The 54,254-nt window shown below is 70.2% G+C and carries 54 protein-coding genes and 1 pseudogene; 32 read left to right on the plus strand and 23 right to left on the minus strand.

Annotation, left to right across the window (positions count from 1 at the left end; translation table 11 throughout):
* The 4 genes and pseudogenes from VEC11_RS13700 to VEC11_RS13715 form a co-directional block, all read left to right on the plus strand.
* Positions 1-217: pseudogene (locus VEC11_RS13700) on the plus strand (phosphoserine transaminase); the annotation flags it as partial.
* A complete protein-coding gene (gene serA, locus VEC11_RS13705) occupies positions 210-1,787 on the plus strand; it encodes a phosphoglycerate dehydrogenase (protein ID WP_464132325.1) in 1,578 nt (525 codons plus the stop codon). The pseudogene VEC11_RS13700 and the gene serA, both read left to right, overlap by 8 nt.
* 175 nt (positions 1,788-1,962) lie before the next feature.
* On the plus strand, positions 1,963-2,358 hold the full coding sequence (locus VEC11_RS13710) for a cupredoxin domain-containing protein (RefSeq protein WP_464132327.1): 396 nt from the start codon (positions 1,963-1,965) through the stop codon (positions 2,356-2,358).
* Positions 2,359-2,414: 56 nt separating this feature from the next.
* On the plus strand, positions 2,415-2,774 hold the full coding sequence (locus VEC11_RS13715; RefSeq protein WP_464132329.1) for a hypothetical protein: 360 nt from the start codon (positions 2,415-2,417) through the stop codon (positions 2,772-2,774).
* A 34-nt stretch (positions 2,775-2,808) separates the two neighbouring features.
* Here the strand turns inward: VEC11_RS13715 and VEC11_RS13720 are convergent, their stop codons facing one another.
* From VEC11_RS13720 to mutY, 4 genes are read right to left on the minus strand one after another with little or no spacing between them, the layout of a single operon-like run.
* On the minus strand, positions 2,809-3,279 hold the full coding sequence (locus VEC11_RS13720; RefSeq protein WP_464132331.1) for a CHRD domain-containing protein: 471 nt from the start codon (positions 3,277-3,279) through the stop codon (positions 2,809-2,811).
* A 14-nt stretch (positions 3,280-3,293) separates the two neighbouring features.
* Positions 3,294-4,151, minus strand: coding sequence for an NAD(+) diphosphatase (gene nudC, locus VEC11_RS13725; protein WP_464132333.1), 858 nt, complete (start codon positions 4,149-4,151; stop codon positions 3,294-3,296).
* Between the two features lie 9 nt (positions 4,152-4,160).
* Positions 4,161-5,006 (minus strand): alpha/beta hydrolase, encoded by an 846-nt coding sequence (locus VEC11_RS13730; RefSeq protein ID WP_464132335.1) that lies wholly within the window; start codon positions 5,004-5,006, stop codon positions 4,161-4,163.
* A 12-nt stretch (positions 5,007-5,018) separates the two neighbouring features.
* The gene (mutY, locus tag VEC11_RS13735; RefSeq protein WP_464132337.1) at positions 5,019-6,056 is read right to left on the minus strand and encodes an A/G-specific adenine glycosylase; all 1,038 of its coding nucleotides are present in this window, start codon (positions 6,054-6,056) and stop codon (positions 5,019-5,021) included.
* 14 nt (positions 6,057-6,070) lie between these two features.
* Between mutY and VEC11_RS13740 the strand changes: the two genes are divergently transcribed.
* The 8 genes from VEC11_RS13740 (at position 6,071) to VEC11_RS13775 (ending at position 16,443) form a co-directional block, all read left to right on the plus strand.
* Positions 6,071-6,670: a DUF721 domain-containing protein gene (locus tag VEC11_RS13740; protein WP_464132339.1), complete on the plus strand. Its 600-nt coding sequence runs from the start codon at positions 6,071-6,073 to the stop codon at positions 6,668-6,670.
* Positions 6,667-7,416 (plus strand): thioredoxin domain-containing protein, encoded by a 750-nt coding sequence (locus tag VEC11_RS13745; RefSeq protein WP_464132341.1) that lies wholly within the window; start codon positions 6,667-6,669, stop codon positions 7,414-7,416. The genes VEC11_RS13740 and VEC11_RS13745 overlap by 4 nt, the downstream gene beginning before the upstream one ends.
* Before the next feature lie 4 nt (positions 7,417-7,420).
* Positions 7,421-8,116 carry a thioredoxin domain-containing protein gene (locus VEC11_RS13750; RefSeq protein ID WP_464132343.1) on the plus strand — a complete coding sequence of 232 codons (696 nt, stop codon included), beginning with the start codon at positions 7,421-7,423 and terminating at the stop codon, positions 8,114-8,116.
* 31 nt (positions 8,117-8,147) lie between these two features.
* Positions 8,148-11,585 (plus strand): chromosome segregation SMC family protein, encoded by a 3,438-nt coding sequence (locus tag VEC11_RS13755; RefSeq protein WP_464132345.1) that lies wholly within the window; start codon positions 8,148-8,150, stop codon positions 11,583-11,585.
* A gap of 31 nt (positions 11,586-11,616) precedes the next feature.
* Complete coding sequence (locus VEC11_RS13760; RefSeq protein ID WP_464132347.1) at positions 11,617-12,978, plus strand: peptide MFS transporter; 1,362 nt, start codon at positions 11,617-11,619, stop codon at positions 12,976-12,978.
* A gap of 61 nt (positions 12,979-13,039) precedes the next feature.
* Positions 13,040-14,410: a cytochrome P450 gene (locus VEC11_RS13765; protein ID WP_464132349.1), complete on the plus strand. Its 1,371-nt coding sequence runs from the start codon at positions 13,040-13,042 to the stop codon at positions 14,408-14,410.
* Positions 14,411-14,443: 33 nt separating this feature from the next.
* Positions 14,444-15,508, plus strand: coding sequence for a mannose-1-phosphate guanylyltransferase/mannose-6-phosphate isomerase (locus VEC11_RS13770; protein ID WP_464132351.1), 1,065 nt, complete (start codon positions 14,444-14,446; stop codon positions 15,506-15,508).
* Positions 15,499-16,443, plus strand: a complete 945-nt coding sequence (locus VEC11_RS13775) for an aldo/keto reductase (RefSeq protein WP_464132353.1) — start codon at positions 15,499-15,501, stop codon at positions 16,441-16,443. The genes VEC11_RS13770 and VEC11_RS13775 overlap by 10 nt, the downstream gene beginning before the upstream one ends.
* Here the strand turns inward: VEC11_RS13775 and VEC11_RS13780 are convergent.
* A complete protein-coding gene (locus VEC11_RS13780) occupies positions 16,440-17,198 on the minus strand; it encodes a hypothetical protein (RefSeq protein WP_464132355.1) in 759 nt (252 codons plus the stop codon). The two genes, VEC11_RS13775 and VEC11_RS13780, sit on opposite strands and share 4 nt — an antisense overlap.
* Positions 17,199-17,308: 110 nt before the next feature.
* Between VEC11_RS13780 and VEC11_RS13785 the strand changes: the two genes are divergently transcribed.
* Positions 17,309-18,028 (plus strand): EF-hand domain-containing protein, encoded by a 720-nt coding sequence (locus tag VEC11_RS13785; protein WP_464132357.1) that lies wholly within the window; start codon positions 17,309-17,311, stop codon positions 18,026-18,028.
* Between the two features lie 46 nt (positions 18,029-18,074).
* A complete protein-coding gene (msrA, locus tag VEC11_RS13790; protein WP_464132359.1) occupies positions 18,075-18,710 on the plus strand; it encodes a peptide-methionine (S)-S-oxide reductase MsrA in 636 nt (211 codons plus the stop codon).
* A 12-nt stretch (positions 18,711-18,722) separates the two neighbouring features.
* On the opposite strand, the gene VEC11_RS13795 is transcribed toward msrA, so the two are convergent.
* The 5 genes from VEC11_RS13795 to VEC11_RS13815 all read right to left on the minus strand — a co-directional run bounded on the left by VEC11_RS13795 (position 18,723) and on the right by VEC11_RS13815 (position 21,838).
* Positions 18,723-19,049 carry a hypothetical protein gene (locus tag VEC11_RS13795; RefSeq protein ID WP_464132361.1) on the minus strand — a complete coding sequence of 109 codons (327 nt, stop codon included), beginning with the start codon at positions 19,047-19,049 and terminating at the stop codon, positions 18,723-18,725.
* 104 nt (positions 19,050-19,153) lie between these two features.
* Positions 19,154-19,480, minus strand: coding sequence for a hypothetical protein (locus tag VEC11_RS13800; RefSeq protein WP_464132363.1), 327 nt, complete (start codon positions 19,478-19,480; stop codon positions 19,154-19,156).
* 18 nt (positions 19,481-19,498) lie between these two features.
* Positions 19,499-19,837: a hypothetical protein gene (locus VEC11_RS13805; RefSeq protein ID WP_464132365.1), complete on the minus strand. Its 339-nt coding sequence runs from the start codon at positions 19,835-19,837 to the stop codon at positions 19,499-19,501.
* 17 nt (positions 19,838-19,854) lie between these two features.
* A complete protein-coding gene (locus VEC11_RS13810; RefSeq protein WP_464132367.1) occupies positions 19,855-21,192 on the minus strand; it encodes an amidohydrolase in 1,338 nt (445 codons plus the stop codon).
* Between the two features lie 7 nt (positions 21,193-21,199).
* Positions 21,200-21,838: a DUF4893 domain-containing protein gene (locus tag VEC11_RS13815; RefSeq protein ID WP_464132369.1), complete on the minus strand. Its 639-nt coding sequence runs from the start codon at positions 21,836-21,838 to the stop codon at positions 21,200-21,202.
* 98 nt (positions 21,839-21,936) lie between these two features.
* Between VEC11_RS13815 and VEC11_RS13820 the strand changes: the two genes are divergently transcribed.
* Positions 21,937-23,559 (plus strand): hypothetical protein, encoded by a 1,623-nt coding sequence (locus tag VEC11_RS13820; protein WP_464132371.1) that lies wholly within the window; start codon positions 21,937-21,939, stop codon positions 23,557-23,559.
* Positions 23,560-23,634: 75 nt separating this feature from the next.
* Entirely contained in the window at positions 23,635-24,105 is a 471-nt protein-coding gene (locus VEC11_RS13825; RefSeq protein WP_464132373.1) for a hypothetical protein, read from the plus strand.
* Positions 24,106-24,126: 21 nt separating this feature from the next.
* On the opposite strand, the gene VEC11_RS13830 is transcribed toward VEC11_RS13825, so the two are convergent.
* Positions 24,127-24,882 carry a 3-hydroxybutyrate dehydrogenase gene (locus tag VEC11_RS13830; RefSeq protein ID WP_464132375.1) on the minus strand — a complete coding sequence of 252 codons (756 nt, stop codon included), beginning with the start codon at positions 24,880-24,882 and terminating at the stop codon, positions 24,127-24,129.
* A gap of 132 nt (positions 24,883-25,014) precedes the next feature.
* The gene (locus VEC11_RS13835; protein ID WP_464132377.1) at positions 25,015-26,169 is read right to left on the minus strand and encodes a patatin-like phospholipase family protein; all 1,155 of its coding nucleotides are present in this window, start codon (positions 26,167-26,169) and stop codon (positions 25,015-25,017) included.
* A 94-nt stretch (positions 26,170-26,263) separates the two neighbouring features.
* On the opposite strand from VEC11_RS13835, the gene ypfJ reads away from it, so the two are divergent.
* From ypfJ to VEC11_RS13870, 7 genes are all read left to right on the plus strand, one after another.
* A complete protein-coding gene (gene ypfJ, locus VEC11_RS13840) occupies positions 26,264-27,145 on the plus strand; it encodes a KPN_02809 family neutral zinc metallopeptidase (protein ID WP_464132379.1) in 882 nt (293 codons plus the stop codon).
* Between the two features lie 176 nt (positions 27,146-27,321).
* Complete coding sequence (locus VEC11_RS13845) at positions 27,322-27,612, plus strand: GIY-YIG nuclease family protein (RefSeq protein ID WP_464132381.1); 291 nt, start codon at positions 27,322-27,324, stop codon at positions 27,610-27,612.
* Between the two features lie 149 nt (positions 27,613-27,761).
* Positions 27,762-28,742 (plus strand): alpha/beta fold hydrolase, encoded by a 981-nt coding sequence (locus tag VEC11_RS13850; RefSeq protein WP_464132383.1) that lies wholly within the window; start codon positions 27,762-27,764, stop codon positions 28,740-28,742.
* Positions 28,743-28,972: 230 nt separating this feature from the next.
* On the plus strand, positions 28,973-31,498 hold the full coding sequence (locus VEC11_RS13855) for a TonB-dependent receptor (protein ID WP_464132385.1): 2,526 nt from the start codon (positions 28,973-28,975) through the stop codon (positions 31,496-31,498).
* 65 nt (positions 31,499-31,563) lie between these two features.
* Positions 31,564-32,247, plus strand: coding sequence for a Fe2+-dependent dioxygenase (locus tag VEC11_RS13860; protein WP_464132387.1), 684 nt, complete (start codon positions 31,564-31,566; stop codon positions 32,245-32,247).
* Between the two features lie 188 nt (positions 32,248-32,435).
* Entirely contained in the window at positions 32,436-33,593 is a 1,158-nt protein-coding gene (locus VEC11_RS13865; RefSeq protein ID WP_464132389.1) for a PepSY-associated TM helix domain-containing protein, read from the plus strand.
* 457 nt (positions 33,594-34,050) lie between these two features.
* Positions 34,051-34,218, plus strand: a complete 168-nt coding sequence (locus VEC11_RS13870) for a YdeI/OmpD-associated family protein (protein WP_464132454.1) — start codon at positions 34,051-34,053, stop codon at positions 34,216-34,218.
* 8 nt (positions 34,219-34,226) lie between these two features.
* Here VEC11_RS13870 and VEC11_RS13875 read toward each other — a convergent pair whose 3' ends face one another.
* Positions 34,227-34,613 (minus strand): surface-adhesin E family protein, encoded by a 387-nt coding sequence (locus VEC11_RS13875; protein WP_464132391.1) that lies wholly within the window; start codon positions 34,611-34,613, stop codon positions 34,227-34,229.
* A 174-nt stretch (positions 34,614-34,787) separates the two neighbouring features.
* Here VEC11_RS13875 and VEC11_RS13880 point away from each other — a divergent pair, with 174 nt between their 5' ends.
* Both VEC11_RS13880 and VEC11_RS13885 read left to right on the plus strand, forming a co-directional pair.
* Positions 34,788-35,336 (plus strand): hypothetical protein, encoded by a 549-nt coding sequence (locus VEC11_RS13880; protein WP_464132394.1) that lies wholly within the window; start codon positions 34,788-34,790, stop codon positions 35,334-35,336.
* Positions 35,336-35,674 carry a hypothetical protein gene (locus VEC11_RS13885; RefSeq protein ID WP_464132396.1) on the plus strand — a complete coding sequence of 113 codons (339 nt, stop codon included), beginning with the start codon at positions 35,336-35,338 and terminating at the stop codon, positions 35,672-35,674. The genes VEC11_RS13880 and VEC11_RS13885 overlap by 1 nt, the downstream gene beginning before the upstream one ends.
* Here the strand turns inward: VEC11_RS13885 and VEC11_RS13890 are convergent.
* From VEC11_RS13890 to VEC11_RS13910, 5 genes are all read right to left on the minus strand, one after another.
* Positions 35,671-36,138: a hypothetical protein gene (locus VEC11_RS13890; protein ID WP_464132398.1), complete on the minus strand. Its 468-nt coding sequence runs from the start codon at positions 36,136-36,138 to the stop codon at positions 35,671-35,673. The genes VEC11_RS13885 and VEC11_RS13890 overlap by 4 nt on opposite strands.
* Positions 36,139-36,255: 117 nt before the next feature.
* Complete coding sequence (locus tag VEC11_RS13895; RefSeq protein WP_464132400.1) at positions 36,256-36,957, minus strand: hypothetical protein; 702 nt, start codon at positions 36,955-36,957, stop codon at positions 36,256-36,258.
* Between the two features lie 192 nt (positions 36,958-37,149).
* The gene (locus VEC11_RS13900; RefSeq protein WP_464132402.1) at positions 37,150-37,335 is read right to left on the minus strand and encodes a YdcH family protein; all 186 of its coding nucleotides are present in this window, start codon (positions 37,333-37,335) and stop codon (positions 37,150-37,152) included.
* The gene (locus VEC11_RS13905; protein ID WP_464132404.1) at positions 37,335-37,565 is read right to left on the minus strand and encodes a hypothetical protein; all 231 of its coding nucleotides are present in this window, start codon (positions 37,563-37,565) and stop codon (positions 37,335-37,337) included. The genes VEC11_RS13900 and VEC11_RS13905 overlap by 1 nt, the downstream gene beginning before the upstream one ends.
* A gap of 104 nt (positions 37,566-37,669) precedes the next feature.
* Positions 37,670-38,146 carry an Hsp20 family protein gene (locus VEC11_RS13910; RefSeq protein WP_464132406.1) on the minus strand — a complete coding sequence of 159 codons (477 nt, stop codon included), beginning with the start codon at positions 38,144-38,146 and terminating at the stop codon, positions 37,670-37,672.
* A gap of 180 nt (positions 38,147-38,326) precedes the next feature.
* On the opposite strand from VEC11_RS13910, the gene VEC11_RS13915 reads away from it, so the two are divergent.
* The gene (locus VEC11_RS13915) at positions 38,327-38,692 is read left to right on the plus strand and encodes a YkvA family protein (protein ID WP_464132408.1); all 366 of its coding nucleotides are present in this window, start codon (positions 38,327-38,329) and stop codon (positions 38,690-38,692) included.
* Here the strand turns inward: VEC11_RS13915 and VEC11_RS13920 are convergent.
* A complete protein-coding gene (locus tag VEC11_RS13920; protein ID WP_464132410.1) occupies positions 38,689-40,065 on the minus strand; it encodes a DUF4339 domain-containing protein in 1,377 nt (458 codons plus the stop codon). The genes VEC11_RS13915 and VEC11_RS13920 overlap by 4 nt on opposite strands.
* A gap of 44 nt (positions 40,066-40,109) precedes the next feature.
* Positions 40,110-40,787 (minus strand): hypothetical protein, encoded by a 678-nt coding sequence (locus VEC11_RS13925; RefSeq protein ID WP_464132412.1) that lies wholly within the window; start codon positions 40,785-40,787, stop codon positions 40,110-40,112.
* A gap of 428 nt (positions 40,788-41,215) precedes the next feature.
* On the opposite strand from VEC11_RS13925, the gene VEC11_RS13930 reads away from it, so the two are divergent.
* Positions 41,216-41,548, plus strand: a complete 333-nt coding sequence (locus VEC11_RS13930) for a hypothetical protein (RefSeq protein ID WP_464132414.1) — start codon at positions 41,216-41,218, stop codon at positions 41,546-41,548.
* 124 nt (positions 41,549-41,672) lie between these two features.
* Here the strand turns inward: VEC11_RS13930 and VEC11_RS13935 are convergent, their stop codons facing one another.
* Positions 41,673-42,641 carry a M28 family peptidase gene (locus tag VEC11_RS13935; RefSeq protein ID WP_464132416.1) on the minus strand — a complete coding sequence of 323 codons (969 nt, stop codon included), beginning with the start codon at positions 42,639-42,641 and terminating at the stop codon, positions 41,673-41,675.
* Between the two features lie 161 nt (positions 42,642-42,802).
* Here VEC11_RS13935 and VEC11_RS13940 point away from each other — a divergent pair, with 161 nt between their 5' ends.
* Entirely contained in the window at positions 42,803-43,354 is a 552-nt protein-coding gene (locus VEC11_RS13940; RefSeq protein ID WP_464132418.1) for a hypothetical protein, read from the plus strand.
* Between the two features lie 68 nt (positions 43,355-43,422).
* Here the strand turns inward: VEC11_RS13940 and VEC11_RS13945 are convergent, their stop codons facing one another.
* The gene (locus tag VEC11_RS13945; protein ID WP_464132420.1) at positions 43,423-43,716 is read right to left on the minus strand and encodes a hypothetical protein; all 294 of its coding nucleotides are present in this window, start codon (positions 43,714-43,716) and stop codon (positions 43,423-43,425) included.
* An 827-nt stretch (positions 43,717-44,543) separates the two neighbouring features.
* Between VEC11_RS13945 and VEC11_RS13950 the strand changes: the two genes are divergently transcribed.
* The 4 genes from VEC11_RS13950 to VEC11_RS13965 are packed head-to-tail and all read left to right on the plus strand — an operon-like array spanning position 44,544 to position 51,296.
* Positions 44,544-45,938: a TIGR03013 family XrtA/PEP-CTERM system glycosyltransferase gene (locus tag VEC11_RS13950; RefSeq protein ID WP_464132423.1), complete on the plus strand. Its 1,395-nt coding sequence runs from the start codon at positions 44,544-44,546 to the stop codon at positions 45,936-45,938.
* Positions 45,935-48,019: an XrtA/PEP-CTERM system histidine kinase PrsK gene (gene prsK / locus VEC11_RS13955; RefSeq protein ID WP_464132425.1), complete on the plus strand. Its 2,085-nt coding sequence runs from the start codon at positions 45,935-45,937 to the stop codon at positions 48,017-48,019. The genes VEC11_RS13950 and prsK overlap by 4 nt, the downstream gene beginning before the upstream one ends.
* A complete protein-coding gene (gene prsR, locus VEC11_RS13960; RefSeq protein WP_464132427.1) occupies positions 48,016-49,395 on the plus strand; it encodes a PEP-CTERM-box response regulator transcription factor in 1,380 nt (459 codons plus the stop codon). The genes prsK and prsR overlap by 4 nt, the downstream gene beginning before the upstream one ends.
* Complete coding sequence (locus tag VEC11_RS13965) at positions 49,395-51,296, plus strand: tetratricopeptide repeat protein (protein WP_464132456.1); 1,902 nt, start codon at positions 49,395-49,397, stop codon at positions 51,294-51,296. Before prsR ends, VEC11_RS13965 begins: the two co-directional genes overlap by 1 nt.
* On the opposite strand, the gene VEC11_RS13970 is transcribed toward VEC11_RS13965, so the two are convergent.
* Positions 51,293-54,130, minus strand: a complete 2,838-nt coding sequence (locus VEC11_RS13970) for a M16 family metallopeptidase (RefSeq protein ID WP_464132429.1) — start codon at positions 54,128-54,130, stop codon at positions 51,293-51,295. The two genes, VEC11_RS13965 and VEC11_RS13970, sit on opposite strands and share 4 nt — an antisense overlap.
* Positions 54,131-54,254: the final 124 nt, after the last annotated feature.

Below are 54,254 nucleotides of genomic sequence, written 5' to 3' on the forward strand. Positions count from 1 at the left end.
GGCGATCCGCTCCTGCACGTCCGTCTGCCTCTCCTGCGACCGCGCCAAGGAAATCGCGCAGAAGCTGGAGGCGGAAGGCGTCGCCTACGACATCGGCTCCTATCGCGACGCGCCGCCGGGCCTGCGCATCTGGGCCGGCGCCACGGTCGAGAAGAGCGACATCGAAGCCTTGTTGCCCTGGCTCGACTGGGCGCGCGAGGAGGTGACGAATGCCTAAGGTTCTGATCGCCGACAGCCTCTCGCGGCGTGCGGTCGAGATTTTCTCCGAGCGCGGCATCGACACCGAGGTGCGCGTCGGGCTTTCCGTCGACGAGCTCAAGAAGGTCATCGGCAAGTACGACGGGCTCGCCGTGCGTTCCGCGACGAAGGTGACGAAGGCCGTCCTCGAGCACGCGACGAGCCTGAAAGTGATCGGCCGGGCCGGCATCGGCGTCGACAACATCGACGTGCCCGCCGCGACCGCGCGCGGCATCGTCGTGATGAACACGCCCTACGGCAATTCGATCACGACAGCCGAGCACGCCGTCGCGCTGATGTTCGCCCTCGCCCGCGAGATTCCTTCGGCCGACCGCTCGACGCAGGCCGGGAAGTGGGAGAAGAACCGCTTCATGGGCGTCGAGCTGACCTCGAAGACGCTCGGCCTGATCGGCTGCGGCAATATCGGCTCGATCGTCGCCGACCGCGCGCTCGGCCTCAGGATGCGGGTGATCGCCTACGATCCCTTCCTGACCGCCGAGCGGGCGGTGGAGCTGGGCGTCGAGAAGGTGGAGCTCGAGCAATTGCTTGCCCGGGCCGACTTCATCACCCTGCACACGCCGCTCACCGAGCAGACCCGCAACGTCCTGTCCGCCGCCAATCTGGCGAAGACGAAGAAAGGCGTCCGCATCGTCAATTGCGCGCGGGGCGGGCTGATCGACGAGGCGGCGCTGAAGGCGGCTTTGGACAGCGGCCATGTCGCGGGCGCGGCGCTCGATGTGTTCGTCGAGGAGCCGGCCAGGGAGAATCCGCTGTTCGGCACGCCGGGGCTGATCGCGACGCCGCATCTCGGCGCCTCGACCACCGAGGCGCAGGTCAATGTCGCGATCCAGGTCGCCGAGCAGATGTCGGAATTGCTGGTCACGGGCGGCGTCACCAACGCGCTCAACGTGCCCTCGCTCACCGCCGAAGAGGCGCCGCGCCTCCGCCCCTATATGGCGCTGGCCGAGATGCTCGGCTCGCTCGTCGGCCAGCTCGCGCAGGACGATTTCACCCGCATCTCGATCGAGACCGAGGGCCATGCCGCCGCGCTCAACCAGAAGCCGATCGTCGCCGCCGTGCTGGCCGGCTTCATGCGGGTCTTCTCGGACAGCGTGAACATGGTCAACGCGCCCTTCCTCGCCCGCGAGCGCGGGCTCGACGTGCGCGAGGTGCGGCACGACCGCGAGGGCGCCTATCACACTCTGGTCCGGGTCTCGGTCGATACCGGCACGGGCAAGCGCTCGGTCGCCGGCACCCTGTTCGGCGAGGCGCAGCCGCGGCTGGTGGAATTGTTCGGGATCGCGGTCGAGGCGGAATTGCAGGGCGACATGATCTACATCGTCAACGAGGACAAGCCGGGCTTCATCGGCCGGCTCGGCACCGTGCTCGGCGAGGCGGACGTCAACATCGCCACCTTCAACCTCGGCCGGCGCGGCGCGGGCGGCGAGGCGGTCTGCCTGGCCGCGCTCGACGGCCAGATCCCGCCCGACCTCGTCCAGGCGATCGGCAAGATCACCGGGGTGAAGCGGGCGATGCCGTTGCGGTTTTGAGATCCTCCCCGGCACGGGGAGGGGGACCAAGCGAAGCTTGGTGGAGGGGGCGGCGTGCGGGTCTCCGGGCCCCCTCCGTCAGCGCTTCGCGCTGCCACCTCCCCGTGCCGGGGAGGATTTGGAACTTGGAACACGCCCCGGTTTAAGGGATTGATGCGCGAGGGAGGGAAGCCCCATGCGCCTCATTCTCGCCTGCCTGGCCGCCTTGCTCCTCGCCGGCCCAGTCTCCGCGCAGCGCCAGCCCGAATGGCGGACCGCGATCGAGACCGATATCATCCTCCATCCCTTCCGCTACGAGCCGCGGACGCTGCGGCTCGTCGCCGGGCGCCCGGTGCTGCTTCGCTTCGTCAACAACGGCCGCGCCAACCTCAGCTTCCGCGCGCCGCGCTTCTTCGCCGCCGCTTTGGTCCGGCCGCGGGACCGGCGCTTCGTGGTGAACGGCGGCTTCCGCCTGCGGCCCGGCGAGCGGCTCAGCATCGCCCTGGTTCCCGCGCCGGGAGTCTATCGCGCCCGCAGCGGCTATCTGCTGCACCGCCTGCGCGGCATGAGCGCGCGGATCATTGTCGAGTGAACGGTCTTGAAAGAGCATCCGTGTATTACTAGCATAATACACGAGGAGAGTTGCGAATGGCGAAGGTGAAGATCCCGAAGCGCGTCGCGGGCGTGAAGGTGCCCAAGAAGGTGCGCAAGCAGGCGAAGAAGGCGCTGAAGCTCACCGAATCGGCCGCGGTCCGCGAGCTCGCTTTGGCCGGGCTGACGCTTGCCGCCCAATCGGTCGTCGAGAAGGCGAAGCGCGCCGAGGCGCGGCCGGGCGCCGGCGCCGGAGACGACGCAAAGGCGAAGCCCGATGCACTCGATCTCGGTCTCGTGATCCACGCCGCCGTCGCGGAGGGCGCGCGCCGCTTCCTCGAAGGCTTCGAGGAAGGCGCGGCCGCCGCTGCGCCGAAGCCCGTGCGGACACGGGCGAAGCGGACGGCCAACCCCTAGGACTATTGATTACGGCCCGCTTCCTGCCCGCTGCTCAGTAGCGGGGCTGCGGCTGCACCCGCTGGACCGGCTCCGGGCCGCCGCGCAGCTGGCCGCGAATCGCGCCCTGCGGATGCGCGGCGGTGTGGACGTTCACGTAGAAGTCCTGCGCCGCCAGCACCATGTGCCGGGCGAGCTGCTGGTCGACCGGGGCGCAGCCCTGGCTGCGGCCGTTGGCGTCGGGCGTGGTGAGCGTGACCACCGGCGGCCCCGCCGCGCCCGCGGAGCCGCGATGGATGTGGGCCGCGGTTGCCGGGTCGATCGCCCGCGCATAGAGGTTCCAGCAGACCGAACCGCTGGCCGGGACGACGCGGAGCTCGACCGTGCCGTTGCCGTCCGGATCGCCGGGCCCCGGTATCTCCTGGATGCCGGTCATCGAGACGTAGAGCCGCGCGCTCTGATTGCCGGGCTGCATCGAGCAGGCCGCGAGCAGCATCGTAGTCACTCCGGTCAGCATCGCCTTCATCTCGTCTCTCCCTCTCACTCGCCCTCGCTCCAGCGCGTCAGCAAGGTATTGGCAATGGCGAAGGGCGGCGGCGCCTGGAAGGGCGCGTCCGGATTGCCGGCCAAAGCGGCGAGGACGCCGGCCCGGTCGCACCAGAAAGCGTCCTCCAGCTCATTGCCGTCGAGCGTCAATCGGTCGGACGCCGCCTTCCCGATACAGGCGATCATCAGCGAGCCCGGGAAGGGCCAGGGCTGGCTCGCCACGTAGCGCACGTCGGTGACCGCGACGCCTGCCTCCTCGGCCAGTTCGCGCGCCACCGCCTCCTCGATCGATTCCGCCGGCTCGACGAAGCCGGCCAAGGCCGAATAGCGGCGCGGCGGATAATGGGGCGAGCGGCCGAGCAGCACCCGGCCCTCATGCTCGGCGAGCATGATCACCACCGGATCGACGCGCGGGAAATGCTCGGCGCCGCACTGCCCGCATTGCCGCCCCCAGCCGGCGCGGAAAAGGGCCGTCTTATGGCCGCAGACCGAACAGAAGCCGTGCCGGTTGTGCCATTCGTTGAGGCTCCGCGCCGCCCCCCAGATGGCCGCGTCCCTTGAGCTCATCAGCGCCAGCAGCCCAAATACGCTCCACGCCCGCTGCCCGAGCTCCATCCGGACCAGCGGCGCGAACAGGGGCCGGCCGTCCTCGAGCCCGAGGAACAGCAGGTCCTCCGCGCCCTCCACCGGACCCCAGCGCAGCGCCCCGGCTTCGTCCAGCACCGGATCGACCACATCGAGCTGCAGCAGCCGCGCGTCGCCATTGGCCATCAGATCGGCCAGCCGCTCGGCGTCGAGGCGGAGATGGTCGGCCCGGTCGAGACCGGCGCCGGTGAAACCGGGCTGGGACATGGGTCTGGATTAGCGTCCGAACACGTCCCGTGCAAAGGCGTCGGTGCGTTCGGTGGCGACATGGCCTGGCTGGCCGAAGCGGCGGAAGATCCCGGCGTGGCTGCCCTCGACCGACACCACCTCGGCGGGCGTGCCGGCGCGGCGGAGCGCGGCGGCGAGGTCCCGGGACTGGGCGCCGCTGTCGTCGGGGCGGCTGGCGATGTGGAGGATCAGGAAGCGGCCGGCATTGGGCGCGGCGGCGTGCCGGGTCGGCGAGACGCGGGCCTGGAAGGCGCGGTCCGTCCCGAAGGCGCGGGCGTAGAGCCGCCTCAGGAAGGGGCCGCCTCGCGCCATCTGCGCGGGGACGTCATATCCGGCGCCGTCGAGCAGGACGATGCCGTCGAGGATGGTGACGGGCAGCCGGTGCGCGGCCAGATAGGAGGGGTCGGTGCCGACCAGAGCGGCGAGATGGGCGCCGGCGCTGTGGCCGCTGACGATGATCTTGCCCGGGTCGATGCCGAGCTCGTCCGCCTGCCGGACCAGCCAGGCGATCGCGGCGGCCACGTCCTCGGCCTGCTGCGCCGGATCGGCGTCGGGCACGAGCCGGTAGTTCAGGGAGGCGAAGGCATAGCCCCGGGCGCGGGCATGCGCGGCCATATGGCCCGCCATCCCCTTGTCGCCGAACGCCCAGGCGCCGCCATGGATGAAGATGAAGAGCGGCGCGCGGTGCCCGGTCGGAGCCGGGATGAAGTCGAGCCGCTGGCGCGGGGATGAGCCATAGGCAAGCTCTTCCTTCCCGGCCGGCCAGGCCGAACGCTGCGCCGCGAGCGGGGCGGCGAGGAAGCAGGCGAGGAGGAGGGCGAGAAGCGCACGCATCGGCACGGACCTTCAGACCAGGAGGGCCTTCTCCCTAACGCCGCCGCCCGCCTTTCCCTTCTCGCGCCAGGCGAGGCCGCGAGCGGCGAGTTTGGCGAAGAGGGTGGGGAGGCCGGCCTCGGCGATGGTCGCGGCGGCGTGCCAGAGCCCAGCGGGCCGCGCATCGGTCCGCGCGCACATCAGGGTCATGGTCAGCGAGAAATGGGTGAAGACATGTTCGACGGCGCCGGCCTCCTCCCAGTCCGCTTCTGCTGGCGGCGTCTCGGGCAGTGCCAGCATCCCGCCGAGCAGGCCTTTGGCGGGGCGGCGGACCAGCAGCACCTCGCCGTCATGCTCGAGCCAATAGGCCTTGCCGTGGCGATGCGGGCGGGGCGCCTTGGGGGCCTTGACCGGGTAAAGCTCGGGCTCGCCCTCCGCATAGGCCTGGCACCAGCCCTGTACCGGACAGAGGCCGCAGGCGGGCCCCCGCGGCGTGCAGATCGTGGCGCCGAGGTCCATCGTCGCCTGGGCGAAATCGCCGGCGCCCCCGGCGGGGGTCATCGCGTCGACCAGCGCGCGGATGCGCGGCCGCGCCTGCGGCAACGGCGCCTTCAGCGCGTGCAGCCGCGACACCACCCGCTCGACATTGCCGTCGACCACAACCGCGCGCCGGCCGAAGGCGATCGCCGCGATCGCGGCCGCCGTGTAGGCGCCGATCCCCGGAAGCTTCAGCAAAGCCGCCTCATCGTCCGGAAAATGGCCGGCATGTTCCCCCGCGACGGCACGCGCGCAGGCGAGCAGGTTGCGGGCGCGGGCATAATAGCCGAGCCCCGCCCAGGCGGCCATGACGTCCGCATCCTCTGCGGCCGCCAGCGCCTCCACCGTCGGCCAGCGCGACGTGAATTTCTCGAAATAGGGCTTCACCGCCGCGACCGTGGTCTGCTGCAGCATCACCTCGCTGAGCCAGACGCGATAGGGGTCGGCGCGCTCTCCCGGCTCGGCCCGCCACGGCAGGCGGCGCTTATCCACAACATACCAACACAAAAGCGCTTCGGCGGCATCGACGGGCATGGGCCGCCTATGCCATGCTCGCCGGCAGAGTGGAAAGCAAAGTGACCAGGACGGGCGTGAAGGGCCGGAAGGCGGCCGCCGAGCCGCAGCGGGCCCGGCGCGCGCGGGCCGTGGCGGATCTGCTGCCGGCCGCGGGCGGCGCCGCCTTCCGCCGCTTCGGCTTCGTCCAGTCCTCGATCGTCAGCCGCTGGCGGGAGATCGTGGGCGCCCGCTACGCCGCCGTCTCCGCCCCCGAATCGATCCGCTTCCCGCCGGGGAAGAAGAGCGCCGGCACGCTCACCCTTGTCGTCGAGGGGGCGCATGCGCCGATGATGCAGCACGTCGCCCCGGCGATCCGGGACCGGGTCAACCAGTTCTTCGGCTACGAGGCGGTGGCCAGGGTCGCGATCCGGCAAGGTCTGGTTCAGGTCGAGAAACGGAAGTCCCGGGCCGCGCCGCCTTCGCTGCGCCCGGTCACGCTCCCGGTGGACATGAAGGATACGCTGCGCGACATCGCCGATCCCGAGCTGCGTTTATGCCTGGAATCGCTTGCGCGCGGGCTCGCGGCTGGCGATGGAGCGCCAGCAGTGACGGCGATCCCGGTCGTCGGCAAGATTGGAGAGAAGAAGAGATGAAGAGCTTGTTCATGGCCGGCTCGGCCGCCCTCGTCCTGACCCTTGCCGCCTGCGGTGGCGGCGGCGGCAACAATACGGCCGGCGTGACGCCCCCGGCCGCCCCGGTCGCCAATGTCGCGGCGCCGGCCGGCCAGGACTGGACGCAGACCATCGCAGAGACCGAGCGCGGCTTCCTGATGGGCAATCCGAACGCGCCGGTGAAGCTGGTCGAATATGCCTCGATCACCTGCCCGCATTGCGGCGACTTCTCCAACCAGGGCGGGGCCGAGGGCATCCGCAATTTCGTGCGCAGCGGCCGGGTCAGCTGGGAATATCGCCCCTATATGATCTTCCCGACCGATCCGGGGCTGTTCGCGCTGCTGCGCTGCAACGGGCCGGATTCCTACTTCCAGCTCGTCGACCAGCTCTATGCCGAGCAGCAGAACTGGGCGATGCGCGGCCAGCGCTATCTCGAGGCGAACCGCGCCGCGGTCGAGGCGATGGACCTGCAGACCCGCGCCGCGACCCTGGTGCGCGAGACGGGCGTTGACGCCTTCTTCCGCCAGCGCGGCATGACCCAGCAGCAGATCAACCAGTGCCTCGCCGATCCGCGCAACCTGCAGCGCGTCGCCGACGACACCCAGCATGCGGTGCAGACCGACAATCCGCCGGGCACGCCGACCTTCTACATCAACGGCACCCAGCAGCAGAATATCGGCTACTGGAACCAGCTCGAGCCGCTGCTGCGCACGGCGACGGGCGGCTGAGGCCATGAGGCGCCCGCTCCTCGCCACCTTCGCTGCGCTCGCCGCCATCACCGCGCTGGCCGGGCCGGCGACCGATGCGGCGGCGCAGCGGCGCGCCGCCGCGGTGCAGGACTGGACCCGGGTCGCGGCGCGCACGCCCGAAGGCGGCTTCCGGATCGGCAGTCCCGATGCCCGGATCAAATTGGTCGAATATCTGTCGACCACCTGCGGGCATTGCGCCGCCTTCTCGCGGGAGAGCGCCGCCCGTCTCATTCCCGTCCATGTCCGCTCGGGCCGGGTCAGCGTCGAATATCGCAATTATTATCTGAACGGGCTGGACGTCGCCGCAGCGCTGCTGAGCCGCTGCGCCTCGCCGGCCGGCTATTTCGCGATGACCCACGAGCTGCTCGCCACCCAGGCGACCTGGACCGCCCGGATCCAGAGCGTCCCGGCGGCCCGCCGGCCGCAGCTGCAGGCGATGGCGCCGCTCCAGCTCACCGGCGAGTTGATCACCATCCTCGGCCTCGACGCAGTGGGGCAGCGGCACGGCATCGGCCCGGCGGCCCGCCGGCAATGCCTGACCCAGGCCAATCTCGACCGGCTCGAGCAGCTGCACGACCAGGGCGCCCGCGCCGGCGTCCAGGGCACGCCCACCTTCTTCATCAACGGCGCGATCCAGAATGTGAACACTTGGGCGGAGATCGAGCCGCGGCTGCAGTGACGGCCCGGCCAAGGGGGAAAAGTACAGTCAGGTGAAGGTCAAGCGGCTCAAACTGTCCGGCTTCAAGAGCTTCGTCGAGCCCGCGGAGCTGCGCGTCGAGGACGGCCTCACCGGGATCGTCGGGCCGAACGGCTGCGGCAAGTCCAACGTGCTGGAGGCGATCCGCTGGGTGATGGGCGAAAGCTCGCCCAAGTCGATGCGCGGCGCGGGCATGGACGACGTCATTTTCGCCGGCACCGCCTTGCGCCCCGCGCGGGACTTCGCCGAGGTGACGATGCTGGTCGAGCGCGAGAGCGGCGACCAGGAAGGCGACGTGCCGCTCGCCCCGCCGGGCGAGACCGAGATCACCCGGCGGATCGAGCGCGGCGCCGGCTCCGCCTATCGGGTAAACGGCCGCGACGTGCGGCAGAAGGACGTCGCCCTGCTGTTCGCCGACGCGGCAACGGGCGCGCACAGCCCCGCTTTGGTCAGCCAGGGCAAGATCAGCGCGGTGATCGCCGCCAGGCCGACCGAGCGCCGGCTGATGCTGGAGGAGGCGGCCGGGATTGCCGGCCTGCACGTCCGCCGCAAGGATGCCGAGCAGAAGCTGCGCGCCACCGAGGCGAACCTGATCCGGCTCGACGAGATCCTCGCCGACATGGAGCTGCGCGGCGCTGCGCTGAAGCGGCAGGCGCGCGCGGCCGAGCGCTATCGCAAGCTCTCCGACCAGATCCGCGTCGCAGAGGCGCGTCTCGTCTTCGCGCGCTGGCGCGAGGCGGCGGAGGCGGCTGAGGTCGCGAAGCGGGAATCGGAGGCGGCGGATGGCGCGGTCGCGAAGGCGGCCGAGGCGCGGCTGGCGGCGGCCGCCTGGCAGAATGACGCGGTCGGGCGGCTGGCGGATCTGCGCAAGGCCGCGGAGGCCGCGCGCGAGAAGGCCTCGGAGCTCGGCCACAGGCTGGCCGCGCTGCGCGCCGAGCGGGACGGGGTGACGCGGCGGATCGCCGAGCTGGAGGGCCGGCAGCGCACTTTGGCCGCGGACCGGCAGCGCGAGGCGGCGCTGAAGGCGGATGCGGCGGCGGCGATCGCGCGGCTCGACGAGGAGCTGGCGGCGATCGCCGCGCGGCTCGAAGAGGCGGAGAGCCGGCGCGGCACGATCGACGTGCGCACGGTCGAGCATGAGGATGCAGCCCGCGCCGCGGAGAGCGCGCTCGGCCAGGCCCGCGCCGTGCAGGCGGCGGAGCAGGCCGAGGCGCGCGTCGCCACGGCGGCGCTGGACGCGGCCCGCGCCAGGCTTGCCCGCGCCGAAGCCGAGGCGGCGCGGCTCGCCGGGCAACTGCAGGAGCTGGGCGGGGATGCCGATCTCGTCCGCCAGCTTGCACAGGCACAGAACGACAGGGACAATGCCGAGAAGGCGATCGCCGAAGCCGGCACGGCGGTCGCCGCTGCCGAGACCCGCCGCGCCGAGGCCGCCGCCGCCCGCGACACGGCGGAGAGCGAGGCTGCTGCCGCGCGCGCCGCTCTCGCCGCGCTCCAGTCCGAGGCCAGGGCCCTGCTCAAGGCGGTCGAGGGCCCGGGCGGCGACCGCGCGATCAACCATGTCCGCGCCGCACCCGGCTACGAGCGGGCGCTGGCGGCGGCGCTCGGCGAGGATCTGGAGGCCGGGCTCGGCCCCGAGGGCACGCGCCGCTGGACGGGGGCCGCGCCCTTGCCCGGCGATCCCGCTCTGCCCGAGGGGACGGACGCACTCGCCGGCCATGTCGAGGCGCCGCCGGCCCTGCTTCGCCGCCTCAGGCAGATCGCGGTGGCCGAAACCGACGCCGGGCAGGCGCTCGCCGTCGGCCAGCGGCTGGTCACGACGGACGGCCGCCTGCGGCGCTGGGACGGCTATGTCGCGACCGGCATGGGCGCCGCCGCCGCCGAGCGGCTGATCCGGGTCAACCGGCTCGCCGAGATCGAGACCGCCATGCCGGCGGCCGCGCAGGCGGTCGAGGCGGCCGAGGACCGCACCCGCGCCGCCATGGCGGCGATGCAGGCCGCGCGCGAAATGGCCGATGCCGGCCGCCGGGCCGAGGCCGAGGCCGCGGCCAGGGCGCGCGAGGCGGGCCGCGCCGAGGACCAGGCGAAGGTCGAGCTGGAGCGGCTGGAGCTGCGCCGCTCGGGCCTGGGCGAGCGGGCCGCGCTGGCCGAGGCCGATCTCGCCGACGCCAGGCAGGCGCTGGCCGGGGCCGAGACGATCGCCACCGCTTTGCCCGACGCCGCCGCCACCGAGGCGAAGGTCGCCCTGCTCCGCGAGGAAGCCGAGCTGCGCCAGGCGGCGCTCGCCGAGGTCCGCGCCGAGGCCGCGACCTGGGCCCGGGCGGTCAGCGCCGACAAGCAGCGCGCCGAGGCGGCCCGCAAGGAGCAGGCGGACTGGTGCGCCCGCGCCGCCGAGGCCGAGAGCCACGAGGCCGAGTTCGCCGCGCGCATCGCCGAGGCCGGGACCGAGGCTCAGCGCCTGGCCGAGGCCCCGGACACGCTCGGCGCGCAGATCGAGGCGCTGACCACCGAATCCACCGCTGCCGCCGAAGCCGCGACCGCCGCTGCGGCGCACGAGCGCGCCGGCGAGGAGACCCTGCGCTCGACCGAGGCGAAGCTCGCCGAGGCCGGCGAGGCGCAGGCCGCCGCGCGCGAGGCCCGCGCCGGCGCCGCCGCGCGCGCCGAGGCGCAGGACGCCCGCCGCATCGAGATGGCGCGCATCTCCGGCGAGAAGTTCGAATGCTCGCCGCCCCTGCTGCCCGAGAAGATCGGCTTCGACGAGGCCAAGGTCGCCGAGGTGGCGATCGAGTCCGCCCAGCTCGAGCGGCAGATGCAGGAGCGCGAGCGGATCGGCCCGGTCAATCTCGTCGCCGAGAGCGAGCTGCAGGAGCTTGAGGAAAGCCGGCTGACCAGCCAGGCGGAGCGCGAGGAGCTCGGCCTCGCCATCAACCGGCTGCGCGGCTCGATCGGCAGCCTGAACCGGGAAGGAAGAGCGCGGCTCCTGGCGGCCTTCCAGGACGTGGACCGCCACTTCCGCAGCCTGTTCACCACCCTGTTCGAGGGCGGGCAGGCGCATCTCGAGCTGGTCGAATCCGACGATCCGCTCGAGGCGGGCCTCGAGATCATGGCGCAGCCGCCCGGCAAGCGCCTCGCCACGCTCACCCTGCTCTCCGGCGGCGAGCAGGCGCTCACCGCTGTGGCACTCATCTTCGCGCTCTTCCTAACCAATCCGGCACCCATCTGCGTGCTGGACGAGGTCGACGCGCCGCTGGACGACGCCAATATCGAGCGCTTCTGCGACCTGCTCGACCGGATGACCGCCGAGACCGACACCCGCTATTTGATCGTCACCCACAATGCGGTGACGATGAGCCGCATGCACCGCCTGTTCGGCGTCACCATGATCGAGAAAGGCGTGTCGCGGCTGGTCAGCGTGGATCTGGGCGGGGCGGAGAGGTTGCTGGCCGCGGAATAAAGCTGCCAACTATTGCCGGGGGGCAGGGACAATGCAGGAAGCTTCGCCGACCCTGTTCGGCCATCCGCGCGGCCTCGTCTATCTGGCCTTCACCGAAGCCTGGGAACGTTTCTCCTATTACGGGATGACCGCTCTCCTGGTCCTCTACATGGTCGGCCAGCTGCTGACCCCGGGCCATGCCGAGCATGTCCTCGGCCTCGCGGGGCTGCGCGCGCTGCTCGAGAGCAACGGGCCGATGTCCGACCAGGCCTTCGCCTCGCTCGTCTATGGCTGGTATGGCGGGCTCGTCTATTTCACCCCGATCCTCGGCGGCCTGCTCGCCGACCGGCTGCTCGGCACCAGGGCGACGGTGGTGCTCGGGGCTTTGCTCATGGCGGCGGGCCATGTCGCCATGACCTTCGACGCCAGCTTCCTGATCGCGCTGGGCCTGCTGATCCTCGGCTCGGGCTGCCTCAAGGGCAACATCTCCGCCCAGGTCGGCCAGCTCTATCCGGTCGAGGCGGAATCGCTGCGGACGCAGGCCTATACGATCTTCTCCGCGGCCATCAACATCGGCGCGGTGGCGGGGCCGATCGTCTGCGGCGCCGTCGCCGCAATTCATGGCTGGCATGCGGGCTTCGGCGTCGCGGGCGCCCTGATGATCCTTGCTCTGGTCATCTACCTTGCCGGCCAGCGCCATCTGCCCGGCGGACGGGAGCGCAAGGCCCGGACGGACTATCCGCCGCTGACCGCGGCCGAGCGCCGGCGGGTCTTGCTGCTGATCCTGCTGATCGTCATCGCGATCCTGCCCCTGATGGCCTACATCATGATCTGGAATATCGGCGTGCTCTGGGTTGACCGCCATGCCGAGCTGTCGACCGCCCTTGGCGATGTGCCGGCGAGCTGGTTCAACTCGGTCGACAGCTTCTTCTCGATCATTGCCGTCCCGCCTCTGGTCGCGCTCTGGCGCTGGCAGGCGAAACGGGGCCGCGAACCCGGCGATATCGGCAAGATCGGCATCGGCATGGCGCTGGTTGGCGCGAGCGCCCTGTTCATGGTCGCGGGCTCGCTGATCGCCGGGCCGGACGGGCGCGCCTCGGTGCTGTGGCCGCTCGCCGGCTTCGCTGGCATGGGCATCGCCTTCCTCTATTACTGGCCCGTGCTGCTTGCCCTGGTCTCGCGCGCGGCGCCGGCGAAAGTGAATGCGACGATGATGAGCGCGAGCTTCCTCGCCTTGTTCGCCGGCAGCGTGCTCATGGGCTGGCTGGGCAGCTATTATGACGAGATGCACCCGGCCCTGTTCTGGACGATCGACGCCGCCATCGGCTTCGCGGGCGCGCTGATCATCCTCGTCGTCGGCCGTCCGCTGGCGCGGGGACTGGCGGTGGATGAGAGGAAGCGGGAGCAAGCATGAACCAGTCGGCCCGGCTTTCGCCGGGATGACTCGGCCTGGCGATAGCCCTAAGCTTCATCCCATGGCCGACGCCGACATTATTCGCCGCTTCGTCCCGCCGCACCCGCCGCGCACCGAGGGGCCTGTCGCGGCCTGGCGCGGTTTCTTCGGGGAGCGGGCGCGGACCGCGGTCTATGGCTGGTCGGAAGCGGCGTTCGGGGCGCCCTACCTCAAGCGCAAGGTGCTCGGCTACACTGTCCACATGCCGCTGCGGCCGGAGCTCATCCAGCACGTGCTGCTCGACAATGCCGCGAACTATGTGAAGCCCGACCTCGTCAAGCGCCTGCTGGCGCGGACGATCGGCCAGGGCCTGCTCTCCTCGGACGGCGACCTCTGGCGGGACCAGCGCAAGATCGTCGCCGCGAATTTCGCGCCGGCGCCGATCGACCGGCTGATCCCGACCTTCGCCGCCGCCGCAAACGGCGTCGCCGCCCGCTGGCATGACGGCGAGGTCGACGTCGCCGCCTCCGGCGTGGCGGTGACCATGCGGATCATCGCCGACAGCCTGTTCGCCGGCGACGCCCGGCTCACCACCGAGGCGGCGGTCAACCATATCAAGGCGGCGCTGGACGGGGTCGGCGAGGCGCGGCTGCAGGTGCTGCTCGGCCTGCCGCTCATGCCCTGGAGCCTCAAGGGCAAGCGCGCCCATGCCGGGCAGCGTTACCTGCGCGAGACTTTGGGCCAGGTGGTGAAGGACCGCGGCCCCGGCGGCGGCCCGGACGATTTCCTCGGCACCCTGATCCGCGCGCTCTACGCCAAATTCCCGCCCGGGGAGGCGTTCGCGCTCGCCGTCGACAATGCCGCGACCTTCTACCTGGCCGGCCACGAGACCACCGCCAATGCCCTGGCCTGGACGCTCTTCCTGCTCTCGGAGCAGCCGGCGCTGCAGGAACGCTGCGCCGCCGAGGCCGCCGCCGCGCTCGCCGCGGGCGAGGCCGATCCCGAGCTGCCCGAGCGCCTGCCACTGCTCCGCCGCGTGCTCGAGGAAAGCTTGCGCCTCTACCCGCCCGCCCCGCGCTTCGACCGCCAGGCCGCCGCCGCGGACCGGATCGGGGATTATGCGGTGAATCCGGGCGACATCGTCTCGATCTGGCCTTGGCTGCTGCACCGCCACCGCGCGCTCTGGGACGATCCCGACGCCTTCGATCCGGACCGCTTCCTGCCCGGGGCCAGGGCGGCGCGGCACCGCTTCGCCTATCTCCCCTTCGGCGGCGGCCCGCGCCTCTGCGTCGGCATGCGCTTTGCGACGATCGAGGCGCTGGCGGTGCTCGCTCACTGGCTCCGCGCCTGGCATTTCGCCCCGCTCCCGGGCCGCGAGGTGCAGGTCTCGGGCATGATCACGATGCGGCCGAAGGACGGCCTGCCGCTGATCCTCTCGCGGCGAAGCCACTAGAGCGCGGCGGCGGGGGCGGCTAGGGACGACAGGATGAGCGCGGGAACACAGCGCCGGGTCGTCCCGGTCATCCTGTCGGGCGGGGCGGGGACGCGGCTGTGGCCGCTGTCGCGCCGGGCCCGGCCGAAGCAGATGCTCGACCTGGCGGGCCAGGGGCCGATGCTCGCCCAGACCGCCGAGCGGGTCACCGACGCCGGGCTCTTCGCGCCGCCTCTGGTCGTCGCCGGCAAGGACCAGGCGGCCGGCATCTCCGCCGTCCTGCCCAAGGCCGGGTTGATCCTTGAGCCCGCCGCGAAGAACACCGCGCCGGCAATCGCGCTCGCCGCGCTCGCCGTGGACGAGGACGACATCATCCTCGTCCTGCCGAGCGACCATCTCGTGACCGAGCCCGAGCGCTTCCGCGAGGCGGTGCGCACGGCCCGGCCTTATGCTGCGGACGGCTGGATCGTCACCTTCGGCATGAAGCCGGAGCGGGCCGAGACCGGCTATGGCTATATCGAACGCGGCGCCGCGCTGGACGAGGGCATCCACCATGCGGTGCGCTTCGTCGAGAAACCCGACGCGGCCACCGCCGGCCGCTATGCGGCGAGCGGGCGCTACGACTGGAATGGCGGCATCTTCCTGATGCGCGCCGGCACCTATCTCGCCGCCTTGCAGCAGCATGCGCCCCGGATCGCCAGGGCCGCGAGGGCGGCGATGGCGGGCGCGACCAGGAAGGGCCGCCGGCTCCATCCCGATGCCGCCGCCTTCGCCGACTCCCCGTCGGAATCGATCGACTATGCGGTGATGGAGAAGGCCGACCGGATCGCGGTCGTGCCGGTCGCGATCGGCTGGTCCGACGTCGGCAGCTGGGAGGCCCTGCTCGACCGGCTGGAGAGCGACGCGCAGGGCAATGTGCTCAAGGGCGACGTGCTGGAAATGGGCACGAAGAATTGCCTCATTCGTTCGGAAGGTCCGCTGGTCGCGGCCGTCGGGATCGAGGATCTGGTGGTGATCGCGACCCCGGACGCGGTGCTGATCGTGCCCCGTGCGCAGAGCCAGCGGGTGAAGGACGTGGTCGAGGCGCTGAAGGAAAAGGGACGGGGCGAATGGACGTAAGGACCCTCGGCGGCAGCGACCTGAAAACGCCCCGGCTCGTGCTCGGCGGCAATGTCTTCGGCTGGACCGCGGGCGGCGAGGAGGGCTTCGCGATCCTCGACCGCTTCGTCGCGGCCGGCGGCACGATGATCGACACGGCCGACGTCTATTCCGCCTGGGTGCCCGGCCACAAAGGCGGCGAATCCGAGCGCTTTATCGGCGAATGGCTGAAGCGGCGCGGGCGGCGCGACGACGTGCTGATCGCGACCAAGGTCGGCATGCTGGCGGGCGAGGGCGGCGAGAAGCTCGAGCCGGCCCGGATCGCGGCAGCGGCCGAGGCCAGTCTCCGGCGGCTCGGCACCCATATCGACCTCTATTACGCCCATCAGGACGACGAGAAGACGCCGCTCGCGGACACTCTGGGCGCGTTCGACGCTTTGGTGAAGGCGGGCAAGGTCCGCACCATCGGCGCCTCCAATTACAGCGCCGCGCGGCTCGCCGAGGCGCTCGACATCTCCGAGCGCGAGGGGCTGGCGCGCTACGAGGTGCTGCAACCCGAATATAACCTCATGGTCCGCGACAATTTCGAGGGCGACCGGCAGCGGCTCTGTATCGACCGCAAGATCGGCGTGCTCCCCTATTTCGGCCTCGCCTCGGGCTTCCTCACCGGCAAGTACCGGTCCGAGGCGGACAAGGCGAAGAGCATCCGCGGCGGCCGCATGGACGCCTATCTGAACGGCCGCGGCTTCCTGATGCTGGAGGCCCTGGACGAGGTCGCCGCCGAGGCAGGCGCCACGCCCGCGCAGGTCGCCCTGGCCTGGCTCGCCGCCCAGCCGGGGGTCACCGCCCCGATCGCCAGCGCCACCAGCCGGGCGCAGCTCGACGAATTGCTCGGCGTGCTCACGCTGGAGCTGACGGGCGAGCAGCTGGAGCGGTTGACGGAGGCCGGGGCCTAGCGGGCGCCCGCATCCACGATGGGCACATAGACGTGCTGGCAATTGTCGCGCCGCCCGTCGCTTCCCCTGACCCGTCCCCGTTCAAAAGAAATTTGCACCTGCGGCCGGTTGTCGGTTTCTCCGATCTCGCCGCAATAGTCGCGCGGACAACCGTAGCGCACCCGCACGTGAAATCTGCGATCGTTCGGGACGGGCAGAATTCTCACTTGCAGAGTTTCCATGTCGAGAAGCGGAAAGCTGCGGTTGCTCAGCGCAAAGCTGCGCTCCGGCCATCCATCATAGGCGACGGCGATGCGGGTCAAGCGCCCACCATCTCCCATGGTGTCGATGGTCAGGCGATAGGCACGCCCTGTTTCATCGACACCGCTCTGTTCGATCCTGTGAGGCAGTGTCGGTTCGGTGTGGTCCAGGGTCATAGCGACCCGCGGCTCCATCCGGAACTCGAGCGGTGCCTGATCGAGCCAGCGAAGCGCGTCAGCATCATTGGCGAAGCGCGCGCGCAGGGCCCGCTCTTCGCCGGGCAGCGCTGCGCAGCGCAGGCGCCGCCGCTCCGCCGTCGGAATCCCTCGGTGCGCGCACTCATAGCGGCGGCCGAGGAAGTCGATCATCTCGATCGGTGGATCATTGAAGTCGAAAGCGTCGCCGTCCGCCGCGCCTGGTTGCGCGAAGACCTGGCGTGGAGCGATAAGTGGCGGCCCGGGGCTCACGACCGGGGGCGCGAGGGCCTGGGCCAGCAGGGCGACGAGCAAGACCATGGCCCGATCCTATCATCTGCGCGACAAACCGCGACGACTTTGCACTTGCGGCGGCCCCGGCGGGCGGGTCATCTGCCCGCTCCATTGCCTCCGGTCGAGGAGTATGCGCGATGCGCCGGTCTTTTTCCCTCATCCTGATCCTTGCGGGCGCCAGCCTGGCCGCACCCGCCTCCGCCCAGCCGGGGCGCGGGCTGTTCGTCAGCCCGGCCGGTGAGCCCTTCCGCCGCAGCGACAGCGCGCCGCAGCCGATGCGGGCCTGGTTCGAGCAGGCCGACAGCGATCATGACGGGGCACTGGGCTGGGCCGAGTTCGAGGCCGATTTCGTCCGCTGGTTCGGCCTGCTCGACGCCGATCATGACGGCGAGGTCGCACCCGCCGAGGTCGAGCGCTACGAGCAGCAGATCCTCCCCGAGATGCAGAGCCGCACCGGCGGCGGCAGCTTCCGCCCGGGCATGCGCATGGGCGGGAGGCGCAATGACGGGGTCGGCGGCGGCGGCCGGCGCGGGATGCAGAATCGCGGCGGCAGGCGCGGCGCCCCCGGCATGGGCGCGCTGGCGATGATGTCGGGCGCGGCCCGCTTCGGGCTGCTGCCGATCGCCCATCCGGTGATGGACGCCGACACCAATTTCAACCGCGGCGTCACCCGCGAGGAATTCACCCAGGCCGCCGCCCGCCGCTTTGCCATGCTCAACACGCAGAATGACGGCCGGCTGACCCTGGCGCAGCTGATCGAGGTCCGGCGGCAGGGCTTCGACTCCGGCCGCCGCGACTCGCCGGGCCTCGGCCCGGCCGAGGACAGCGAGGGCGAGCCGCCGGCGGAAGACGAATGATTGAATTCAGCGGCGCTTCAGGTCGCCGCGCGCTATAGGCCGCGCCATGATCCGGAAGCTCATGCTCGCGGCCCTGCTCCTCGCCTCGTGCGGCGGGAGCAATGCCGATACCGCCGATGCGGCCGCCCAGCGCCGCACTCCCCGCCCGGCCAACGCCCAGACCGCCCTGTTCGCGGGCGGCTGCTTCTGGTCGGCGGAGCGCGACGTCGAGGCGATCCCCGGCGTGGTCGAGGCGGTGTCCGGCTTTGCCGGCGGGCGCGTCGCCAATCCCGGCTACATGCAGGTGGTGCGCGGCGGCACCGGCCATCTCGAGGCGGTGCAGGTCACCTACGATCCCGCGCGGATCAGCTACGGCCAGCTCGTCCGCCGCTTCCTGCGCACGATCGACCCGACCGATTCGGGCGGCCAATATTGCGATCGCGGGCCGAGCTACCAGACCGCGATCTTCGCCCTGAACCCCACCCAGCGCCGCGAGGCGCAGGCGGCGGTGGCGGAGGCGAACCGGATCCTGCGCGGCCGGGTGGTGACGCCGGTCCGCGCCGCCGCGCCCTTCTACGCGGCCGAGGCCTATCACCAGGATTATGCGCGCCGGAACCCGGCCGCTTATGGCCGCTACCGGGTCGGCTGCGGCAAGGATGCGCGGCTGCGCCAGGTCTGGGGCGCCCAGGCCGCCACGCACTAGTCTGGGCCGCGGTCAGTTCGTCCCGAGCGCGCGCAGCCAGAGCGCGCCATTCTCCGCCTCGAGCAGCGCATAACGCTGGCCGGAGACCATCCGGAAGGTCTGCCGCCGCACGCCGATATAGCAGATCAGGGTGCGGGTCTCGTCCCGCTCCGTGGTCTGGCTCCATTCCGCGCCCGGGCGCAGGCTGACCTGGTCGGTCACCTGGCTGCGCGGCCGCCGGGCCCCGCAGGTCGCGAGCTGCCTTGTGTCGTTGCGGACATAATAGCTGCCGGCCGCGAGCGCCGTGGCCGGCGCCGAGACCGCGGCCAGCACCAGGGCCGCCATGATCGATATGCGCATACCGCCTCTCCGTCAGGCGGACCCGTCGCGACAGGCGACTCCTCGCTCCGCCCGAGCGCGATTATCGCCGAAAACGGCAGAAAATTCCAGCGGGCAGCGGCGGCTCAGTTCGCGCTGGAGAGGGTCAGCGTGCCCGCGCCGGTCTTGCGCAGCGCATAATGCTGGCCCGATTGCATACGGAAATTCAGCTCGCGCGCCGCGCCCTGGCAGATCAATGTGCTCGGCCGGTCCGTCCGGCTGGTCCCGCTCCATTCGCCGCCGGCGCGCAGGACGATCGGCGCCGCATAATTGCTGCCGGCGTGCCGGACGCGGCAAGTCTGCGCTTCGCCGGTCTCGTTGCGGACATGGAAGCTGCCCTCGGCAAGGGCGAAAGCGGGGGCTGCCGCGAGGGTGGTGCCCAGAACGGCGGCGGCGACGATGAGTCCACGCATGATTTTCTCCTTATGAGGTCAGGAATCGACGGTCCGAAGCCGGATATCGCCGCTGCTGGTCTCGATCAGTTCATAGAGAATGCCGGCGCGGACGCGAAAGTTTGTCCTGTTAAAGCGATTGGTCGAGCAGGACAGAGCGCGCTCCCCATCGCCCTCCAGGCGCTGCAGATAAATCCGGCCCGGCGGAATCGTCGCCGCCCAGCGGCGACCGCCCCGGGTCACTTCAATTGCGCACCGCAGCACGGTCTGGCTCGCATTGCGAATCCGGTAGGTGCCCTGGGCGCCAAAGGCCGCGCCGGGCATCGAAGACACCGCCAGAGCCAATACGGCCATCGTCACGATCGTCGTCCGCATCATCCTCTCTCCGTCATACCCTAACGCCGTCCCAGCACGCCGAGCGCCGCCACGGTCATCGCCTCGGTCGCGGTGGAGATCACGGTCTCGGCCTCGGGGGCCCAGAACGGGCTGTGCAGCGAGGGCAAGGGCGGGCCGCCATTCTGCGCCGCCTCCCAGCGCGCCCGCGGGACGCCGCCCACCCAGAAGATCAGGCTCTCCAGCCCCGGCGCGGCGAGGCGGAAGCGGCCGAAATCCTCGCCGGCCATGACCGGCCGCATGCGCTCGACCCGCTCCGCCCCGAAATGGGCGCGGAAGCGCTCGACCGTCTGCCGGGTGAGGCCGTCGGTGTTGACCGTCGCCGGGGTCGCCTCGGCCTCGCGCACGGTGACGGTTGGCATCCGGTCCTCGGGCACACCGGCGGCGATCGCCTCGCCGCGCGCGATCCGGGCGATGCCGTCGAGCAATTGCCGGCGGATCTCGGGCGTGTAGCTGCGCACCGTGATCAGCAGCCGCGCCTCGTCGGAGATGATGTTGTGCTTGGTCCCGGCCTGGAAGCTGCCGACCGTGACGACGGCGCTGTCCAGCGGGTCCAGCTCGCGGCTGACCAGGGTCTGCAGGCTGGTCACGATCCGGCTGGCGAGGACGATCGGGTCGCGCGTCGTGTGCGGGGCGGCGCCATGGCCGCCGACGCCGCGCACGACCATGTCGACGCTGTCGACATTGGCGAGGGCGGGACCGTCCGAATAGCCGATCATGCCCGCCGGGAGCGTCGCGCTGTCGTGGAAGGCGATGGCGTAGGCCGGCCGCGGGAAGCGGGTGAAGAGCCCGTCCTCCAGCATCGCCTTGGCGCCCTGGCTGGTCTCCTCGCCGGGCTGCGCGACCATGATCAGGGTGCCGCGCCACTGGCCGCGCAGGGCCGCCATCCGCCGGGCGACGCCGACCCAGGCCGCCATGTGCGTGTCATGGCCGCAGCTATGGGCGATGAAGGTATCGAGGCCCTCACGGGTCTGGCCGCGTGCGCGGCTGGCGAAGGGCAGGCCGGTCTGCTCCTCCATCGGCAGCGCGTCCATGTCGGCGCGCAGCAGCAGGACCGGGCCCGGTCCGTTCTCCAGCACCGCGACGACGCCGGTGCCGCCGACCCGCTCGGTGACGGTGAAGCCGAGCCGCCGCACCTCCGCCGCGAGGAGGCCGGCGCTGCGCGTCTCCTGCATGCTGAGCTCGGGATGGGCGTGCAGGTCGCGATAGAGGTTCATCAGCTCGGGCATGTCGCCGGAAATGGCCTGGCGCAGCGCCTGGACGGGCTGGGCGTCGGCGGCGGCGAGCGGGGCGGTCAAGACCGCGGCCCCGAGCAGGAGGGCGAGAAAGGGACGGCGCATCGAGACCTCATCGGACGGGGGTGAGCTCGATCACGTCGAGCAGGGATTCGAAATGGGGGCGGGGAAAGACCATGCGCCAGCGGTCCGGGCCGATCCGCTCGATGATCCCGATCAGGTCGCGCTCGCGGTCGCGGCTGTAGCGCAGCGCCCGCGTCTCGTCGCCGAGCATCAGCGTGCCGAGGAAGATAAGCCGCCGGCCGTTGTCCGGGAAGATCGTGCCGACCGGCCGCTGCGAGCCGGTCAACTTGGTGAAGTGGATGCGGCCGTCGCGCTCCGCGATCCGGCACCGGAAGGCGGGATATTCGACATAGTCGGGCACGCCGCCGGGCGGCTGGCGGCCGAGCTTGACGGTGCGGCAGGCATAATCGCCCGCGGGCGGCTGCGCGCCGGGCAAGGCGGTGTCGGGCTCGAACAGGGCGCCGCCGGCGGCGATGGCGGCGGCGTTGCTCCGGTTCGCCTGGGCGAGCGCGTCGACCCAGGCGTCGCGCCAGTGCCGCAGGCGGCCCCGGTCCTCCTCGGTGGCGACCTGGCGCCAGTCCGAGCCGGCCCGCGGGGTGACGACGTCCTCGGCGGCCGCGGCGAAGGCGGCGGGCGCGAGCGCGGCGGCGGCGGCGAGCAGGCTAAGTCTGAACGAAAAGCGGGCCATTTGCGCTTCTTAAGCAGGCGCTGCGGGGAAGGCGAGGCTGAAAAGGCCGCTTGCGGTCCCCGCCCGAGGCCCTAACCTCGCCGCGGAAAGCGAGGATCATGCGTAACCCGACTCGCCGCGCCGCGCTGGCGCTTGTCACCCTCCTGCTGGCCGGCCCGGCCCTGGCCCAGGTTCCGAATCCGCCAGAGACGCCGCCGCTCGCCGAGCCGCGCAGCGGCATCCCGGTCACCACTCCCACCCCGGCCCCGACCCCCGCGCGGCCGAGCCAGGAAGAGGTCCAGGCCTCGCTCGACGCGATCGGCGCGGCGGACACAAGGCGGCTGCTCAGCGACCGGACCTATGCCGGCGAGCTGCTCGGCCATCTCGACCGGATCGCGCCCTACATGTCCGACGACGCGACGGCCGCGGTCGCGGTCCGCAACCTCAGACTGCTCTCGCTCATCACCCTCAACCGGCCGGCGGACGGCGGGCCGATCATCGACCAGATCGTCGCCTCGCGGCCGAATGATCCCGGCCAATATGCGGCGGCCTGGCTCGCGGCCCTGACCTTCCGGGACTGGGCGCGGGCCGTCGCCGTGATCGAGACGGCGAGCCGCTCCGTCCCCGGCGTGCGCTGGGCGGACCTGCGCGCCCTGCTCGACCGGCAGACCGTCTCCGGCCTGCTCTTCGAGCTGAAGAACGAGGCGGGCAATGCGAACCGGGTGCGGCTCGCCGACGCCCTGTTCCGGATCGGCTGGCCGGGCGGCGGCGATTCCGAATCCGGCGATTTCGTCCGCGCCATCCTGCTCGAGGACCGGCTCGCGGCCGGCGACGTCGCGGCGGCGCGGCTCTATGCGGACGGGATCACCTCGCTCAGCAGCACGGTGCCCGTGCTGGTCGGCCGGCGCTACGACCCGGCGCTGCCGGCGGACGCGGACCGCATGGCCTTGCTCCGGGCGGCGATCGAGCGGGAGGACCGCACGACGCGCGACGCCCTCGCCGCCCAGCCCGCCGATCCCCGCCGCCTGCTCGACCGCGCCCAGCATCTCAGGAGCCTCGCCCGCCACGCCGAGGCGCTGGCCCTGCTCCGGCCGCATCTCGCCGACGTCCCCGCCATGGCCGCGAACGGCGAATATGGCATCTGGGTGGTGAACGAGGCGGTCTTCGCGATGGCGGCCCTCGGCCGCTATGACGACGCGGTCGCGCTGATGGACCGGGTCGCGGCGCTGCCGGTCGCCGACAATCCTTCCCTGATCAGCCTCCGGATCAATCATCTGGAGCTGCTCTGGGAGGCCGGGCGCCATGAGGAAGCCCTGCGCCGGGCGACGGCGCTGGACCCCGACGCCATCCGCTTCGCCAGCGATTTCGGGCGGATGTGGATCGCGGCGGCGCGGGTCTGCGCCCTGGCCAGCCTGAACCGGCCCGGCGAGGCCGCGCCGCAGATCGCCCGGCTCAGGGAGCTCAGCGAGGTCAATCCGGCGGCCCTGGGCCGCGCCTATCTCTGCCTCGGCGACGAGGCCGCCGCCAGCGCCCTCATGGTCCATCGCCTGCAGGCCGCGGACCCCGATCTCGCCATCCTGGTGCTCCAGGATTACAGCCTCGAGGCGCCGCGCGGCGCCTCGGCGACGCTCGCCGCGCGGCTCGCCTCGCTCAGGGAGCGGCCGGAGGTGCGCGCCGCCTTCGAGCGGGTCGGCCGGCGAATGACCCTGCCGCTCGCCCGCATCTATTATGGCGACTACTGACTGCCGCCGTTCGGTCTTTACAGCCTCGAAACGGTCTGCCTAAGCTTGCCTGCTTTCAGAGGGGGGACAAGGACAATGCGCAGACTCGTCATGCTTCTCGCCGCGACTGCGGCCATCGGCGGCACGGCCTCCGCCCAGCCGAACTTCAACGCCAATCCGAGCTTCGGCACGATCGCGCTCGGCGCCGGCTTCGACGGCGATCCGCGGATCATCAACGTCACCGCCGGCGGCCGGCTGAGCGCGCAATCGATCGATCCGGATTGCCGCGGCTCCGTCGCCAACGCCCCGGACGTGCGCCTGAACTACGAGGCCGGCTCGCTGCCGCTCATCATCTCGGTCGATTCCGACGCCGACACCACGCTGGCCGTCAACGGGCCTGACGGCACCTGGTATTGCGACGACGACACCAACGGCACGAACCCGGTGGTCCGGTTCAACAGCCCGCAGTCCGGCCGGTACGACATCTATGTCGGCCATTATCAGGAGGGCAGCCGCATTCCTGCCCGCCTCTACATTTCCGAGGTGACCTCGGCCGGGGCCGAATAGGCGTTCCCGGCGGACGGCGGCTCAGGCCGCCGTCCAGCCGCCGTCGATCGAGTAATTGGCGCCGGTGATCGCGCTGGCCTCGTCGCGGCAGAGGAACAAGGCGAGCGCCGCGACCTGCTCGACCGTGACGAACTTCTTGGTCGGCTGGGCAGCGAGCAGGACGTCGTTCATCACCTGCTCGCGGGTCAGGTTCCGCGACTTCATCGTGTCGGGGATCTGGTTCTCGACCAGGGGAGTCCAGACATAGCCGGGGCTGATGCAGTTCGCCGTGATCCCGTGCGTGGCGACCTCGAGCGCCACCGTCTTGGTGAGGCCCGCAATGCCGTGCTTGGCCGCGACATAGGCGGACTTGTTCGGGCTGGCGACGAGGCTGTGCGCGCTCCCCGTGTTGATGATCCGCCCCCAGCCCTTGTGCTTCATCGCCGGCACAGCGAGCCGGATCGTGTGGAAGGCGGCGGTGAGGTTCAGCGCCAGGATCAGGTTCCATTTGTCGACCGGGAACTGGTCGACCGGCGCGACATGCTGGGTACCGGCATTGTTGACGAGGATGTCGACCTCGCCCGCCGCCTGCATCATCGCCTCTATCTCCTCGGCCCTGGTGAGGTCGTGGCCCGAATAGTCCGCGCCGAGCTCCGCCTGCAGCGCCGCGATCTCCGCCGCGTCGCCGAAGCCGTTGAGGATCACCCGCGCGCCCTCGCCGGCCAGCGCGCGGGCGATGGCGAGGCCGATGCCGGAGGTGGAGCCGGTGACCAAAGCGGTCTTGCCCTGGAGGAACATCTAGTCAGTCCTTTCTCTCTATTTCGTCATCCCAGCGCAGGCTGGGATCCAAGCCGAATCCGAGCCGCGAACAGACGCCGTCCGGACCCCAGCCTTCGCCGGGGTGACGTGCCAGGGCTGAGGCCCTCCACGTCATGAAGCCAGGTCGAACGCCGCGGTCTTGCCGTCGACGATATTCTTCGCGAGCAGGCTGTCGTGGCGCATCGTCTCGGCGATCGCCTTCAGCCCTTCTTCCCAGTGATGCTCCATCGTGCCGCGGGAGAATTCGAAGTCGCGGGCGCCGCCCTCCCAGCCATGCTTGCGATAGATGAGATGGACGACGTTCACCGCATGCTCGGCGGCCAGCTCCGCGAGCTTCGCCACGTCCTCGTCCTGGCAGAGCCCGGGCGGGAGCTTGGCGAGCACCTTGCGGATCGCCTCGCGCTCCTTGCGCAGGCGGATCAGCTGGTCGGTCACCTGCCGCGTGCGACTCGAATAGCGTATGTCCTTCTCGCGGCTGGTGACATCCATGATCGTCGCGGGCCGCTCGCCGCGCGCGGAGAAGAGATCGACCTGGAAAACGAGCAGATCCGCCTTCTGCTGCTCGAGCACATGGCTGAGCGGGGTGTTGGACACGATGCCGCCGTCCCACCACCAGGCGCCGTCGATCTCGACCGGCGGCAGGCCCGGGGGCAGCGCGCCCGAGGCCATGATGTGCCGCGCGTCGATCCTTGCCCGCCGGCTGCCGCGCGTGTCGAAATAGTGGAAATTGCCGGTCTCGACATTGACCGCGCCGACGCTGAGCCGGACCGGGCCGTCGTTGAGCAGGTCCCAGTCGACGAAGGCGTCGAGCGTCGCCGCGAGCGGGGCATTGTCGTAGAAGCTGAGCGCCGCGAGGCTGCGGGCCGGGGCGAGCGCCGGGGTCAGCAGCCGCGGGGTGAAGAAGCCGGGCACGCCCTGCAGCGCCACCATTCCCGCCGAGGCGATGTGCACGAACTCGCGCCATTCGTCGCCGCCGCCGGCGAAGGGCAGGGCCGGGAGCGCCGCCGTCACCTTCTCCCAGAAACCGCGCAATTGCGCGACGCGCCGCTCGGGCGGGTTGCCGGCGAAGATCGCGGCGTTGATCGCGCCGATCGAGATGCCGGCGACCCAGTCGACCTCGATCCCCTTCTCCTCCAGCCCCTCGATCACGCCGGCCTGATAGGCGCCGAGCGCGCCGCCGCCCTGCAGCACCAGGGCGACCTCGTCGGGGAGCGGCAGCCGCTCCCCGGTCTTCGCGCGCCGCCGCCTGCTCTCGGTATCAGCCATCGCGGCCCATGTGCCCGCTTCTTCGGCTTATGCAAGTGCTGCGCGTGCAACCTTTCGTGCGCCTGCTGCATTGCTGCGGGCGGAGGAGACCGTCATGCGCTTCGGCGACCGCCGCACCAGCGACAATGTCGAATATCGCGAAGGCGGCCGCGGCTTCGGCTTCGGCGGCGGCGGAGGGGGCGGCAGCATGCTGCTCGGCATGATCTTCAGCCGCTTCGGCATTCTGGGCGTGCTGCTGGTCGCGGGCGTCGGCTTCCTGGTCGGCGGCGACCCGCTCGGCCTGATGGGCGGCGGCGGCGTGCAGCAGGCCGGGGATGCGCCCGCCAACCGCAATGCCGGCCAGGTCTGCGCGTCCAACTCCACCTACCGCTTCGCCTGCCAGACCCTCGCCTCGACCGAGGATCAATGGGGCACGATGTTCCAGGCGATGGGCCGCACCTACCAGCCGCCGCGCATGGTTCTCTACACGAGCGGCGCGCCCTCGGGCTGCGGCCAGGCGGATTCGCGCATGGGGCCCTTCTACTGCCCCGCCGACCGCGGCATCTATCTCGACACCGCCTTCTTCGACGAGCTCGCCCGCCGCTTCGCCGCGCCCGGCGACTTCGCCCAGGCCTATGTGATCGCGCACGAGGTCGGCCATCACATCCAGCTGCTGATGGGGATCGAGCAGCGGGTGCGCCGCGCCCAGGCGGGCGTCTCCGAGGCGCAGGGCAATGCCATCCAGGTGCGCATGGAGCTGCAGGCCGACTGCCTCGCCGGCGCCTGGGCGGCGAAGGAGCAGGGCGCGATGGAGCCCGGCGACCTCGAGGAAGGGATGCGCGCCGCCGCCGCAATCGGCGACGACACCCTCCAGGGCAATGCCGCCGCCCCCGAAAGCTTCACCCACGGCACCTCCGCCCAGCGCCAGGAAGCCCTCCTCCGCGGCTATCGCGGCGGCTCCTGGGCGGCGTGCGAGGGGTATACGCAGGGGCTCTAGACCCACCCCGTCATGCCAGCGAAGGCTGGCATCCCGGCCGATCCTCAACCCGCCCCTCCGTCCCCCGGTCCGCCTGGACCCCAGCCTTCGCTGGGGTGACGGGGATTTGATCCAGATCGGATTCGTCATGCCAGCGAAGGCTGGCATCCCGACGGACTTGGCATCAATCTCATCTTATGAAGTGCGGCTGGGTCTACATCATGACCGACGCGCCGTTCGGGACGCTCTACATTGGCGTGACAAGCGATCTCGCCGCGCGCGTCTGGCAGCACCGCAACGGCAAGGGATCGGCCTTCTGCAGGCGCTATGGCCTGAAGCGCCTCGTCTATTGCGAACAATTTGAGCGGATCGACGAGGCCATCGCGCGCGAGAAGGCGATGAAGGCATGGCAGCGCCGCTGGAAGACGAAGCTGATCGAGCAGATGAATCCGACTTGGGAGGACCCGTACAAGTATGTGATTGGCTAAATCGTCATGCCAGCGAAGGCTGGCATCCCAGCCGAATCTCCGTCCGCAATTTCTGTCTCCGGTGCCGCCTGGACCCCGGCCTTCGTTGGGGTGACGGGATTGGGAGAAATGGCTAGACAAACGGCGACCTTCTTCGGAGACCCTCACGCATGTTCCGTCTGCTTGCCGCCATTGCCGCGCCCGCCCTGCTCCTCGCCGCCCCCGCCATCGCTGCGCAGGCGCCTGCCGCCGCGGCGCCGGCGGTCCAGCCGGACCCGGGCACGCCCGCCCCGAACTTCAGCTCCGAGCGGATCGGCGTCACCGTCATGGGCAGCGGCCCGGACGTCGTCCTGATCCCCGGCCTCTCCTCCACGCCGGCGGTCTGGAGCACGACGATGGCGGCGCTGCCGGGCTATCGCTACCATCTGATCCACGTCTCAGGCTTTGCGGGCCGCCCGGCCGGCGCCAATGCCCGGGGCAATTATCTCGTGCCCGTCGCCGACGAGATCGCCCGCTACATCCGCGAGGCGCGGCTCGATCGGCCCGCCGTGGTCGGCCACTCGATGGGCGGGACCTGGGGCATCCTCGTCGCCTCCCGCCATCCGGAGCTGGTCGGCAAGCTGATGGTCGTCGACATGCTGCCCTATCTCGGCATCATGTTTCGCCAGCAGGGCGTGACCGACGAGCAGCTCACGACGATGATCGACCAGATGCAGACAATGATGGTCAATGCGACGCCCGAGCAGCGGCGGATGATGGCCTCGATGACGATCAGCCAGATGGTCAACACGGAAAGCCAGCGGCAGGCGCAGATCGACGCCAGCCTCGCCAGCGATTCGGCCGTCGCCGCCCAGGGCTTTACCGACCTGCTGCGCACCAATTTGCTCGAGGACGTCGGCCGCATCCGCGCGCCCCTGGTCGTGCTCTACGTGCAGCCGTCCGGCGCGCCCGGCGGGCCTCCCATCACTGCGGAGCAGATCGACCGCGCCTACCAGCTCTCCTACCGCGCCGCGCCGCAGGCGGTGATCCGGCGGGTGCCGGACGCCGCGCATTTCATCATGTTCGACAATGCGCCCTTCTTCCAGGCGCAGCTGCGCGAGTTCCTGACGACGCCGGGCACGGCGCGGCCGGCCACCCCGCCGGCGCAATAAGGGCGATCCCCTTCGTCATTGCTTCGCTTCGCTCGCAATGACGGCGCCCCCAAAAACGGATGGCGCCGGCGTAACGGCTGCTGTCACGCCGGCGCCGACGGGCCCTTGGGAAGAGGTAATGCCCGTCAAGTTGCGAACCGTTCGCAATCTTCTTGACACTGTTGCGAGTGATTTGCAATAGCCTCGCTCGACCGGAAAGGTCCGGCAGTCGAGAAAAGGGGCTTACCTTAGTGACCAAGCAGATTTCCGCCCGGAGCGCCGCGGCGCGTGCGCCCCTGTTCCTCGCGCTCGGGGCGGTCGGTTTCCTCTCCTCGCCGGCTTTGGCCGGGGACCTGCCGCGCGACGGCGTCGACACCGGCGGCGCCGGGCAGAGCGACACCGAACAGCGCGACAATCCCGGCAATGACGTGCTCGTCCAGGGGCAGCGCCAGGAGACCCGGCTCGAATCGCCGCGCGCGACCGCGCCCCTGCTCGACACGCCGCAGACCGTCACCGTCATCTCCGACCAGGTGCTGCGCCGCCAGAATCTGCTGACCCTGCGCGACGCCCTCACCACCATCCCGGGCATCACCTTCGGCGCCGGCGAGGGCGGCGGCGGCTATGGCGACGCAATCAACCTGCGCGGCTATTCCGCCAATAACGACATCACCGTCGACGGCGTGCGCGACTCCGCCCAATATACGCGCAGCGACCCGTTCAACCTGCAGCAGATCGAGATCTACAACGGCGCCAATTCCGTGTTCAACGGCTCGGGCAGCGTCGGCGGCACGATCAACCTCGTCTCCAAGGTGCCGCAGGCCGAGGACCTCACCATCCTCTCGGCGGCGGTCGGCACCGACGATTATTTCCGCGGCACCGTGGACAGCAACTGGCGGCTCAGCCCGCAGGTCGCGGTCCGGCTCAACGCCATGGTCCACCGCAACGACGTGCCCGGCCGGGATGTCGAGAATTACCGCCGCTGGGGCGTCGCGCCCGCGATCACCTTCGGCATGGAGGGGCCGACCCGGGTCACGCTCGCCTGGGTCCACCAGCGCGACGACAATATCCCGATCTACGGCGTTCCCTATTTCCTCAATGCGATCAACGACGGGCCGCTGCCGGGTACGGACAGCTCGGATTATTATGGCTATCGTAACCTCGACGAGCAGGAAATCACCGTCGACCGGCTGACCCTGACCCTGCACCAGGAGATTACCGACAATGTCAGGATGCGCAGCCTCGCGCGCTGGCAGAAGGTCGACCAGTTCAGCGTGACCAGCGCGCCGCAGGGCACCTTCTGCCTCGCCGGCACCGGCCTGCAGCCCGTGACCACCACGGCGACCAGCACGGTCGGCGCCGCCTGCACGGCCGCGGTGACCAACGTCACCACCGGCAACGGCCCGGCGGTCGGCACGATCAACGTCGTGGTGCCGCCTGGCTTCTGGCAGCCGTCCGGCCCGCGCGGCCTGGTCCGCGACCAGTCGAACGAGCTCTGGTACAGCCAGACCGACTTCACCGTCGAAAGCGGCCGCGCCGGTGGCGACGGCCTCCACAATATCCTCGTCTTCGGCGCGTCGTTCAGCTGGGAGGATTATTTCATCGAAAGCGCCTCGCTGCCGCGGAACGCCGCCGGCGCGCCGCTGCTGCTGCCGCTCGAGAGCATCGTCAATCCGACCACCGTCTATAGCGGGCCGATCAACTACACCGTCACCGCCCGCTCGCGCGGCGAGTCCAACAACCAGGCCATCTACGCCTTCGACACGCTGGAGATCGGCCGCCACTTCGAGCTGAACGCCGGCATCCGCTACGAATGGGCGGAAGGCGTCTTCCGGAACATCGCCCTGTCCACCTATCCGCCGGGAACGGCGCCGCTCACGCCGCTGCAGCTCGCCCCGCAGCGGAGCGACGAGCGGCTCTTCTCCTACCGCTTCGGCGCGGTTTACAAGCCGGTGCGCAACGTCTCCATCTATGCCGCCTATGGCAATTCGCGCACCCCGACCTCGCTCACCGTCCGCTTGGGCTGTGGCACGCCGGCCAGCGCGGCCGCGCCCAGTCCCTGCGACGCGGCGCCCGAGACGGCGCGGACCTGGGAGATCGGCGTGAAGGCGGACCTGTTCGACCGGCGCCTCAACTTCACCGCGGCCCTGTTCCGCAACGAGCGCAGCAATTTCCGCGTGCCCTCCAACGATCCGGCGGCGCCCAACCCGCAGGTCGTCGACGGCCGCTCCCGGGTCGACGGGCTGGCGCTCGGCCTGTCGGGCAACATCACGCCCGAGTGGCAGATTTTCGCCAATTACACATATCTCGACAGCAAGGTGCTGCAGAGCGTCTCCGATTCCTGCCTTGCCGATCCGGATCCGCGGCCGGCGCCGCTGGCGGCCTGCAACAACAGCGACGCCATTCCCGATCCGCAGCGCGGCGACGATCTGATGCAGACGCCGCGCCATTCGGCCAGCCTGTTCACCACCTACCGCCTGCCCTTCGGCCTGCAGATCGGCTACGGCCTCACCTGGCAGGGCAGCTTCGCCACCCACCAGCGGACCCTGCTGCAGCGGACCCAGTACCGGGCCGACGACTTCCTGATCCAGCGGCTGTTCGCCTCCTATGCGTTCGACAACGGCATCACCGTGCAGCTGAACGTGCAGAACCTGTTCGACGAGGATTATTTCACCAACGTCCGCAACAATGTGAACGCGACCAGCGGCATCGTCACCGGCGGCTGGGCCGCGCCCGGCGAAGGCCGCTCGGCGGTGCTGAGTCTGTTCTACTCGTTCTGAGGGCTGCAAATGGGGACAGTTACGAGTAACTGTCCCCCTTCCTTCTCTGAGGACACCGCCCGCCCATGATGCTCCCCATCCCCGACGTGCTGGACAAGGAGGGGGTCGCGCGCATCCGGGCGATCGTCGACGCCGGCGCCTGGGAGGACGGCAACGCCACCTCGGGCCACCAGTCGGCGCTGGCGAAGCGGAACGAACAGCTGCCCGAGGAGAGCGACGCCGCGAAGCAGGCCGGGCGGCTCGTGCTCGAGGCTTTGGGCCGCTCGCCTTTGTTCATCGCCGCGGCGCTGCCGCTGAAGATCTTCCCGCCCCTGTTCAACCGCTACCAGGGCGGCGAGGCGTTCGGCACGCATATCGACAATGCGATCCGCATCCACCGCGCGGGCGAGTTCCGCGTCCGCACCGACTTGTCGGCGACGCTCTTCCTGGAGGACCCCGATGCCTATGAGGGCGGCGAGCTGGTCGTGGAGGACAATCTCGGCGCCAATGCGGTGAAGCTCCCCGCCGGCCATTTGCTCCTCTATCCGTCCTCGAGCCTGCACCGGGTCGAGCCGGTGACCAGGGGCGCGCGCGTGGCGAGCTTCTTCTGGATCCAGTCCATGGTCCGCGACGACGGCCAGCGCACCATCCTCTTCGACCTCGACCAGGCCGTCCAGGCCATCGCGGGCGACCGCGGCCATGACGACGGCGAGGTGATCCGGCTCACCGGCGTCTATCACAACCTCCTCCGCCGCTGGGCGGACGCGTAGACGGCGGGAACTTTCACGGGGAAAACCCGTGCTCCTGCGAAGGCAGGAGCGTTGCGAGAACAAGGCTGATGCGATTACCGGCCAGCGCTCCTGCCTTCGCCGGAGCACATAGGAAACAAACTTCTTCTTGCAATCCATTCGCAATAGCTTTTAGGCTCGGCATATCCGGACCGTAGCAGGGGGAATCAGTGGCCCAATCGACCGTTCTTCGCCTCAGGGGCTATTGGCTTTCCGTCCACAAATGGATCGGCATCCTGCTCGCCGTGCTGATCATCCCGATCTCGGTCACCGGCGCGGCCCTGGTCTGGCACGACTGGCTGGACGAGCAGCTCAACCCGCAGCGTTACGCCGTCTCGACGAGCGAGGCGCGGCTGACGCCCGCCCAATATGCGAACGCCGCCCGCTCGCGCGCCGGCCCGGACGACCGGCTCGCCTCGCTCCGCTATCCCGAGGGCGGCGAGGGCCCCGTCGTCGCCACCGTGACCCAGGCCCGGCAGGGCGAAGGCCCGCCGCAGCGGCTCAACGTCTGGATCGATCCCGGCACCGGCCAGGTGCTCGATGCGGCCAATTCCAACAGCGGCCTGGTCCGCGTCTTCCACGTCCTGCACGGCTCGATGATGATCCCGGTCTGGGGCCGCACCATCGTCGGCTGGGTCGGCGTCTTCATGTTCATCTCCTGCCTGACCGGCATCTGGCTCTGGTGGCCGATCGGCGGGAGCTTCCGGCGCGGCTTCCGCTGGAAGCGGCAGAATTCGACCAACGCCAACATCCATCATCAGGTCGGCTTCTGGGTGCTGGTCCCGCTCGCCATGCTGAGCTTCACCGGCTTCTGGATCTCCTTCCCCAACACGTTCGGCGTGTTCGAGGCGAGCCAGCCCAAGGCCAAAGGCAATCCCGCCGAGGAGCGCGCCCGCGCCCAGCGCGCCCGGCCGCTGGCGCGGACCGCCATGGCCCCGGAGGCGGCGCTGGCGGCGGCGATCCCGGCGTCGGGCGGCGGCCGGCTCGTCTCGGTCACCTGGCCCACCGACCAGAGTAGCCAGTGGAAGCTCTCCTTCGAGCGCGCGGGCGGCCCGGCCGAGGTCGCGGTCGACGATGCCCGCGGCACGGTCACGCCGCCGCGCCCGCCGCGTCCCGAGACCAACGCCAGGCTGATGCGCCGCCTGCACGACGGCACGAACATGGGCCTGGTCTGGCAGATCCTGATCTTCCTCGGCGGCATCATCCCCGCCATCCTCGCGGTCACCGGCCTCGTCATGTGGTGGCGCAGCCGCGGCTGGAAGAAGGCGCTGGCCCGGAAGCGCCGGGAGAAGGCGCTGGGCCAGGCGGCGCCGCAGCCGGCGGAGTAAACGTCCTCCCCATCGGCACGATAGGGGGGCATAAGAAGGCTATGACCGCTCCCACCTTCTTCCCCGACGCCGCCGGCTTCCGCGCCTGGCTCGAGGCCAATGCGGCCACCGCGGAGGAGCTCAGCGTCGGCTTCCGCAAGAAGGCGACGGGGGCGCCCTCGATCACCTGGCCGGAGGCGCGGGACGAGGCCCTGTGCTTCGGCTGGATCGACGGGGTCCGCCACCGGATCGACGACGAAAGCTACCGCATCCGCTTCACCCCGCGCCGCAAGGGCAGCATCTGGTCCACGGTCAATGTCGAGCGCTTCGCGGCGCTGACCGCGGCGGGGAAGATGACCGAGGCGGGGGTGCGCGCCTATGAGGAGAACAGGCACCGCACCGGCGTCTATGCCTATGAGCGCGAGACCGCCGCTTTGACCCCGGCCGAGAACGCCCTCTTCAAGAAGAACAGGAAGGCCTGGCGGACTGGGAACGGCGCCCGCCCGGCTATCGCAAGCTCTGCCTCCACTGGATCACCAGCGCGAAACGGCCCGAGACCCGCGCCCGCCGCCTCGCCACCCTGATCGAGGACAGCGCAGCCGGCCGCAAGATCGCCGGCGTCGACATCGGCCGGAAGAAGGACTGACGTCGGCCTTAACGGCAGACGCGGTCCACCGTGACGGCGCCCTGCGAGCCGGGACTGAACCGGGTCCACTGCCGCACGTCGGCGGGCGCGCTGCCCTGATTGATGAGCGAGCCGTCGCTGCGATAGGTCGCAAAGCCGGTCAAGGCCATGGCTCGGGTCTCGCAATCGACGTCCTGCACATATTCGGTCCGGGCGCGGCCCGTGCTGTCGGGCTCGTCGGTCACCACCCGGGTCCGGACGGACCGGATGGTGCCGCGGACGACATGGATGCTGCCCACGTCGATAAAGACGACCCGTCCTTCCGGCCGGGTCAGCTCGATCCACTGCTCTCCCGCCGTTCCCGACGCTGGATTCTGCGCGGCCACCGCCACGGCCAGGAGACTGAGCTGTATCATGTCCAATTCTCACCTCGCTCCGGTCCGGCATCTCCTGCCGTTTCCCGCTAGCCTACACCAGCGCAATCGCACGGGGAGGGTCGTCTGCACGAAATCTCCTTATCCCCCGGATCAGCGCTGCAAGCGCCAGTGCGAAAGGCGAGCCTCTCGAACAATACATGCGGGGACAGGATGATGGCGGGGCAGATGACGGGCGGACGGAGCTTCAATTTCTGGCGGGTTGCGGGCTGGGGCCTGGCCACGGCGCTGCTGGCGACGCCGCTCGTCGCCATGCAGTTCACCGACGAGGTGCGCTGGGGGCCGCTCGACTTCGCGGTCGCCGCGCTGCTGATCGGCGGGCTCGGCGGCGCGCTGGAGTTCGCCGTCCGGCGCAGCGGCAACGCCTGCTACCGGCTCGGTGCCGCGCTCGCCGCCTTCACCGCCTTCCTGCTGATCTGGGTGAACCTCGCCGTCGGCTTCATCGGCGAGCCGCACAATCCCGCCAATCTGATGTTCGCGGGCGTCCTGCTCGTGGCGCTGGCTGGGGCGGTCGCCGCGCGCTTCCGGCCGCGGGGCATGATGCTGGCCATGGCCGCCGCCGCGATCGCGCAGCTGCTGATCGCGGTCGCCGTCTTCGTCGCCGCGCTCGGCAGGCCGCTGGAATTGTTCCTCACCATCGCCTTCGCCATGCCCTGGCTGCTCGCCGCCGGCCTGTTCCAGCGGGCGGCGGAGACCGATGCCTGATGTCGGTCCGGGCCAGGCGGCTCGGTTGGGCGGCGGGTGGCGCCGGCCTGGTCATTCTGGTCGGCTTTTTCTATGTCTCGCTCATGGGGTCGGCGGTCGTGGTCGACCGGAAGGGGCAGGTCCTCTCCGCTGCCATCGTCACCAGTGACGGCCGGACACAGGCGCTGCTCGATCTGCCCGGTGGCTACTTCTTTGCCATTCCGCGCATCGAGGGCACGATCGAGTTGCGCTGCCGCGACGGCTTGCGCCCGCAATGGGGCTATGTGACCGGACATATGCACACCCGTCTGGACGTCGAGCCCGGCACGGGCTGCGGCAGGATCGTGGAGCGCTTTTAGCGCGGCGTGCAGCGGCGGCCGTTGCCGATCGAATCCGAGCCCTGGCCGGTGTCGCTGTCGGTGCATCCTGACGTGCGCGGCGCATAGCCGTTGGGGTCCAGGCCACGGCAGGCGCGTCCCCGCCCGCCCGGATCGCCATTCTGGCCATAGTCCCGGTCCGAGCAGCGCGTCTCGGGCTGCACGTTGGGATTATAGTGGCCGCCGCCGGTTGCGCCACTCGTGCCGCGGCCGCGGCAGCGCGGGTCGCCGGAGGGGCCGGTGTCGCGATCCGTGACAGCGTTGCGATTGCCGCGGCCATAGCCCGGCCGGTCAGAGCCATTACCCGTGTCGCAATCGGTCACGCCGCTGTAATTCTGCGCCCTGAGTTCCGACCCGCCGACCAGGGCGAGCGCGGCGCCGGCCGTGGCGGTCGCGCCCACGCGCAGCAGAAAGGAACGGCGGCTGGTGCTTCTGAGCGGCTTCATGGCGGTCCTCCGTCGGACGGCACGCGCACAACATCCGCTGCTTATCCCCCTGTTCCGCAGTCGAAACAAGCGGGTTCGAGGGGGACGGCGGGACAGTTCCCGCCGTCCCCACGAGGATTACTCCATCCGCTCGCGGAAGCAGCCGCGGAGCGCCCGCTCGCGCTCGCGCTGGTTGGTCATCGCCGCCGCCTGGTTGCGGCACTGCGCGACCGGCGAGTTGGCCTCGGCCGCAGCCATCGCCGCCGCCGCGTCATAGGAGGCGGCGAGGCGGCCGTCGGCGCCGAACGGCACCGGCTGGGCGAGCTGCGACATCAGTTCGCGGCCCATGGGCAGGCGCGCGCGCTTGCCGGTGATGAAGCCGGCGAAGACGCCGACGGCGATGATCCCGACGCCGGTCGCGATCGTATTGCCCTCGCCCTCTTGGCGATAGTCGCCGGTGACGGGGATGCGCTGGCCGCCAAGCTCGATGTAGCGCAGCGAGAATTCGAGCTTGCCGGACTTGCCGAAGGCGCCCTTGCCGGTGCGCCAGGTGATCTCGCCCCGCGCCGGCGTGCCGCGCGGAATGACGATCGTGTCGCCGACGCGCACGTCGTTCAGCACGGTCAGCGGGAAGGTGTCCCCCGCCCGGTGCGTGCTGCTGTTCACCTCCTGGGCGACGGCGAGCGTGATCGGCGTGCCGGCGGTCAGGGTCAGTAGCCCGGCCGACGGCGCCGCCGCCACCGGCGCCTGCACGGCGGCGGTCTCGACAGGCGCGGGCTGCGCGGACAAAGGCGTGGCAATGAGCGCGGCAATGGCCGCGCCGGTCATGTATCTTCTCACGATTTCCCCCCAAAGAATATTGGTGGCGGCATAGTTTCGATTTTCGCACCGCAAGCAAGTATCTTTTTTGTGGAAAGAATCCCGGCCCTGGTCCGATCCGGCGGAATCAATACTTCGCCGGCCGAAGGGAAAATGGCCTCCGGCGGGAGGCGCAGGGGTGCGGGCCGGCCGTCCGGCCGGTCCGCACCGGGGTCAGGCGGCGGCCGCTGCCTTGCTCAGCCTTTCCCAGTCCGCGAGCTGCTCGCGCACGGCCAGCCTCAGCGCCCTGAGCCGTGCGATCTCCAGCTCGTCCGGCTCGGGCCGGCGCCGTGCGTCCGCAACAGCGGCATCGAGGCGCGCATGCTCCCGCCGCAGATAGTCAAGCCAGCGCGCAGACATCATGCCTCCACGAGCGGCTTGTCTTCCTTTGCCGGCTTCTCCTTCGGCTTCGGGACGAGAGTCCCGGCGGGAAGCGGGGCCTTTTTGCCGGGCAGCACGGCCAGGTCGGCCGGCTTCGAGGGCGCTGCCGGCGCCACGGCCGGCGCCGGGGTCGCCGGCGACGTGCCGGTGCTCGGGACCGGCGCGGGCGCCGCTCCGATCGCGGCAAGGGCGGTCAGATACAGGATCATCTTCGTTACTCCTCGTACAGGCCGGCGGCCCGCCACCGCCGGCTTCGGGCAAGGGAGCGCCGGAACGCCGGAGCGGCGGGCGTCGCATCCCGGCGCGTGGGCGGTCAGGCCGCGAGGCGCGGCTTCTCCGGAGCGTCCAGCTGCGGTGCGCCGCCGGAACCGATCTCGATCTTCCGCGGCTTCATCTCGTCGGGAATCTCGCGCTCGAGGGTGACGGTGAGCAGTCCGTCCGCGAGCTCGGCGGAGCGCACCTGGACGAAGTCCGCGAGCTGGAAGCGCCGCTCGAACGCCCGCGCGGCGATGCCGCGGTGCAGGAAGCGCGGGCCATCCTCGCGCTCTTCCTCCGTCTTGCGGCCGGCGATGACCAGCTGGTTCTGCTGCGCCGTGATCTCGATCTCGTCGCGGCGGAAGCCGGCGACGGCGAGGGTGATGCGGTAGCGTTCGTCGCCGTCCTTCTCGAGGTCGAAGGGCGGATAGCCGTCCGCAGTCTCGCTGCGAAGGCCGCTTTCGAGCAGGTCGAACAGCCGGTCGAAGCCGACGGTGGAACGCCGGTAGGGCGTCAGGTCGAAGTCGTTTCTCATCTCCAAATCCTCCATGTTGAAGCAATTCGGGCATGAGATGCGCCGGGGCTTGAGAGCCGGCGCCCTCTTTCCCAGCCGGGCCCGGATGGCGCCCGGCGCCACAGAATTAGGAAGGGAAAAGCCGGGTTCAAGAGGTCGAAATGGTACCGCTGCAGAGCCGGTCTGCTATGCTGCGGGACCATGTTCTCCGCTCTCAAAGCCTGGGCCGGACGCCTGAAGCGCGACGTTGTCGCGCTCTGGCTCGCCGCGCGCGATCCGCGCACCCCTTGGCATGCCCGGGCATTGGCGGGCTTCACCGCCGCTTATGCGCTGAGCCCGATCGACCTGATCCCGGACTTCATCCCCCTGCTCGGCTATCTCGACGACCTGCTGATCGTCCCGGCCGGGATCTGGCTGGCGGTGCGCGCCGTGCCGGCCGGGCTGATGGCCGGGTTTCGCGAACAGGCGGCGGCGCGCGAGCGGCCCCGCAGCCGGGCCGCGGCGGCGGTGATCGTCGCCTTGTGGCTGGCCGCCGCGGGACTGCTGCTCTGGCTCTGGCTGCTTTAGCCGCCCGGCTGGAGCGCCGCCACGACCGGCTCGACCTTGCTGATGCCGCGGTTGAAGGCGATCGTGTCGCCATAGGCCGTCTCGACATAGATATAGGTGTTGAGCACCTTGCGCTTGCTGTGCACCGAGACGATCTCGTCCCTGAACAGGATCAGGTTGTTCGCGTCCTTGAACTCCCTGGTCTGGCTGACCAGGATGTCTCCGAGGTGGACGCCGGCGATCTTCGGCTTGAACAGCACCCTCTTGTCGGTGACGATCAGCGAGCCGGCGACGTCCTGCCAGTCGGTCACCAGGCCGACGATCCAGTTCCCCACTTCCGTCTCGCCGGGCTGGATCTCGAGGCTGTCCCAATCCCCCTCGCCAGGGTCCGGCGCCAGCGCGGCGAGATCGTCGGGCTCAGCCGGTTCCTCGGCTTCCGGCCCGGGCGCCGGCTCGTCCTCTTTCTCGCCGAACGGCGGCAGCAGGCCCACCTCCAGCCGCACCGCCGCGCCCTCGTGCCAGACGCTGTCCTCCCGCCGCACCCGGCCCTCGGCGACGAAGCCCGCCAGCTGCCCGGTCGTGTACGGCCCGTATTGCGTCGCGTCCCGGAGCATGAACCAGGCGGGCCGCGCCGGCGGCGGCAGCGCCGTCCCGCAGCTGTGGCAGGACACGGCTTCCGCCTCCCCGGCGACGGCCGTGGTGGTGCGGCAGGTGAGGCAGGGGATGTAGACGGTCAGGCGGGGCGTCGGCGCGACCGCGGTCTCGACCGCCTCGGGCTCGGGAGAGGCGGACTCGGTCGCTTCAGGCTCGGCGGGCGCTGCGGCTTCGACGGGCTCAGGCTCGGGCGCAGCCTCGTTCGACGCGGGTTCCGGCGCCTCCGCTTCTGCGGGGGCAGACTCAGCTTCGGCGGCTTCGGCGGCTTCGGCCGGCGCGGGCTCGGGCTCGGCCGCGACCTCCGGTTCCGGCTCGACTGACGCGGGCTCGCTCGCCTCGGCTTCAGCGGGGGCGGGCCCGGCTTCGGCGGCTTCGGCCGCGACCTCCGGCGCCGGCTCGACCGCCGCGCCCTCCGGCGTCGGCAGGTCCTCGGCCAGCGGCGGAATGTCCCCGCCCGCGGGCGCCCTCTCGCCGAACGGCGGCAGCCGCGCCACCTCCAGCCGCACCGCCGCGCCCTGGTGCCAGACATGGTCCGCCGGCAGGATCCGGCCCTCGGCGATCCAGGCGCCGAGCTGGGCGAGCGTATAGGGCCCGTATCGCGCCTCGCCGCGCAGCATGAACCAGGCGGCCCGCGCCGGCGGCGGCAGGGCTACCCCGCAACCGGGGCATGACAGGGCGGCCGAGTCCTCGCCGGCGGGCGTGGCGCTGCGGCAGCTGAGGCAGGGGATTTGAACGGCCATGCCGCTTTGTCGATGACCGCTCCGGAGTCGTCAAGCGGAGGCCGTCACCCCCGGGCGTCGCGCCTGCGCTTCTCGCGCTCCCAATATTCCAGGGTCCGGAGCGCGCGGTCCACGTCCCGCTCGTCCAGCGGCTCGCCCTCGAACGCCTCGTCATAGGCCGCCCGGCTCCAGCGCACGCTCTGCAGCGCAAGCAGATCCTCCAGCCGCGGCCGCGCCTCCGCGATCGCCCGCTCGCAATCCTTTGCGAAACCGGGCCGCTTCTTCATCTGGTTGTGCGCGGTCCGCGCCGTGAACCCGGCCGCCCGCGCCGAGGCCTCGACATTGCCCGTCCCGCGCAAGGCCAGCAGGAAAATCTCGTCGTGCCGCGGCTCCCACCAGCGCTGCCCCGGCGACACCAGCCGCACCCGCCCGCCCTGCCCGCGGCGCGGGACGAGGCCGGCATAGTCCCCCTCCCCTTCAGGGGAAGGGTCAGGGGTGGGGGAGTCGGGGGAGCCCCACTCCGCCAGCCGCTTCGACCCGATCGAGATCGCCGCCTCCATCCGTTCCCGAAACCCCGGCTCCAGCTTCCGGAGCCGGTAGATCGCCCCGATCCCCAGCCCCGCCAGCTCGGCCGCCACCTTCACCGTCCCGGTCTCCTCCAGCAACGCAAGGAACCGCCGCCGCCGCCAGCTGGTGACGCGGACATAGGCGCGTTTCGGCGCAGGGGATGGCTTGCGGGCCATGGCGTTCCTTTCGCGAAGGAACGGGCCAGAAATACCCTCAAATCCTACTTTGCAAGCCCGTGCGGTGCCTGAAAGCTCGGCCTCGCCGCTTGTCCGTCATCCCAGCGAAGGCTGGGATCCAGACTGCGTTTCCATCCGCGCTGCCGTTCAGGGCCCGCTTGGCCCCCAGCCTGCGGTGGGGTGACGAGGAAGCGATTGGGCGCGGGCTTAACTCGTTCTTGGATGATGTGGATTGACGCCTTTTCGGGTGTGGAATCGGCCCCGAAAAGTGTGGAATTTTCCAACCCGATTCAATTTGCGCAACACTTCAGCCCGGCACCCCGGACCTGATCCGGGGTCGACCTTCCCCCCGACGTCCGCTATCGACCCATTGCGGACGTTCGCACTAAGTGTAACCTGCGGCCATGGGTCGGGTCCCTGACGCAGATGTGATCGTAGGCCTGATCGACAGCGAGCAGATTGCGCCGAACTACCATGCCGTTGCTCGGGCGATATGCGACCACATCGACCTGGCGGCTTCGGATCGCGCCTTGCTGGCCTTGATCGATGAAGGAAACGTGCTGGATTCCGACGATAGGCTAAAGAACTTGTGGCAGAGGATCACTTCGCAGCCAGTTGAGCGAGAAGGCATCCCCCGCCTTCTGACTGCGCTGCTGATCCCCGATCAGCCGATGGATTGGTTCGGCGCGGAGTTGATCGTTCACTGGGGCGCGCCAAGAGGGCGTTTCCGAAGAGCAGATATGCGGGGCCTTCGGAGTTGACCCATCGTCTGGTTCATGACGGGACGCCCGCCTTCCACCCTCACCTGTCCGGCCGCTTTCGACCCATTGCGGACGTTCAGCCTCCGACAGGACGTTGGCTGTCTCAGCGGGCCCTGCATGAGGATCAGTGCGTGGCCCGCCGCCGGATCAACAGCGCCAGGCCGTGGACGACGCGGCTGAGGCGGGGATAGTCAAGCTTGTCGGGCGTGTCGGCGACACCATGATAATAGGGGTAACGGAACGGGGCCGTGTCGGTGACCATCGCCGCCGGGATACCGACCTGTCCGAAGGCCCAATGGTCCGACCAGTCGATGCCCTGAAGGAAGCCGGGTGCGGCACCGCCCTCGCTCGGAAAAGGCGCGACCATTCGGAACTCCCCTACCGTCCGCCGCACGAAGCCACGCGACGAAAGAGTGCCAGCGAACGCCACGAAGTTGCCGGTGTCGGGATAGCGCAGGTTCAGCGGAAAGGGGTAATGCTGGCTACCCGGAGCATCGCTGTAATAGCCGAGTGTTTCGAGCGAGAGCATTCCTGTCACATTTTCGCCCGACCGACTCAGGCGCCGGGCATAGACAAGGCTCCCCATCTGCTCGGTCTTGAAGAATGGCGGCTCCTCGTTGACGAAAAGGACAAACCTGACGCGGATGGCTGCGCGGCCCCTGAGGTCGGCAAGCAACCGGGCCAGCTCCAGCAACGCCGCCGCGCCCGAGCCATTGTCGTTCGCGCCCGGGGACTCGCCATAACTGTCATAATGGGCCCCCACGACGAGCGTTTCCGCATTCGCGGCCGCCGGTTCCACGACCGCTTCAATGTTGCGAACCTGCCGGCCCCTGGCCTGGAAGGGCTGACTCAGGACCGGATAGCCAAGCGCCCTCAGCCGACCTTCGAGATGCGTTGCGGCCCGTTCCAGCGCCGCCGGATGCGCAACATTGTGTGGCTCGGAGGCGATGGCGATGACGTCCTCACGCAGCCGCGCGGCGCTCTGCACCTGCGCCGCATCTAGCGCCGGCAGCGGCCCGGTCCAGGAACTGCCGGGGACGGATGTCATCCAGAGTAGAAAGCCGATGGGCAGGACGAGCAACACGGCGATCACGCCGAGCAGAACCGCGAGCTTCGTTCCCCTGCCGCTGATCTCCGCCTCCCCGACGATATGGAGGCACTATGCCTCGAAGTCGCCGTGTCTGCTATCCACCCGTAGCGGCCTGTCAGCTCTCGACCCATTGCGGTCATTCGAGCGGATGCTAGCTTGCGCCAATGCCTATGCTTCAACGCTTCAAAGGCGCGGCTTTCGGGTTGGGCATCACGCTGGTGCCGATAGCTGCGCTGGCCTGTGTGCATTTCCTGTTGGTCCCTTACACAGCGGCGACGGTCTATAATGTTGACCAGGAGACTGAAGCTCGGCTCGTCTCGAACCTTCGACAGGGGATCGTGCGCGCCTACCCCGTCATCGCACTGATCATTGCCGCCTACTGGTTGCTCGCGGCGGCGCTCGGCAGGGGGGAGGTCTTGCGGATCAGGAGCGCCAACATTGTCCTGGCTCTCTCGATCCTCACATTTGCGGTTACTGTGGTCATCCTGTCGACAGTCCCCAAGGCTGACAGAATCTTTAAAGGCGCATGTCCGCTGCTCGGCTATCCCGACGAACTGCCTGCGCTCAGCTCGGGCGACATGTTCGCTTTCGTCGACGGTCCGACGCCCTGCGATAGTTTCGCGAGCGCGGCCGGGATCGTCGTTTTTATTGGAATGCCGCTCATCCTCTTTGCGACCAGCGCAATCCTGCGAATCGTCGGGTCTCGGCGTCGGTGACGGTGCGACGTCCGCTTTCCACCCATAGCGGACGGGCAGCTATCGACCCATTGCGGACGTTCGAGGCGTCAGAAGAAGCGGCCGTCCTGCACGTATATTGCATCGGTCAGGGAGAACACCTGCTGTGCCAACGGCGTGCCGATGACCTCGTCCCGGCGCAGGCCCGTAGACGCGAGGCCGCCGCTTGATACGGGCCGGTCGTTCGCATCGATGACCATCAACGACGGGCTTCCATCCGGCTGCTGCTGGTGAACGAGGGAAATGGCGACCCGATCTTCAGGGCCGGTGCCATCCCCCCATCGCCCCAAAACTAGGTCGAGATTGGCTCCCGTGTCGGCCAGATGTCCCTCTGTCCAGTGCATCCAGTATGCGGCGTATGCGCTTCCATCTGCGTAGACTAAGCCCCAAACGGATCGGCTTGTCCGGCCACAGCAATCGCAGTGACCATGGCTCTCATCGAGACGCTCTATCTCATAATGCGGGCGAGGTGCTTCTGGCATCGAGGCAGCATACTTCAGGAACGACCGCTTTCCACCAATAGCGGACCGGCAGCATCCGACCCAATGCGGACGTTCACGCGAGCGTGTGTCAGCCAGCGGCTGCCTACCTACACCGTAGTGTCGTGCGGCTATGGCCCCCGCGTGGACCGGGCGGCAGGTGCGGAATATCCCAGTCAGTTTGGTCCTCTGCGGATCGCCGGATCGTTGCCCTGCACCGTATACGATCCGGAACCTGACGACCGTCAACCATGATGGTCCCGCCGTCACGCAGCAGGTCAAATCGGCAACGTTGACTGCTTGCGTTACCTCGACAGACCAGGTCAAGAATGTGAAGCAGCGGCGCCTCGGCTGCACGCCCGAAGTTCATCCACAGTCCGGCGATCTCGTTGCCGTTTCCAATCATTCCGTTGAGCGTCAGATCGTCCCAGATTGCCGCTCGAAGCTGGCCCGCTAACGGCTCGGCAGGCGGCGTCATCTGGGCCAAGGCGAGAAGAAAGATGATTGGCACCAGCCGAGCTAAGCACGGACAACGTCCGCTTTCCACCCGTTGCGGACGTAGCCCGCGCCTGCGGTCACCCCGTCTTTACCGAAACTTTGTCAATTTATCCGACACTGCGCCCCGTGTCGGAGCAGCTTACACATGACCTGACGGCGCCCCTCGCGTCGCCCCTCTGTGGGGGCGTGCGCGGGTGATCCGGCTGTTCAAACATTATGTGCCCTATGCGGTGCTGCTCCTGGGGGCGATCGACTTCCTCCTCCTGATCGGCGCGGCGGAGGCCGGCTGGTCGCTCCGGCTCTGGCAATTGGGCGGTTCGGTCGATCCCGACGTCAACCGGCTGCCGAACCTGCTCGCCTTCGCCGCCACGCTGCAGGTCGCGATGGTCGGGGTCGGCGTCTATTCGGTCGCGGCGCTGCAGTCGCTGCGCTTCGCCATCGCCCGGCTGCTGGTCGCGGTCGCGCTCGGCATCCTTGCGCTCTCCCTGATCTTCTTCCTGTTCCCGCCGGTCAGCTTCTGGCGGTCCAGCCTGTTCTACGCGATGTGGCTCGGCCTGTTCGCTCTGGTCGTCGCGCGCATCCTGCTCAAGGAGACGCTCGGCGGCGAGCGGCTGAAGCGGCGCGTGCTCGTGCTCGGCGTCGGCGCCCGGGCGGCGCGGATCGAGGCGCTCGCCGCCTCGCGCGGCGCCGCCTTCCAGGTGGTCGGCTTCGTCGGCATGAACGACGGCGCCTCGGCGGTGAAGGAGTCGGTCAACCGCGACGACATCCAGAGCCTGCCCGATCATCTGCTCGCGCTGAACGCCAGCGAGGTCGTGCTGGCGCTCGAGGAGAGGCGCAACGCGCTGCCGCTGAACGATCTGCTCCGGATCAAGACGACCGGCGTCTCGATCCACGATTTCTCCTCCTTCCTGGAGCGCGAGACGGGGCGCGTCGATCTCGACAGCCTCAACCCCTCCTGGCTGATCTTCTCCGACGGCTTCTCTGCCGGCCGGCGGCTGTCGAGCGCGGCGAAGCGCGGCTTCGACATCCTGGTGAGCTCGCTGCTGCTCGTGATCTTCGGGCCGGTGATCCTCGTCACCGCCGCGATCGTGAAGCTGGAGAGCCGGGGTCCGGCCTTCTACCGGCAGCGGCGCGTCGGCCTCTACGGCCAGCTGTTCGACGTCATCAAATTGCGCTCGATGCGCGAGGATGCGGAGATCGGCGGCAAGGCGGTCTGGGCGCAGAAGGACGATCCGCGCGTCACCCGCGTCGGCCGCTTCATCCGCAAGACCAGGATCGACGAGCTGCCCCAGGCCTGGTCGGTGCTGAAGGGCGAGATGAGCTTCGTCGGCCCGCGCCCCGAGCGGCCCCAGTTCGTCGCCGACCTCGAGGCGCGCCTGCCTTATTATGCCGAGCGGCACGTGGTGAAGCCGGGGATCACCGGCTGGGCGCAGATCAACTATCCCTATGGCGCGTCGATCGAGGATGCGCGCGAGAAGCTCGAATTCGACCTCTATTACGCCAAGAATTATTCGCCCTTCCTCGACGTGCTGATCCTCCTCCAGACGGCGCGGGTCGTGCTCTGGCCGGAAGGGGCGGGCGCGCGATGACCGCCTTCGTCATCCTCTGGGCTCATGTCGTGGCGGCGGCGCTCTATGGCGCGCTCGCCGTGTTCCAGCTGCGCCGCTGGAACGGTGATCCGCGCAACCGGCCCCTGCTCGCCGCCTTCGCAGCCATGTCGGTCTGGACGATCTTCCTCGCCCTGGTCGGCCCCTATACGTTGATGGCGCAGCTCGCCGAGAGCGGGCGCAACCTCGCCTTCCTCGCCTTCATGTACGGCCTGATGGCGAGCGCCGGCGGCGATCAGGGCAAGAAGGCGCTGAAGGGCGTGTTCGCCGCGGTCGCCGCGGTGATCGGCCTGCAGATCGTGATCGGCGGCGTTATGCCGAAATTCGATCACGCGCCCGTCGTGCTCGAGGCTCTGGCCACGACCAGCCAGATCATCGGCCTCACCATCGCCGCGGGGTCGCTGATTCTCGTCCACAATATTTACGGCCTCGCCGCGCCGGACAGCCGCTCGGCGCTGCGCTTCCCGATGCTGGCGCTGGCGGTGATGTGGGCGATCGACCTGCATCTCTACACGGTCGACTATTTTTCGCGGGCGCCGGCGAACGAATTGTTCGCGGCGCGCGGCGTGGTGCTTGCCCTGATCGCGCCGCTCTTCGCGCTCGGCCTCAGGAACGTCGTCTGGCGTATCCAGATCTCGCGGGTCGCCACCTTCCAGTCCATCTCGGTGATCGCGATCCTCGGCTATATCGTGACGATGATGCTCGCCGCCCGGGCGATCGAGATCGTCGGCGGGGACTGGGCGCGGATCGGGCAGGTGGCGGTCGTGCTCGGCATGACCCTGCTGGCCCTGCTCATCCTGCCGTCCGCCAAGCTGCGCGCCTGGCTCCGGGTCACGCTCGCCAAGCATCTGTTCGAGCATCGCTACGATTATCGCCAGGAATGGCTGCGCTTCACCGACACGGTGGGCCGCGGCACCGAGGGCGGGGCGATGCTGGAGGAGCGCGTGGTGAAGGCGCTCGCCGATATCGGCGGCGCCCCGGGCGGCCTGCTGCTGCTCGTCGACGAGCATCGCCGGCTGTCGCCCGCCGGCCACTGGAACTGGAGCGGCACGCTGCCGGCGAGCGCGGGCGACGGCGCGGAAGCCCTGCTCTGCCTGGTCGAGCAGGGCGGCTATGTCGTCGATTTCGCCGCGATCCGCGACGGGCAGCTGGTCGAGGGCGGGGAGACGGTCGCAGTCCCGGCCTGGCTCGCCCGGATGGACAGCGCCTGGGCGGGCATCCCGCTGTCGCACGAGGGCCGCCTCGCCGGCCTCGTCATCCTCGAGCATCCGGCGCTCCGCCGGCGGCTCGACTGGGAGGATTTCGACCTGTTCCGGACCGCCGGCATCCAGGCGGCCTCCTACATCGCCGAGGCGCGCAGCCTGCAGGCCCTCGCCGACGCCCAGCGCTTCGACGAGTTCAACCGGCGCTTTGCCTTCATCCTCCACGACATCAAGAACCTGGTGAGCCAGCTCTCGCTGGTCACGCGCAATGCCGAGCGCCACGCGGACAATCCCGAATTCCGCGCCGACATGATCGCCACCCTGCAGAGCTCGGTGCGCAAGATGAACGACCTGCTCGCCCGCCTCTCGCCCGGCGCGGCACGGGAAGCCGATCCGCCGCGCGCGGTCGAGGTGCAGCCGATCCTCGACGCCATCGCCGCCGCCAGGCAGCGCCAGCATCCGGTCCGCGCCTTCGCCGAGGCGGGCCTCCTCGCCATGGCCGATCCGGCCGCGCTGGAGCAGGCGCTCTCGCACCTCGTCCAGAATGCAATCGACGCTTCCGACCCCGGCATCCCGGTCGTCCTCCGCGCCAACGAATCCGGCGGCGACGTCGCCATCGAGGTCATCGACCGCGGCGCGGGCATGGCCGCGGAGTTCATCCGCACCCGCCTGTTCCAGCCCTTCGCCTCGACCAAGGAGCAGGGCTTCGGGGTCGGCGCCCATGAGGCGAAGAGCCTGATCACCGCCATGGGCGGCCGGCTCGAGGTCGAGAGCCGCCTCGGCAACGGCACCCGCTTCACCCTGTTCCTGCCCGGCGCCGAGAGCCGGGCCCATCCTCTGCTCGAACGGAAACGCGCATGAACGCCCCCGCCAACTTCAAGGCCGTCAAACCCCGCCTGCTGATCGTCGAGGACGACGAGGGGCTGCAGCGCCAGCTGCGCTGGGCCTATGACGATTATGAGGTGCTGGTCGCCTCGGACCGCAATGCGGCGATCGACCTGCTGCGCTCGGCGGAGCCCGCCGTGGTGACGCTCGATCTCGGCCTGCCGCCCGATCCGGACGGCGTCACCGAGGGCTTCGCCGCGCTGGAGACGATCCTGACCTTGAAGCCCGAGACCAAGGTGATCGTCGCCTCGGGCCATGGTGCGCGGGAGAGCGCGCTCCGGGCGATCGCCTCGGGCGCCTATGATTTCTACCAGAAGCCGGTCGACATCGACCAGCTCGGCCTGATCGTGCGCCGCGCCTTCCAGCTGCACGAGCTGGAGGACGAGAACAAGCGCCTCGAGGAGAAGGTCGGCGACGAGCGCACGGTGCTCGGCACGATGGTGACGGCCGCGCCGGAAATGGCGCGGGTCGCGCGCACGATCGAGCGGGTCGCCAATACGGACGTCTCGGTGATGCTGCTCGGCGCCTCGGGCACCGGCAAGGAATTGCTCGCCCGCGGCGTTCACAAGGCCAGCCGGCGGCGCATGGGCGGCTTCGTCGCGATCAACTGCGCGGCCATCCCCGAAAATCTGCTCGAGGCGGAGCTGTTCGGCTATGAGAAGGGCGCGTTCACCGGCGCGATCAAGACCACCGAAGGCAAGATCGAGCTCGCCCATGGCGGCACCCTGTTCCTCGACGAGGTCGGCGATATCCCGCTGCCGCTGCAGGTGAAGCTGCTGCGCTTCCTGCAGGAAAGGGTGATCGAGCGGATCGGCGGGCGCAAGCCGATCCCGGTCGACACCCGCATCGTCTGCGCGACGCACCAGAATCTGGAGGGGATGATCGCGGAGGGCACGTTCCGCGAGGATCTCTATTATCGCCTCGCCGAGATCGTGGTGCGGATTCCGTCACTCGCCGAGCGGCATGGCGACGCCGCCCTGCTCGCCAAGCATTTCCTGCAGCGCTTCGCCCGCGAGATGAACCCGCAGGTGAAGGGCTTCGCCCCCGGCGCGCTGGCGGCGATCGAGCATTGGTCCTGGCCGGGCAATGTCCGCGAGCTGGAGAACCGCCTGAAGCGCGCGGTCATCATGGCGGACGGCAAGCTCGTCACCGCCGAGGACCTGGACCTCGCGGCGCCCGAGGCCGACGCGCTGCCGGTCAACCTCAAGGCCGCGCGCGAGGCCGCCGACCGGCAGGTGATCCGCAAGGCACTCGCCCAGACCGACGGCAACATCTCGGGCGCCGCCAAATTGCTCGGGATCAGCCGGCCGACGCTCTACGATTTGCTCAAGCAATATGGGCTGCAGGCGTGATGAAGCGCGCTGCTCTTCTGGCTCTGGCCCTCTCGCTCGCCGCCTGCGGCGGGCAATCGGGCACGGCCTATGAGCGCGGCGCCGCCGCGTTCGAGAGCGGCGACATCCGCACCGCGCGCGTGGAGCTGCTGAACGCGCTCCAGCAGGAGCCGAACAACAAGCCAGCCCGCATCATGCAGGCCCGCGTCCAGCTCGCGCTCGGCGACGGCCAGGCGGCGGAGGGCGAGATCATGCGCGCGCGCCAGGCCGGCGCGAGCGTGGAGGAGACCTCGCACCTGCTCGCGGAGGCGCGGCTGCTGCAGGGCGACGCGCCGGGCGCGCTGCGCGAGGCGGCCCGCGCCGGACGCCTGCATTTCGCTTATGCGCAGCGGATCACCGGCCGCGCCTGGATGGCGCTCGGCGACCGCTCCAATGCCGGCACCGCCTTCGATCGGGCGCTGGCCGCCGCGCCGAACGACAGCGACGTCTGGACCGATCTCGCCAATTTCCGCCGCTTCAACGGCGATCTGGCCGGCGCGCTCGTGGCGATCGACCGCGCGGTCGCCGCCCGGCCGCGCAACGCCGGGGCGCTGGCGCTGCGCGGCGAGCTCAGCCGCGGCCAGTACGGCCTCGCCGCCGCCATCCCCTGGTTCACGCGCGCACTGGAGGTCGATCCCGGCAATGTCGACGCCTTGCTGGAGCGCGCCGCCACCTATGCCGACATGGGCCGGATGCGCGACATGCTCGCCGACACCAGGCGCGTGATCACCCTGACCGGCGGCCATAGCCGGGCCTTCTACCTGCAGGCGGTGCTGGCCGCGCGCGCCCGGGATTTCGAGCTGGCCAAGAGGCTCTGGACCCGCACCGGCGGGGTCTATGACGAGACGCCCGCCGGCATGCTGCTGGCCAGCGCGATCGACTTCCAGACCGGTAATGAGGAGCAGGCGGCGCAGCGCCTCGCCGGATTGCTTCAGCAGCAGCCGAACAACCGCCGCGCCCGCCGGCTGCTCGCCGCCGCGCAGTGGCGGATGAACGACGCCGCCGGGGTGGTTGCGACCCTGCGCCCGATCGCGGACCGGCCCGACGCCGACGCCTACAGCCTGTCGCTGATCGGCCGCGCGCTGAACCGGACCGGCAATCAGGACCAGGCCGCCGTCTATCTGGCCCGGGCCGCGCAGCCGCAGCCGGGCGCGCTCGCCGCGCTCGACCCGCTCGGCGAGGGCGAGTTCGCCGCCGTCCGCGCGGCCGCCGAGCAGAATCCGGACGATGGCCCCGCCCAGCTCCGCTATGCCTCGGCCCTGCTCGGCCGCGGCCAGACCGAGGAGGCCCTGACCCGGGCGCGGCGCATGCAGGAGCAGAGCCCCGGCACGCCCGAAGTGCACATGCTGGTCGGCGACGTGCTCGGCGCGACCGGCGACTTCGCCGGCGCCTCCGCCCAGTATCGCCGCGCCGCGAATCTCCAGTTCAGCGAGGCGGTGGCCCTGCGGCTGATCGGCGCGCTGCAGCGCTCCAACCAGGCGGAGGAGGCGGCCGACGTGCTCAGCCTCTTCATCCAGCAGAATCCGTCGAGCGTGCCCGGGCTGATCCTGGTCGCGAGCGCGGCCATGCAGGACCAGGACTGGGACGAGGCGATCGGCATATACGAGCAGCTGCGCACGCGGCTCGGCGACAATGACGCGACCGTGCTCAACAATCTCGCCTGGGCCTATTCGGAGAGCGGCGACCTCGCCAGCGCCGTGCCGCTCGCGCGCCGCGCCTGGACGCTCGACCGCGACAATCCGGCGACCGCGGACACGCTGGGCTGGCTCCTGTTCAAGGCCGGCCGCCGCGCCGAGGGCCTGGCGCTGATGGAGCGAGCCGCCCGCGGCGCCCCGAGCGACGCCGCGATCCGCGCCCGCCTGGCCCGGGCGCGGCGGGGCTAGCGCAGCCCCGGCCGGTCCAGGTTCAGCTCCGCAAGCGGGATCACCACCACGTTCGGATGCTCCCGCCGCAGCCGTCCCATGAATTGCGACGCCTCGCCGACAATCACCACGGTCGCGCCCTCCGGCGACAGCACCTGCGCCGCGGCCGCCTGCGCCTGGGCGGGCGTCACCGCCAGCACGCTCGGCAGATAGCGGCCGATCTCGTCGGGACTGATCCCGCGCGTCACATAGGACGCGATCACCCCGGCCGTGCCCGCGGTCGTCTCCATGTCGCGGCCGAAATCGCCGGTCAGCGAGGCGCGCCGCGCGGTCAGCTCCGCCACCGAGATCGGCTCCGCGCCGAGCCGCCGCATCTCGCCGAGCACGAGGCCGAGCACCTCGGCGGCGGCGTCGTTGCGGGTCTGGACATTGGCCGAGAAGGGGCCCGGATAGCGCCGCGCCTCGATGCCGCTGCCGGCGCCGTAGGAAAGGCCGCGGCGGATCCGGATCTCCTGGTTCAGCCGCGCGCTATAGCCGCCGCCGAGCACTGCATTGGCGACGAGGGCCCGGTAGAAATTCGGGTCGCTCCGGCTGATCGCATTGCGCGTGACGGCGACCGCCGCCTGGCCGGCGCCCGGCATGTCGATGACGATGACCTGGTCGCGCGGGAGCGGACTCACGACCTGCCAGCGCGTGCCCGGCCGGGCCCGCGGCGAGCGCCAGCTGCCGAAGTGGCGCTGCGCGAGCGCGCGGGCCTGCGCAGGGGTGATGTCGCCGGACAGGATCAGGGTCGCGCGCCGCGGCTGCCAGGTCTCGCGCCAGGTGGCCTGGACGTCGGCCCGGGTGATCGCGCGGAGCGAGGCGGCAGTGCCGCTCGCGGGGTGGCCGTAGGGCGTGTCGCCGTAGAGCGCGCGCATCGCGGCAAGGCCGGCGACCTCCCCCGGATCGCGCATCGAGACGGAGACCGCGTCGATCGCCGTGGTCCGCTGCCGGTCGATCTCCGCCTGGGCGAGCGCGGGGTTGCGGGCGACGTCGGCGATGATGCCGAGCGCCTCGTCGAGCTGAGGAGTCCTGACGGTGATGCCGAGCTGGCTGCTGTCCCAGCCGGCGCCGCTGGAGAGGGAGGCGCCGAGCGCCTCGACGGCGCGGTCGATCTGCTCGGCGCTGCGCGTGCGCGTGCCCTCGGTCATCACCGCGGCGGTGAGCCCGGCCGTGCCGGCCCGATTGTCCGGATCGGCGGCACTGCCCCGGGTCGAGACCAGAGCGACGGTGACGAGCGGCAGCCGGCCGTTCCGCACGGTGATCACGGTGAGGCCGTTGGCGAGCCGCTGCACGTCGGGCCTCGGCACCGGCGTCAGCGTCTCCGGGCCGGGCGGCGGCGGCGCGACCCGGTCGGCCTCGGGCGCGGGCCGGACGACGGCGATATTCGCCGGCGCCACGAGCGGCGCTGCGGCGACCGTGGCCGCGGTCGCGATCGTGTCGCTGCGGGCGCCGTTCCGCGCCTCCTCGGGCAGATAGCGCACCGCGCCGCTCGCCTCGTCACGCAGCCAGCGGCGGGCGACGCGCTGGATGTCCGCGGGCGTGACCGCGGCGATCTCGGCGAGGCGGCGGTCCGCGGCGCGGGCGTCGCCGTCGACGATCACCGCCTCGGCCAGGGCGTCGGCCTGGCCCTCGGCGGTCTCGCGGCCGCGCAGGGCGGCGGTCAGCAATTCGTTCTTCGCCTCGGCCAGCTCGGCCGCGCCGACCGGCTCGTCGCGGAAGCGGGCGATCTCGCGCCGGAGCGCGGCCTCACCGTCCGCGGCGCTCTTGCCCTGCGAAAGGATGGCATAGACGGCGAGGTGGCCCGGCCCCTGCTTGATGTCGACGAAGGAGCTGGCCTGGGCGGCGAGCTGCTGGCGGTAGACCAGGCTCTGGTGCAGGCGCGAGCTCTCGCCGGTGGAGAGGATGCCGTCCAGCACCTCCATCGCCGCCGCGTCGCGGTCGGTGACCGAGGGCGCGGGATAGGTGATCAGCACCGCGGGCAGCGGCGTGTTCGCCTCGTAGACGGTATAATGGCGCGGGCTGGTGCGCGGCGGCTCGACCGCGGTGACGCGCGGGATCGGCGTGGTCGGGCGCCGGATCGGGCCGAAATACTGGTCGACCCAGCGGTCGAGCTGGGCCTGGTCGAAATTGCCGGCGACGAACAAAACCGCATTGTCCGGGCGGTAATAAGTGGCGTGGAAGGCGCGGACGTCCTCGATCGTCGCCGCGTCCAGATCCTCGATGCTGCCGATGCCCGGCCGCGCATAAGGATGCACGTCGTAGGAGATCATCGGCAGATAGAGGTAGAAGAGCCGGCCGTAAGGCTGGGCGAGCACCCGGCTCCTCAATTCCTCCTTCACCACGTCGCGCTCGGAGTTGAAGAAGCTCGGTTCGACGACCAGCGAGCCCATCCGCTCCGATTCCGCCCAGAGCAGCCGCTGCAGATGGTTGGCCGGCACGACCTCGTAATAATTGGTGTAGTCGTCATTGGTGGAGGCGTTGTTGAAGCCGCCGACATCCTCGGTCAGCCGGTCGAACTGCTCGGGCACCAGGTTCCGCGTCGACTTGAACATCATATGCTCGAACAGATGCGCGAAGCCCGAGCGGCCGCGCGGATCGTCCTTCGAGCCGACGTCGTACCAGACCTGCACCGAGACGTTGGAGGTGTCCGTGTTGCGGATGGAATAGACGCGCAGGCCATTGGGGAGCGTTCGCGTCTGGTAGTTGAGCGGGGCGACGGCGGGCGCGTCACCGGCACGCTGCGCGAGGGCAGGAGCGGCGAGCGGCGCGAGGAAGGATGCGGCGACCGCCGCGCTGAGAACGAGCTTCTTCATTGAGGCAGGCACTCCAGAGAATGGGACGTGCTGCGCCCGGCGCGGAAAGAGGTCAAGTCAGCCTCGACATAGCGACGCTCGTGTGCCGGCGAAGGCCGGAGCGTTGCGAGATCGGTCACGGAAG

Source organism: Allosphingosinicella sp., assembly GCF_035626655.1.
In the GTDB taxonomy this organism is placed as follows: domain Bacteria; phylum Pseudomonadota; class Alphaproteobacteria; order Sphingomonadales; family Sphingomonadaceae; genus Allosphingosinicella.

What these genes read in the sequence shown, in the direction of transcription:
- serA (WP_464132325.1), top strand. Translation starts at nt 210, where the DNA reads ATGCCTAAGGTTCTGATCGCCGACAGCCTCTCGCGGCGTGCGGTCGAG.
- VEC11_RS13710 (WP_464132327.1), top strand. Translation starts at nt 1,963, where the DNA reads ATGCGCCTCATTCTCGCCTGCCTGGCCGCCTTGCTCCTCGCCGGCCCA.
- VEC11_RS13715 (WP_464132329.1), top strand. Translation starts at nt 2,415, where the DNA reads ATGGCGAAGGTGAAGATCCCGAAGCGCGTCGCGGGCGTGAAGGTGCCC.
- VEC11_RS13720 (WP_464132331.1), bottom strand. Translation starts at nt 3,279, where the DNA reads ATGAAGGCGATGCTGACCGGAGTGACTACGATGCTGCTCGCGGCCTGC.
- nudC (WP_464132333.1), bottom strand. Translation starts at nt 4,151, where the DNA reads ATGTCCCAGCCCGGTTTCACCGGCGCCGGTCTCGACCGGGCCGACCAT.
- VEC11_RS13730 (WP_464132335.1), bottom strand. Translation starts at nt 5,006, where the DNA reads ATGCGTGCGCTTCTCGCCCTCCTCCTCGCCTGCTTCCTCGCCGCCCCG.
- mutY (WP_464132337.1), bottom strand. Translation starts at nt 6,056, where the DNA reads ATGCCCGTCGATGCCGCCGAAGCGCTTTTGTGTTGGTATGTTGTGGAT.
- VEC11_RS13740 (WP_464132339.1), top strand. Translation starts at nt 6,071, where the DNA reads ATGCTCGCCGGCAGAGTGGAAAGCAAAGTGACCAGGACGGGCGTGAAG.
- VEC11_RS13745 (WP_464132341.1), top strand. Translation starts at nt 6,667, where the DNA reads ATGAAGAGCTTGTTCATGGCCGGCTCGGCCGCCCTCGTCCTGACCCTT.
- VEC11_RS13750 (WP_464132343.1), top strand. Translation starts at nt 7,421, where the DNA reads ATGAGGCGCCCGCTCCTCGCCACCTTCGCTGCGCTCGCCGCCATCACC.
- VEC11_RS13760 (WP_464132347.1), top strand. Translation starts at nt 11,617, where the DNA reads ATGCAGGAAGCTTCGCCGACCCTGTTCGGCCATCCGCGCGGCCTCGTC.
- VEC11_RS13765 (WP_464132349.1), top strand. Translation starts at nt 13,040, where the DNA reads ATGGCCGACGCCGACATTATTCGCCGCTTCGTCCCGCCGCACCCGCCG.
- VEC11_RS13770 (WP_464132351.1), top strand. Translation starts at nt 14,444, where the DNA reads ATGAGCGCGGGAACACAGCGCCGGGTCGTCCCGGTCATCCTGTCGGGC.
- VEC11_RS13775 (WP_464132353.1), top strand. Translation starts at nt 15,499, where the DNA reads ATGGACGTAAGGACCCTCGGCGGCAGCGACCTGAAAACGCCCCGGCTC.
- VEC11_RS13780 (WP_464132355.1), bottom strand. Translation starts at nt 17,198, where the DNA reads ATGGTCTTGCTCGTCGCCCTGCTGGCCCAGGCCCTCGCGCCCCCGGTC.
- VEC11_RS13785 (WP_464132357.1), top strand. Translation starts at nt 17,309, where the DNA reads ATGCGCCGGTCTTTTTCCCTCATCCTGATCCTTGCGGGCGCCAGCCTG.
- msrA (WP_464132359.1), top strand. Translation starts at nt 18,075, where the DNA reads ATGATCCGGAAGCTCATGCTCGCGGCCCTGCTCCTCGCCTCGTGCGGC.
- VEC11_RS13795 (WP_464132361.1), bottom strand. Translation starts at nt 19,049, where the DNA reads ATGCGCATATCGATCATGGCGGCCCTGGTGCTGGCCGCGGTCTCGGCG.
- VEC11_RS13800 (WP_464132363.1), bottom strand. Translation starts at nt 19,480, where the DNA reads ATGCGTGGACTCATCGTCGCCGCCGCCGTTCTGGGCACCACCCTCGCG.
- VEC11_RS13805 (WP_464132365.1), bottom strand. Translation starts at nt 19,837, where the DNA reads ATGATGCGGACGACGATCGTGACGATGGCCGTATTGGCTCTGGCGGTG.
- VEC11_RS13810 (WP_464132367.1), bottom strand. Translation starts at nt 21,192, where the DNA reads ATGCGCCGTCCCTTTCTCGCCCTCCTGCTCGGGGCCGCGGTCTTGACC.
- VEC11_RS13815 (WP_464132369.1), bottom strand. Translation starts at nt 21,838, where the DNA reads ATGGCCCGCTTTTCGTTCAGACTTAGCCTGCTCGCCGCCGCCGCCGCG.
- VEC11_RS13820 (WP_464132371.1), top strand. Translation starts at nt 21,937, where the DNA reads ATGCGTAACCCGACTCGCCGCGCCGCGCTGGCGCTTGTCACCCTCCTG.
- VEC11_RS13825 (WP_464132373.1), top strand. Translation starts at nt 23,635, where the DNA reads ATGCGCAGACTCGTCATGCTTCTCGCCGCGACTGCGGCCATCGGCGGC.
- VEC11_RS13830 (WP_464132375.1), bottom strand. Translation starts at nt 24,882, where the DNA reads ATGTTCCTCCAGGGCAAGACCGCTTTGGTCACCGGCTCCACCTCCGGC.
- VEC11_RS13835 (WP_464132377.1), bottom strand. Translation starts at nt 26,169, where the DNA reads ATGGCTGATACCGAGAGCAGGCGGCGGCGCGCGAAGACCGGGGAGCGG.
- ypfJ (WP_464132379.1), top strand. Translation starts at nt 26,264, where the DNA reads ATGCGCTTCGGCGACCGCCGCACCAGCGACAATGTCGAATATCGCGAA.
- VEC11_RS13845 (WP_464132381.1), top strand. Translation starts at nt 27,322, where the DNA reads ATGAAGTGCGGCTGGGTCTACATCATGACCGACGCGCCGTTCGGGACG.
- VEC11_RS13850 (WP_464132383.1), top strand. Translation starts at nt 27,762, where the DNA reads ATGTTCCGTCTGCTTGCCGCCATTGCCGCGCCCGCCCTGCTCCTCGCC.
- VEC11_RS13860 (WP_464132387.1), top strand. Translation starts at nt 31,564, where the DNA reads ATGATGCTCCCCATCCCCGACGTGCTGGACAAGGAGGGGGTCGCGCGC.
- VEC11_RS13875 (WP_464132391.1), bottom strand. Translation starts at nt 34,613, where the DNA reads ATGATACAGCTCAGTCTCCTGGCCGTGGCGGTGGCCGCGCAGAATCCA.
- VEC11_RS13880 (WP_464132394.1), top strand. Translation starts at nt 34,788, where the DNA reads ATGGCGGGGCAGATGACGGGCGGACGGAGCTTCAATTTCTGGCGGGTT.
- VEC11_RS13885 (WP_464132396.1), top strand. Translation starts at nt 35,336, where the DNA reads ATGTCGGTCCGGGCCAGGCGGCTCGGTTGGGCGGCGGGTGGCGCCGGC.
- VEC11_RS13890 (WP_464132398.1), bottom strand. Translation starts at nt 36,138, where the DNA reads ATGAAGCCGCTCAGAAGCACCAGCCGCCGTTCCTTTCTGCTGCGCGTG.
- VEC11_RS13900 (WP_464132402.1), bottom strand. Translation starts at nt 37,335, where the DNA reads ATGTCTGCGCGCTGGCTTGACTATCTGCGGCGGGAGCATGCGCGCCTC.
- VEC11_RS13905 (WP_464132404.1), bottom strand. Translation starts at nt 37,565, where the DNA reads ATGATCCTGTATCTGACCGCCCTTGCCGCGATCGGAGCGGCGCCCGCG.
- VEC11_RS13910 (WP_464132406.1), bottom strand. Translation starts at nt 38,146, where the DNA reads ATGAGAAACGACTTCGACCTGACGCCCTACCGGCGTTCCACCGTCGGC.
- VEC11_RS13915 (WP_464132408.1), top strand. Translation starts at nt 38,327, where the DNA reads ATGTTCTCCGCTCTCAAAGCCTGGGCCGGACGCCTGAAGCGCGACGTT.
- VEC11_RS13920 (WP_464132410.1), bottom strand. Translation starts at nt 40,065, where the DNA reads ATGGCCGTTCAAATCCCCTGCCTCAGCTGCCGCAGCGCCACGCCCGCC.
- VEC11_RS13925 (WP_464132412.1), bottom strand. Translation starts at nt 40,787, where the DNA reads ATGGCCCGCAAGCCATCCCCTGCGCCGAAACGCGCCTATGTCCGCGTC.
- VEC11_RS13940 (WP_464132418.1), top strand. Translation starts at nt 42,803, where the DNA reads ATGCCTATGCTTCAACGCTTCAAAGGCGCGGCTTTCGGGTTGGGCATC.
- VEC11_RS13945 (WP_464132420.1), bottom strand. Translation starts at nt 43,716, where the DNA reads ATGCACTGGACAGAGGGACATCTGGCCGACACGGGAGCCAATCTCGAC.
- prsK (WP_464132425.1), top strand. Translation starts at nt 45,935, where the DNA reads ATGACCGCCTTCGTCATCCTCTGGGCTCATGTCGTGGCGGCGGCGCTC.
- prsR (WP_464132427.1), top strand. Translation starts at nt 48,016, where the DNA reads ATGAACGCCCCCGCCAACTTCAAGGCCGTCAAACCCCGCCTGCTGATC.
- VEC11_RS13965 (WP_464132456.1), top strand. Translation starts at nt 49,395, where the DNA reads ATGAAGCGCGCTGCTCTTCTGGCTCTGGCCCTCTCGCTCGCCGCCTGC.
- VEC11_RS13970 (WP_464132429.1), bottom strand. Translation starts at nt 54,130, where the DNA reads ATGAAGAAGCTCGTTCTCAGCGCGGCGGTCGCCGCATCCTTCCTCGCG.